This window comes from Psychrobacter sp. P11G3, assembly GCF_001435845.1.
Taxonomy (GTDB): Bacteria; Pseudomonadota; Gammaproteobacteria; order Pseudomonadales; family Moraxellaceae; genus Psychrobacter.
In genome coordinates this window covers 1960833-2018503 of the sequence record NZ_CM003596.1, presented here as the reverse complement: position 1 = coordinate 2018503, position 57671 = coordinate 1960833, and the positions used below count along the sequence as shown (strand labels likewise).

The 57671-nt window shown below is 42.9% G+C and carries 45 protein-coding genes (2 of these 45 cut by a window edge); 24 read left to right on the top strand and 21 right to left on the bottom strand.

Annotated features, from left to right (window positions below; all coding sequences use genetic code 11):
* From AK824_RS08075 to AK824_RS08065, 3 genes are all read right to left on the bottom strand, one after another.
* Window positions 1-789: the 5' portion of a protein adenylyltransferase SelO gene (locus AK824_RS08075; RefSeq protein WP_057760548.1), read on the bottom strand. Its footprint begins 678 nt before the window's first position; the window shows 789 of its 1467 coding nt (coding positions 1-789); it begins with the start codon at window positions 787-789; the stop codon falls past the left edge of the window.
* A gap of 330 nt (window positions 790-1119) precedes the next feature.
* The gene (locus AK824_RS08070; protein WP_191115423.1) at window positions 1120-2298 is read right to left on the bottom strand and encodes an acyl-CoA desaturase; all 1179 of its coding nucleotides are present in this window, start codon (window positions 2296-2298) and stop codon (window positions 1120-1122) included.
* A 471-nt stretch (window positions 2299-2769) separates the two neighbouring features.
* A complete protein-coding gene (locus AK824_RS08065; RefSeq protein WP_057760544.1) occupies window positions 2770-3498 on the bottom strand; it encodes a glycerophosphodiester phosphodiesterase in 729 nt (242 codons plus the stop codon).
* Between the two features lie 331 nt (window positions 3499-3829).
* Between AK824_RS08065 and AK824_RS08060 the strand changes: the two genes are divergently transcribed.
* Window positions 3830-4768, top strand: a complete 939-nt coding sequence (locus tag AK824_RS08060; RefSeq protein ID WP_057760542.1) for a hypothetical protein — start codon at window positions 3830-3832, stop codon at window positions 4766-4768.
* A 132-nt stretch (window positions 4769-4900) separates the two neighbouring features.
* Here the strand turns inward: AK824_RS08060 and AK824_RS08055 are convergent, their stop codons facing one another.
* Entirely contained in the window at window positions 4901-5497 is a 597-nt protein-coding gene (locus AK824_RS08055) for a cob(I)yrinic acid a,c-diamide adenosyltransferase (RefSeq protein ID WP_057760540.1), read from the bottom strand.
* 232 nt (window positions 5498-5729) lie between these two features.
* On the opposite strand from AK824_RS08055, the gene cysS reads away from it, so the two are divergent.
* The 5 genes from cysS (at window position 5730) to pdxH (ending at window position 13427) form a co-directional block, all read left to right on the top strand.
* Window positions 5730-7190 carry a cysteine--tRNA ligase gene (cysS, locus tag AK824_RS08050; RefSeq protein WP_057760538.1) on the top strand — a complete coding sequence of 487 codons (1461 nt, stop codon included), beginning with the start codon at window positions 5730-5732 and terminating at the stop codon, window positions 7188-7190.
* A 153-nt stretch (window positions 7191-7343) separates the two neighbouring features.
* The gene (locus AK824_RS08045) at window positions 7344-9329 is read left to right on the top strand and encodes a mechanosensitive ion channel family protein (protein WP_227511135.1); all 1986 of its coding nucleotides are present in this window, start codon (window positions 7344-7346) and stop codon (window positions 9327-9329) included.
* Between the two features lie 277 nt (window positions 9330-9606).
* Window positions 9607-11079 carry an IMP dehydrogenase gene (gene guaB / locus AK824_RS08040; RefSeq protein WP_057760534.1) on the top strand — a complete coding sequence of 491 codons (1473 nt, stop codon included), beginning with the start codon at window positions 9607-9609 and terminating at the stop codon, window positions 11077-11079.
* Between the two features lie 212 nt (window positions 11080-11291).
* A complete protein-coding gene (gene glmM, locus AK824_RS08035; protein ID WP_057760532.1) occupies window positions 11292-12659 on the top strand; it encodes a phosphoglucosamine mutase in 1368 nt (455 codons plus the stop codon).
* 105 nt (window positions 12660-12764) lie between these two features.
* On the top strand, window positions 12765-13427 hold the full coding sequence (gene pdxH, locus AK824_RS08030) for a pyridoxamine 5'-phosphate oxidase (RefSeq protein ID WP_057762513.1): 663 nt from the start codon (window positions 12765-12767) through the stop codon (window positions 13425-13427).
* Window positions 13428-13569: 142 nt separating this feature from the next.
* Here pdxH and AK824_RS08025 read toward each other — a convergent pair whose 3' ends face one another.
* The 7 genes from AK824_RS08025 to AK824_RS07995 form a co-directional block, all read right to left on the bottom strand.
* Window positions 13570-14832: an HlyD family secretion protein gene (locus tag AK824_RS08025; RefSeq protein WP_057760530.1), complete on the bottom strand. Its 1263-nt coding sequence runs from the start codon at window positions 14830-14832 to the stop codon at window positions 13570-13572.
* An 85-nt stretch (window positions 14833-14917) separates the two neighbouring features.
* Window positions 14918-16606 carry an MFS transporter gene (locus AK824_RS08020; RefSeq protein ID WP_057760527.1) on the bottom strand — a complete coding sequence of 563 codons (1689 nt, stop codon included), beginning with the start codon at window positions 16604-16606 and terminating at the stop codon, window positions 14918-14920.
* Between the two features lie 401 nt (window positions 16607-17007).
* Window positions 17008-17637, bottom strand: a complete 630-nt coding sequence (locus AK824_RS08015) for a glutathione S-transferase family protein (RefSeq protein WP_057760525.1) — start codon at window positions 17635-17637, stop codon at window positions 17008-17010.
* Between the two features lie 30 nt (window positions 17638-17667).
* Window positions 17668-18345: a type 1 glutamine amidotransferase domain-containing protein gene (locus AK824_RS08010; protein WP_057760524.1), complete on the bottom strand. Its 678-nt coding sequence runs from the start codon at window positions 18343-18345 to the stop codon at window positions 17668-17670.
* A 239-nt stretch (window positions 18346-18584) separates the two neighbouring features.
* A complete protein-coding gene (locus AK824_RS08005; RefSeq protein ID WP_057760521.1) occupies window positions 18585-19634 on the bottom strand; it encodes an NADP-dependent oxidoreductase in 1050 nt (349 codons plus the stop codon).
* 167 nt (window positions 19635-19801) lie between these two features.
* Window positions 19802-21013 (bottom strand): iron-containing alcohol dehydrogenase, encoded by a 1212-nt coding sequence (locus tag AK824_RS08000; protein WP_057760520.1) that lies wholly within the window; start codon window positions 21011-21013, stop codon window positions 19802-19804.
* Window positions 21014-21382: 369 nt separating this feature from the next.
* Complete coding sequence (locus tag AK824_RS07995) at window positions 21383-21982, bottom strand: TetR/AcrR family transcriptional regulator (protein ID WP_057760518.1); 600 nt, start codon at window positions 21980-21982, stop codon at window positions 21383-21385.
* 428 nt (window positions 21983-22410) lie between these two features.
* Here AK824_RS07995 and AK824_RS07990 point away from each other — a divergent pair, with 428 nt between their 5' ends.
* Window positions 22411-23889 carry an aldehyde dehydrogenase family protein gene (locus tag AK824_RS07990; protein WP_057760516.1) on the top strand — a complete coding sequence of 493 codons (1479 nt, stop codon included), beginning with the start codon at window positions 22411-22413 and terminating at the stop codon, window positions 23887-23889.
* Window positions 23890-24005: 116 nt separating this feature from the next.
* Here AK824_RS07990 and AK824_RS07985 read toward each other — a convergent pair whose 3' ends face one another.
* Window positions 24006-24254, bottom strand: a complete 249-nt coding sequence (locus AK824_RS07985; protein ID WP_057760515.1) for a hypothetical protein — start codon at window positions 24252-24254, stop codon at window positions 24006-24008.
* A gap of 224 nt (window positions 24255-24478) precedes the next feature.
* Here AK824_RS07985 and AK824_RS07980 point away from each other — a divergent pair, with 224 nt between their 5' ends.
* The 4 genes from AK824_RS07980 to AK824_RS07965 all read left to right on the top strand — a co-directional run bounded on the left by AK824_RS07980 (window position 24479) and on the right by AK824_RS07965 (window position 28731).
* Window positions 24479-25861, top strand: a complete 1383-nt coding sequence (locus tag AK824_RS07980; protein ID WP_057760513.1) for a DASH family cryptochrome — start codon at window positions 24479-24481, stop codon at window positions 25859-25861.
* A gap of 69 nt (window positions 25862-25930) precedes the next feature.
* On the top strand, window positions 25931-26368 hold the full coding sequence (locus tag AK824_RS07975) for a DUF3429 domain-containing protein (protein ID WP_057760511.1): 438 nt from the start codon (window positions 25931-25933) through the stop codon (window positions 26366-26368).
* Window positions 26369-26683: 315 nt separating this feature from the next.
* Window positions 26684-27931 (top strand): NnrS family protein, encoded by a 1248-nt coding sequence (locus AK824_RS07970; protein WP_057760509.1) that lies wholly within the window; start codon window positions 26684-26686, stop codon window positions 27929-27931.
* Between the two features lie 284 nt (window positions 27932-28215).
* On the top strand, window positions 28216-28731 hold the full coding sequence (locus tag AK824_RS07965) for an Rrf2 family transcriptional regulator (protein ID WP_057760508.1): 516 nt from the start codon (window positions 28216-28218) through the stop codon (window positions 28729-28731).
* Window positions 28732-28856: 125 nt separating this feature from the next.
* Here AK824_RS07965 and AK824_RS07960 read toward each other — a convergent pair whose 3' ends face one another.
* The 3 genes from AK824_RS07960 to AK824_RS07950 form a co-directional block, all read right to left on the bottom strand.
* Window positions 28857-29603 carry a hypothetical protein gene (locus tag AK824_RS07960; RefSeq protein WP_057760506.1) on the bottom strand — a complete coding sequence of 249 codons (747 nt, stop codon included), beginning with the start codon at window positions 29601-29603 and terminating at the stop codon, window positions 28857-28859.
* A gap of 132 nt (window positions 29604-29735) precedes the next feature.
* Window positions 29736-30482 carry a hypothetical protein gene (locus AK824_RS07955; protein WP_057760504.1) on the bottom strand — a complete coding sequence of 249 codons (747 nt, stop codon included), beginning with the start codon at window positions 30480-30482 and terminating at the stop codon, window positions 29736-29738.
* 310 nt (window positions 30483-30792) lie between these two features.
* A complete protein-coding gene (locus AK824_RS07950) occupies window positions 30793-31725 on the bottom strand; it encodes a dienelactone hydrolase family protein (RefSeq protein ID WP_057760502.1) in 933 nt (310 codons plus the stop codon).
* Between the two features lie 602 nt (window positions 31726-32327).
* On the opposite strand from AK824_RS07950, the gene AK824_RS07945 reads away from it, so the two are divergent.
* The 8 genes from AK824_RS07945 (at window position 32328) to mmsB (ending at window position 44065) form a co-directional block, all read left to right on the top strand.
* A complete protein-coding gene (locus AK824_RS07945) occupies window positions 32328-33452 on the top strand; it encodes an MFS transporter (RefSeq protein WP_082624608.1) in 1125 nt (374 codons plus the stop codon).
* A 215-nt stretch (window positions 33453-33667) separates the two neighbouring features.
* Complete coding sequence (locus tag AK824_RS07940) at window positions 33668-35338, top strand: fatty acid--CoA ligase (protein WP_057760500.1); 1671 nt, start codon at window positions 33668-33670, stop codon at window positions 35336-35338.
* A 308-nt stretch (window positions 35339-35646) separates the two neighbouring features.
* The gene (locus AK824_RS07935; RefSeq protein ID WP_057760498.1) at window positions 35647-37668 is read left to right on the top strand and encodes a propionate--CoA ligase; all 2022 of its coding nucleotides are present in this window, start codon (window positions 35647-35649) and stop codon (window positions 37666-37668) included.
* Between the two features lie 343 nt (window positions 37669-38011).
* A complete protein-coding gene (locus AK824_RS07930; protein ID WP_057760496.1) occupies window positions 38012-39496 on the top strand; it encodes a CoA-acylating methylmalonate-semialdehyde dehydrogenase in 1485 nt (494 codons plus the stop codon).
* Window positions 39497-39715: 219 nt separating this feature from the next.
* The gene (locus tag AK824_RS07925) at window positions 39716-40876 is read left to right on the top strand and encodes an acyl-CoA dehydrogenase family protein (RefSeq protein ID WP_057760493.1); all 1161 of its coding nucleotides are present in this window, start codon (window positions 39716-39718) and stop codon (window positions 40874-40876) included.
* Between the two features lie 32 nt (window positions 40877-40908).
* Window positions 40909-41691, top strand: coding sequence for an enoyl-CoA hydratase (locus AK824_RS07920; protein WP_057760491.1), 783 nt, complete (start codon window positions 40909-40911; stop codon window positions 41689-41691).
* A gap of 56 nt (window positions 41692-41747) precedes the next feature.
* On the top strand, window positions 41748-43013 hold the full coding sequence (locus AK824_RS07915; protein ID WP_057760490.1) for an enoyl-CoA hydratase/isomerase family protein: 1266 nt from the start codon (window positions 41748-41750) through the stop codon (window positions 43011-43013).
* Between the two features lie 107 nt (window positions 43014-43120).
* Window positions 43121-44065, top strand: coding sequence for a 3-hydroxyisobutyrate dehydrogenase (gene mmsB / locus AK824_RS07910; RefSeq protein ID WP_057760488.1), 945 nt, complete (start codon window positions 43121-43123; stop codon window positions 44063-44065).
* A gap of 129 nt (window positions 44066-44194) precedes the next feature.
* On the opposite strand, the gene AK824_RS07905 is transcribed toward mmsB, so the two are convergent.
* Window positions 44195-44953: an IclR family transcriptional regulator gene (locus AK824_RS07905; RefSeq protein ID WP_057760486.1), complete on the bottom strand. Its 759-nt coding sequence runs from the start codon at window positions 44951-44953 to the stop codon at window positions 44195-44197.
* Window positions 44954-45546: 593 nt separating this feature from the next.
* On the opposite strand from AK824_RS07905, the gene AK824_RS07900 reads away from it, so the two are divergent.
* Window positions 45547-46437: a hypothetical protein gene (locus AK824_RS07900; protein WP_057760484.1), complete on the top strand. Its 891-nt coding sequence runs from the start codon at window positions 45547-45549 to the stop codon at window positions 46435-46437.
* 137 nt (window positions 46438-46574) lie between these two features.
* On the opposite strand, the gene AK824_RS07895 is transcribed toward AK824_RS07900, so the two are convergent.
* From AK824_RS07895 to AK824_RS07885, 3 genes are all read right to left on the bottom strand, one after another.
* Complete coding sequence (locus AK824_RS07895; RefSeq protein WP_082624606.1) at window positions 46575-47390, bottom strand: 4'-phosphopantetheinyl transferase family protein; 816 nt, start codon at window positions 47388-47390, stop codon at window positions 46575-46577.
* Between the two features lie 219 nt (window positions 47391-47609).
* Complete coding sequence (pal, locus tag AK824_RS07890; RefSeq protein WP_057760480.1) at window positions 47610-48128, bottom strand: peptidoglycan-associated lipoprotein Pal; 519 nt, start codon at window positions 48126-48128, stop codon at window positions 47610-47612.
* Window positions 48129-48269: 141 nt separating this feature from the next.
* Window positions 48270-48878: a DUF6231 family protein gene (locus AK824_RS07885; RefSeq protein WP_057760478.1), complete on the bottom strand. Its 609-nt coding sequence runs from the start codon at window positions 48876-48878 to the stop codon at window positions 48270-48272.
* A 433-nt stretch (window positions 48879-49311) separates the two neighbouring features.
* Between AK824_RS07885 and pepN the strand changes: the two genes are divergently transcribed.
* Entirely contained in the window at window positions 49312-51912 is a 2601-nt protein-coding gene (pepN, locus tag AK824_RS07880; protein WP_057762511.1) for an aminopeptidase N, read from the top strand.
* A 178-nt stretch (window positions 51913-52090) separates the two neighbouring features.
* Here the strand turns inward: pepN and AK824_RS07875 are convergent, their stop codons facing one another.
* Complete coding sequence (locus tag AK824_RS07875; protein ID WP_057760477.1) at window positions 52091-53173, bottom strand: 3-deoxy-7-phosphoheptulonate synthase; 1083 nt, start codon at window positions 53171-53173, stop codon at window positions 52091-52093.
* A 428-nt stretch (window positions 53174-53601) separates the two neighbouring features.
* On the opposite strand from AK824_RS07875, the gene lpxB reads away from it, so the two are divergent.
* From lpxB to AK824_RS07860, 3 genes are all read left to right on the top strand, one after another.
* Window positions 53602-54918, top strand: a complete 1317-nt coding sequence (lpxB, locus tag AK824_RS07870; RefSeq protein WP_057760475.1) for a lipid-A-disaccharide synthase — start codon at window positions 53602-53604, stop codon at window positions 54916-54918.
* A 22-nt stretch (window positions 54919-54940) separates the two neighbouring features.
* Entirely contained in the window at window positions 54941-55819 is an 879-nt protein-coding gene (locus tag AK824_RS07865; RefSeq protein ID WP_057760473.1) for a ribonuclease HII, read from the top strand.
* A gap of 335 nt (window positions 55820-56154) precedes the next feature.
* Window positions 56155-57396, top strand: coding sequence for a CAP domain-containing protein (locus tag AK824_RS07860; RefSeq protein WP_057760471.1), 1242 nt, complete (start codon window positions 56155-56157; stop codon window positions 57394-57396).
* A gap of 121 nt (window positions 57397-57517) precedes the next feature.
* Here AK824_RS07860 and AK824_RS07855 read toward each other — a convergent pair whose 3' ends face one another.
* Window positions 57518-57671, bottom strand: partial view of a DUF924 family protein gene (locus AK824_RS07855; protein WP_082624604.1) — the end only. 512 nt of this gene lie beyond the right edge of the window; 154 of the gene's 666 nt are visible here — the last part of the coding sequence; its start codon lies off the right edge, out of view; the stop codon is at window positions 57518-57520.

The window sequence follows — 57671 nt, the reverse complement described above, 5'->3', positions numbered from 1 at the left end:
CTCCATAAAGCCAAACGGCCCGAAGTCCAAAGTACTGCCTGTGATAGATAAGTTATCTGTGTTCATGACACCGTGAGCAAAGCCAATCAATTGCCAATCAGCAATCATACGAGCCGTACGTTCAACCACTGCGGTCAAGAAAGCTAAGACAGGCGTTTCGCTATTGCGGCACTCTGGATAATAAGTGTCAATCATATAATCAGTGAACTCACCCAGTACATCAGGGGCAAAGCTGGCAATCCATTCGACATGACCTAAACGTATATGACTGTCTGCCACACGCATCAACGCTGCACCTACTTCGATACGCTCACGGCGCACTCTCGTATCAGATACCACAAACCCCAAAGCGTTAGATGAGGGAATGCCAAGCTGGGTCAATGCATGACCGCACAGGTATTCGCGAATAGTACTACGTAAGACTGCTCGTCCATCACCCATGCGTGAATAGGGCGTCAAGCCAGCACCTTTAAGATGCAAGTCTTGTGGCTGCCCATCATTATCGAGTACCTGCGCCATGAGTAAACCGCGTCCGTCGCCCAATTGCCCAGCCCACTGTCCAAACTGGTGACCAGCATAGGCCATCGATAGTGGTTTGAAATCAGCTGGCACGTATTGACCGCCCAATATCTCAACCCAGTTAGTCATCAAGTCCTCGTCGTTTGTCCAGCCTAACTGCTTAGCAACTTGAGTGTTGAAGTGACCGACACGAGGATTGTCTAGTGGCGTCGGTGGCTGCTCATGATAAAGGCGCGTGTCTAGGTTGACGTAAGTGTTTTGATAACGCATACAGGCCGTTTCCATTAAAATATAAAAGTGAGAATGTCACTATAGCATAGCTCTCATATGGCATCGTTGCACTCTGTCCGTCTCTTGTAATATCTAACCAAAAAATAAAGTTTCGTTCTTTAATTAACTGAATATGATGGATGGTTATTGTTTTTGGATTAGAGAAAGCAATGGTTCAGCCAAGGTATTTGACCATTTGTTATGATAATAAGGTCATTAGAAGTAGCTAAAATGACATAAGCGATAAATTATAAGCAAAAAAAATCCCCCTATCTAGGACGGATAGGGGGATGGAGAAGCTTCAAAATTATAAAACTAATCAGAGATTAATTAAGCAGCTTTTTCGTTCGCGCCGATAGAGCGGAAAGCGGTTTTTAGATTGCTGTTATGCTCAAGGATTTTCTGTTCGATTTTGGCATAATCATGCTTTAACTTATCATCAACTTCATGCAAACGATCGGCAAACTCTGTTTTCTTAAGCTCGATAGTTTTTGCTTTTAGCGCTTGCCATTCTTCAACAGTCTGCGTAAAGGCATCATATTCAAACTTAATACGGTCTTGGAAGCTCTTCATCGCATGAGGAAGGTCAATACCGCTTACTGCTGCTGTATCGATTTGCTGCTGAGCTTTCTTAAACTGCATTTGTACTTCTGCATGTTTGATAGTCGTATCATCAACAGTACGCAGCTCAGAAGTCAAACCAAGTTTTGATAAACCAGCGATTAACCATTTGGTTGGGTCATATTGCCACCATTTCACGCCATTACGATAGTCGTATTGGAAGAAGTGATGGTAGTTATGATAACCCTCACCCCACGTAAAGATAGCCAAGAAGAAGTTATCACGAGCACTGTTGGTATCCGTATAAGGACGTGTACCAAACATATGACAGAACGAGTTGATGAAGAACGTAAAGTGATGCGTCAATACCAAACGTAGTAGGCCTGCGATAACCAACGTACCCCAAACATCACCAAGCAACCAACCGATAGCGGCAACCATACCAACGTTCATGGCAACTACCCATAGACCGTAGTATTTATGCTGAATCTGTAAAACTCTATCTTTAGTCAAATCAGGAATGTTTTTGTAGTCGAACTTGCCGCTAGGGTAGTTACGTAGCATCCAGCCAATATGACTGAACCAGAATCCACGCTGTGCTGAATACGGATCATCCAAACGATCATCTACATGACGATGGTGAGTACGGTGACCAGAAACCCAATCAAACGCAGAACCCTGTACCGCTAGGGTAGAACCAAGCAATAAAAAGTTTCTAACAATTGGATGCGCTTTATAAGCACGATGCGCCATTAGACGATGGTAACCCGCCGTGATACTGATACCAGTCCATACCATAAAGGCACCAAATACACCCCAAACAGGTGCGCTCACTTGATGAGTGAACAAGTACCACGGCGTAATGATAGCAGCAGCAATCGGCGTCGCCACCAAAATAGTCGCCGGAATCCAGTTAATCGGTGCTTTGGTAAATTCAAACTCGCGCATATCAATGCTTTGCTCTTGCGCAGAAAGATCCGCTTGCTCAGAAGCTTTAGCATAATTGCGTTTTGCAACAGGCTGCTCATCAAGCGCCATTTGCGCTTTTTTCTCATCAAAACGAGTCTTAAAACGCGTTACTTGAGTGCTGGCGGTCTTTACAAGCGTGTCACCAGATTTGATAGCGAAACGTAAGCCTTTAAGCGGTAAGCCAAGTGCTTTTTTTGCAATCATATAATATCCCTAACGGTATTAATTTAAGCCACCATAGTACCTTAAAAAGCGTGTAAAGTGAACACTTATACACTATAAAAATATTGCTAAATAACAATAACTTGTATGGATTATAGAATGTATTGGTCAAAAATACGAGTGACTTATCAGACATGAAGGAGAAGTGTAACAAGGAGGGTAGATATGTAGGAAAGAATGCGTTTATCGAAAAAATGATTAAATATCAAAAAAGTACAGTTAAATCGGTTAAGGTAACAGCAAATGACTTGGAAAATCCGTAATGATGACATCAGTCTGCCATTTGACGAGCTGCTCAATGGTGGGAATATCATTAACCGTCCAAGCACTTACGGGCAATCCATAACGGTGGCTATGCTTGATGATAGCTTGGGTCAAAAGCGGATAATGAATGCCCAGTTGAATACAGCCGAGTTGCAATGCGGTATTGGTCGCGCTTGCCAACGCTTCTGGCGTACGAATGAGCAAGCCGCGAGGCATATGAGATAATAGTTTGTGACGTTGCAAACGGTTGTGTAACTCTACATCGAAGCTCGTCAATACAACTGGTAAGCTGGCAAGAGGTGTATTAATAAATGCCTGCCGAAGCGCTGCAATCAATACTGCATAGTTGGTACGGCTATGCGTCTTAATTTCCAGCTCAATAACGTTAAATCCACTAAGTGCAGGCGCTATGCTTGCCAATGTCATAATGGGTTGGCCAAACTGCAATTGGCATTGAATCTCAGTCAGTTTTAACTGGTCAATACGTGATTGTCGACCGCACATACGCTCTAGATCGTCATCGTGGAATACGATTAAGTGACCGTCAGCGTTTAGTTGTATATCAAACTCTACGCCTGCTAAGCCTCTTGACTTAAGATTTTGAGAGTATTGAAAGCCTGAAAAGGTATTTTCTAACGCTTCACCGCGTGCGCCTCGATGACCTAGTAATAACGTATCTCTAAAATTTATCATATGCACCAATTATCGATGATTTTTATGCCCAATCATATAGCGTCATATCAACGACGTCTAACAAAAACTGCGATGCAATCCGTACTTTTTTGAATATGACTTTTTAAAGTCCAAATCTGCGAATGTTTGTTATGTTTTTGCAACCAAACGCAGGTTTTTTCCACAATGAGGGGCACTATTTGTATATCCATGGGCTACACTAATGACCATTTGATTTAAACACCGTATAATGATGTGGTTTTCATATCTGTAGCAGCTAGCGTTGCGATTTGAATGTTGAACACTGTCAGTCAGTGGCGGTACGAACCTGTAAATTGGGAGTAGAGTTAGTATGAGCGTAGCAAATATAAGTTTGAGCAAGTGGCATAAAGTTGCTGGGATTGGATTGGTATGTGGTTTGGCGCTTGCAGGCTGTGATCGCTCAGATAAAGAAGACACTACTGAGCAGGCAGAGCTAACAGAACAAGAGACGGTCGATGCTGAAAATAGTGTTGCGCCTGCGATCAGTTGTGATGATCCTATGGTGCAAGATCGCCTTAAGTCAGCTCTAAAGAATACGCTCAATCAACAAGCACAGTCATTGGCTGCCAATTATGCAAATGATGCTGAAATCAGTTTAGCAAATGGTGTGGTTAGCGAAAAAACCAATGGTGTTGTCATTGACGTTCAAAACGCTGCGATCTTGCAACAAGCCAATGAGAACGGCATGACCACCTGCCAAGCAAGTGTCGGCATGACGCTACCAAGTGAAGACTTGTATCAAGCCAGTCAGGTACAAGCGGCCAATAATCAGCCAAGTCTACAATCGCGTTTAGCGCAAGACAATATCCGTATCAATAACAATATGCTCGTTGATGACGCGTTCACTTACATCGTCGGTACTCAAGGCGGTCAAGTGCGTACGCGTATTGCAGGTCAGCCTGCTTTGATTACTGTCGTTGCAGATGTGATGGCAGGTTCTGTATTTAAAACTGCAATGGATGAGCAACGCGCCCAACGTGCTGCTGAGCGCCGTGCAACACAGAACAACGATACGACTCAAACAGCGCCAATCCGTCAGCCAAGAACCGTAACGCCAGTTGAGCCAATTCGTCCAACTGAACCTACGCCGCCGCCAACCATCAATAAGCCTGCTGAAAGTCAGAGCAGTTCAACTGCAAACACCCAAGCAGCAGCTGCCGAGCCTAGCAAGCCAGCCACGCCAAAAGCCGTACCTAAAGATGAAACCATTGATATGGTCATCATTGAAGACAACAGCGCGACTTATTAATTTATCATTGTAGTAAGAGATAGCGATATCCAGTAAACCGAATTACTGTCGCTGAATAATAAAAACCCCGCAACAATCATGTCGCGGGGTTTTTTGTGTTTAAGCTATTTATTGTTAAATACTTAGTTTGTATTATTGACTGTCAGTGAACGTTTTCAATGCTTGACTGTCCCACAATACCTCAGAGACTTTTTCTGGGTCTGTACAGAAGCGTGCAGCAACAAATAACCAATCAGATAAGCGATTGATAAAGCTGACAGCAGTACTTCGAATCGCTTGTGGACGCTGCTGCTGCAATATCACAGCTTGACGTTCAGCGCGGCGACATACGCTACGCGCCACGTGTAATTGACTCACCAATATAGAACCTGTCGGCAAAATAAAGTCTTTTAGCGGTGGCAATGTGGCATTCATCATATCTATTTGCTGCTCTAACCATTCAATATGAGTGGCATTAACCCCTTCATACTCTGGCATGGCAAGCTCGCCGCCTATATTGAATAACAAGTGCTGAATGATGACCAAGGCTTCAGAGAACTCTTTCTCTATAGATTGCCCTTTATTGTGCTTTAATTGCGCACGTACCAAGCCAATATGCGAGTTGAGCTCGTCGATGTCACCCATGACGCTAAATAGATCGTCCGCTTTACTAAGGCGGCTGCCATCAGCCATACCAGTGCTGCCATCATCTCCAGTACGTGTGTATATTTTGCTTAAGCGATTGCCCATCTTTACATCCTTAACGGTTTTTATGATTGAATAGCGTTAGTTGCACGCTCATTGTAGTATTTTACGCCTGTTTTCGCTAAGATAATGGGTTACGTTTTATATCACGACGTTTTTTGGTCTGAATTTTTTATTTTCTTGATTTATAGTTACAGTCGTTGGTATGGCTTATTCATACACGGCGGCTGAGATTTCCCATTTCTCTATTTTATTTACGTTACAAGGCTTTTTTACTATGACCACACCACTTGCAGATGCGATGTCCCAACTTGCCATTTACGATTCATTGACTGGCAGCAAGCGTCAGTTTGTACCACTCAAAGCAGGGCAGGTTGGTATGTATGTATGCGGCATGACCGTTTATGACTATTGTCATATTGGTCATGCGCGAGTGATGGTCGGTTTTGATATGGCTGTTCGTTGGTTGGCACGTTTGGGTTACGACGTGAATTACGTACGTAATATCACTGATATCGATGATAAAATCATTGCCCGTGCTGCTGAAAACGGTGAAGAGATTGGTACATTGACGCAGCGTTTTATTGAAGCGATGCATGAAGACGCGACAGCCCTTGGTTGTGAGATGCCAAATGCTGAGCCACGTGCGACCGATCATATCGATGATATGCAGAATATGATTGAGACGTTGGTCACTGGTAACTATGCGTATGCAGGCGACAACGGTGATGTCTATTATGCCGTCGATAGCTTTGACGGTTATGGCAAATTATCTAAGCGCAATCTGGACGATATGCAGGCAGGTTCGCGAGTCGAAGTTGAAAATGATAAACGCAATCCATTTGACTTTGTACTATGGAAAGCGGCAAAACCTGACGAGCCGCAGTGGGCATCACCATGGGGTCAAGGGCGTCCAGGCTGGCATATTGAATGTTCAGCGATGTCGACTAAGTGCTTAGGTAGCACCTTTGATATTCACGGCGGTGGTCATGACTTACAGTTCCCGCATCATGAAAACGAAATCGCCCAATCTGAGGCAGCAACTGGTTGTGAGTATGCACGCAACTGGATGCATGTTGGTTTTATCAATGTCGATGGCGAAAAAATGTCTAAATCATTGGGCAACTTTTTTACCATTCGTGATGTAATGGCAAAGTACTTACCTGAGACGGTGCGTTTTTTCTTATTATCGAGCCATTATCGCAGCCAAGTTAACTTCTCTGATAGCGCCTTAGATGAAGCGCATAATAGCCTAAGCAGATTATACAATGCACTAAAATTGGCTGAGCAGCAAAAAGGACAGTCAATCGCAATAAATGAAGATTTAGTGGCCGAAGCTTACAATAGCGCGGTTGGACAAGACTTCATAAAGGCGATGAATGACGACTTCAATAGCTCGACGGCCATTAGCGTCTTATTTGGATTGGCTCGCGATATCAATAAAGCCATTAAAGCGGAAGACGTCGATACCGCATGGCAATTAGCCCAGCAACTAAAAGCATTGGCTCAGGTATTAAATATTTTACAGCAGCCAGTGCAGCAGTTTTTGCAAGCAATGACTGGTGATCAGGCAGAAGATGGTTTAACGGATGCGGTTATTGATAATTTAATTATCGAACGTGCAGAGTCTAAAGCCAACAAAAACTTTGCTCGTGCTGATGAGATACGTGAGCAACTAAAAGAGGCGGGTATTGAGCTCGAAGACAGCCGTGCTGGCACGACATGGCGCCGCGCTTAAAATAATTTTTGCCGTTTATAGGGTAAGTAGCTACAAATCTCGTAATAAATTAAGTCAGCTTTAGGCTGGCTTTTTTTTGCTTACTGAATTAGGTTAAAGCAGCAGCGATATATTTTTTATACTTTCCTTTTGTAGACTGATGGCTTTGAAAACATGAATACTCTTAAAGACAATCCTATGAACAATCATTGTGCTGTTTTGCGCTCAGATGATAATCATCAATTAGATGTAGAGAAAAGTCGTTTTAAAAGCCATGTGCTGCAAGTATTGTTGGGCTTTTTCATTGTCGCTATAAGTGTGATCTATTCACCTGTTTATGCCGCAAATAGTGAAAATGGACAGAGTACGAGCGAGTCAGAAAAACAAACGCCTAGTAAGCCTGATAGTTTTGCTGAATATGCCACTCAGCAAGTCAATGCGCTTAAAGATGAGAGTGTCAGTATTTCTGGTATTACTGAAGAGATCTTTGATCCTACTGAGCGTAACGCAGTAGAGCAGGCAGGCAGGCTACAAGGTGATACGGCACTGACTGGAGAATACAGTGAGAGCTACTATATACTCGATAAACTAAATGCAGGGTTGCCGCCGTTATCTGAGCCACCTAATTTAGAAACACCGCTTGCAGCCTTAGAGTTTTTTCAATCAGCGTTAATGAAGCAGCAGTATGATTTGGCCGCTTACGCACTAAACATGAATTTGATTGATGAGAAAAGTCAACGTAGCCGTGCACTTGATCTCACAAAGCGACTGGATTTCTTATTGTCCGAAAAAGAACTCTATGTATTCGACGATATGCCAGATCGTCCCGATGGCTTAATTGAACCACCGCTTGGTAATAATAGCAGTGTCATGGGTATTGCTAGACGCTCTATTCAGCTTGGCTATGTTGACTATCGCGAGCGCCGTGTTCCTATTTATTTGCAGCGAGTGCGAGTGGGAGATGAAGCCCCTGTTTGGGTGTTTTCGGCGCAGACAGTAGGCAATATTGATAATCTCTATGAGCAGTATCATCCAGCTGAGTTCGAGCGTTATTTGCCCACTTGGTTAAAGTTAAAGTTTTTTGGAATTGCGTTATGGGAATTCTCAGCGCTCATATTGTTCTTTTTATTAACCATGGGTATGGGTTGGCTACTGAGTAAAGGTACTGCAAAGATCATCAATCATTATATCGATGAAGAAAAATACAGCATGTATGTTGGCAGTACCAACGGTGTCGCAGATTTGGTTAGTAAACTAACAGTACCATTAACTTTTACCATCAGTTTTTCACTGGTTTTTACCTTGGTTTCTGGTGGTTTCCCCTATTTAGATGCAGTCGCCTCATCTACTCGTCCACTTATTTGGATTGGTCTGGTATTTAGTACCATGTGGTTGGGTATTCGTATCATTAACTTTTTTGCCAATCGCTATCAAGACATGCAGATTGAAAATTTGGCTGCAGAGCATTTTGATAAAGAACGTCGCCGCCGTACCTATGTATCGATATTCCGTCGTGTGTTTATTTTCGCGATGATTTTGGGAAGTTTCTGGATAGGTCTTAGTGAATTTGCCAATATGGAAGGCCTTGGCAAGACGTTACTGACTTCAGCGGGTATTGCAGGTGTGGTTATCGGTATTGCAGCACAGCCAATATTAGGGAATATCATCGCTGGTGTGCAGGTAGCAGTGACGCAGCCAGTACGGATTGGCGATAGTGTGATAATGGATGGTAATTTTAGTACGGTTGAAGACCTGCGTTACACGTATGCCGTGCTAAAAACATGGGATGAGCGACGATTGATCGTGCCGATGCGTGAGCTAATCACTGAACGGGTAGAAAACTGGTCGCATACAGAAGTTCATCAGACCTGTCCTGTGTTTTTGTATATCGATTATGGCGCAGATATCGACGCTATCCGAGAGGCATTTATATCGATGGTCAAAGACAATAAGCTTTGGGATAATAAAACGGAACCCGAAATGTATGTGGTTGATGTGACCGAAAATACCATTCAACTGCGCGGCGCTGTTTCATCAGTAGGGCCTATAGAAGCATGGACGCTGGCCTGTGAGATACGGGAGCACATGCTTGGTTATTTGCATGCGCAGCAAAACAAATATCTACCTACAGAGCGCTTTACGTTAACAAAAGGCGACTAGAGATTGGGAATAGCGATGAGCTCTGCGAGCCTGATTAGCTTTAAAAGCGAGCTATGAATGGTTTGAGACATGACTGACATCGATGAAGACGCACTTGTGTAAAATAATCTGACAAATATAGTGTGTCAGTGAGGTGCTTATTTGTTATAATGTGGCGTTATTTTTATAGGATAACTGAGTGGTTGGCGATGAGTCAGCACTGTGTATGCAGCTGCAATGATTGATACGCTTGACCCTGAGCTCCTACCCATCAAAATAACCACCACTAGGGGTCTGTATGTTGCGAATTGTCGATGAAGCCTTAACCTTTGATGACGTTTTATTATTACCAGCCTATTCTGAAGTTCTGCCAAAAACTGCTGATCTGTCTACTCGTTTGACCAAAAACATCACACTTAATCTTCCGTTAATCTCTGCGGCGATGGATACGGTGACTGAGTCTGAAATGGCTATCACTATGGCACAGCTTGGTGGCATGGGTATTTTGCATAAGAGCATGGATATCGAAAAGCAAGCCACCCAAGTACGCCGTGTCAAAAAATTTGAAGCGGGTACCGTCGTTGATCCTATCACCGTACATCCAGAGATGACGATCGGTGAATTGCTGCGTTTGACTCAAGATAACAATATCTCAGGCGTACCTGTAGTCGAAAAAGGCACAGATAACGTTGTGGGTATTGTTACCCATAGAGATTGGCGTTTTGAGACCAATTTGTCATTGCCAGTTAGCCAGATCATGACGCCTAAAGAGCAGCTAGTAACTGTGCATGAAGGTGAAAGCAACGAGAATATCAAAAGACTGTTGCATGAGCACCGCATCGAAAAAGTCATCGTCATTGACGATAATTTCCGCCTGCGTGGTTTGATTACTGTTAATGATTTTGCCAAAGCTGAAAACAATCCAAATGCGTGTAAAGACGAACAAGGTCGCCTACGTGTTGGCGCGGCTGTTGGTACTGGTGCAGACACGCAGGCACGCGTTGAAGCATTAATCGCTGCTGATGTTGACGTTATCGTCGTTGATACTGCGCACGGTCACTCAAAAGGCGTGATCGATAAAGTCTCTTGGATCAAGAAAAACTACCCGCATGTACAAGTAATCGGTGGCAACATCGCAACAGGTGAAGCTGCAATCGCTTTACGTGACGCAGGTGCTGATGCAGTAAAAGTAGGTATCGGCCCTGGTTCTATCTGTACCACGCGTATTATCGCAGGTATCGGTGTACCGCAAATTTCAGCCATTGATAATGTTGCTAGTGCCCTAAAAGACAGCATTCCATTGATTGCTGACGGTGGTATCCGTTACTCAGGTGACATGGCAAAAGCAATCGCTGCTGGTGCATCATGCATCATGGTTGGTTCACTCATGGCTGGTACTGAAGAAGCGCCAGGTGAAGTTGAGCTGTTCCAAGGTCGCTACTATAAAGCCTATCGCGGTATGGGTAGTTTGGGTGCAATGTCAGGATCAAACGGTTCTTCAGACCGCTACTTCCAAGATGCAAAAGACGGCGTAGAGAAGCTAGTACCAGAAGGTATCGAAGGCCGTGTTCCTTATAAAGGACCAGTTGCGGGCATCGTTAATCAGTTGGTTGGTGGCTTACGTTCATCAATGGGTTATACGGGTTCTGCCACGATTGAAGATATGCGTACCAATCCGCAGTTTATCAAAGTAACCTCAGCGGGTATGAAAGAGTCGCATGTGCATGATGTGCAAATCACTAAAGAAGCACCGAACTATCGAGTAAACTAGATCGTTTCGTGAAATACTTCTCTTTTGTAGATTTAAAATGTATTGATGTTAGCTGAGACGTAAGGCTGCAGCGAGCTTAAGATACAAACAGCCAACAATGCTCTGTTATTGTTGGCTGTTTTTTTTGTAAAATACAGAAACAGATTATTACAACAATAGTATTGCCTGCGTATACGTTTGGCCTTTTATTTTTCTGACTTGAGGAACACATAATGAGCTATTTTGGCACTGATGGAATTCGCGGAAAATTTGGTGAATTACCAATTACACCGGATTTTATTTTAAAACTAGGCTACGTCACTGGGCTTGTTCTCATAGAAAAAAATGAAAATCCTACGCGTAAGCCAAGTGTGGTGATTGGTAAAGATACGCGTCTATCAGGCTATGTGATAGAGGGAGCATTACAAGCAGGTTTTAATGCGGCTGGTGTTGATGTTTATATGCTTGGACCACTGCCAACTCCAGCGATTGCGCATCTGACCCGTAGCTTTAATGCAGATGCTGGCGTGGTTATCTCAGCCTCGCACAATCCTTATTATGATAATGGTATCAAGTTTTTCTCAGGTGACGGCAAAAAACTTACTGATGAGATGCAAACTGCAATCAATGATAAATTGACGGCAATTATGAACGACGTTAGTAGTGACGTTGCTATGATGCCTATTCTTGATCCTGCAAATTTAGGTAAGAACAATCGTATTGATGATGCTAAAGGTCGCTATATTGAGTTTTGCAAAGGCAGTTTTCCTTATCAATATGACCTCAGTCATCTGACGGTAGTAGTGGATTGTGCCAATGGTGCAGGCTATAGCGTAGCACCTAGAGTGATGCGCGAGTTGGGTGCCAACGTGATTGCCATCAATAATACGCCAGACGGCATTAATATCAATGCTGAATGTGGTTCTACTCATCCTGAAAGCTTACAAAAGGCTGTGCTTGAGCATGACGCAGATGTCGGTATTGCACTAGATGGTGATGGCGATCGTATTATAATGGTTGATGAGACGGGTAAGCTAGTCGACGGCGATGGTATCTTATATGTACTTGCTACCCAAGGTAAAACTAAAGCTGAAGGTGTTGTCGGCACGCTCATGAGCAATATGGGATTAGAGCTGGCGCTAAAAGATGCAGACATTCAATTTACCCGTGCAAAGGTGGGTGATCGCTATGTGATGCAGGACTTAGAAACTAATGGCTGGATATTGGGCGGTGAGCCATCTGGTCATATTCTCTGTTTAGACAAAAGTCGCACAGGGGACGCTATCATTGCTGGTTTGCAAGTACTGGCAGTCATGCAAGCCAGAGAGCGTGCGCTAAGTGAACTTGTTGAAGGTTTTGAGGTGTTACCGCAAAAACTAGTCAATGTACGTTTGTCTCAAATGCAAGATCCATTTAAACATGAGGAGTTGGTTGCTGCTTTTGATAAAGCACAGGCAACGCTAGAGGGTCGTGGTCGTCTGTTGATACGTCAGTCAGGTACAGAGCCTATGATTCGCGTGATGGTAGAATCAGATGATGAAATAGAATGTGATGTAATGGCTAATGACTTAGCTGATCTTATACAATCGGTACTAGGCTAATAGTATTTGAGGCAATAAGTGGTATTCAAGATAATGACTGATATCTAAATGACTGATATTCAAGACAACAATATTATAGTTTTCAAATAAGGAACTGCCATGAGCATGGACTTTACCGACCAACGCCTCTCATACGAGAAAGGTGAGCTTGACCAACAGTCAGTACCAACGTCACCATTCGAGCTTTTTAAAGCTTGGATGAATGAAGCGCTAGCGCAAAAGGTGCAAGAGCCTTATGCAATGAGTTTGGCGACATGTGGCGCAGACAATAAGCCTAGTGTCCGTATTGTGTTACTACGCGAGATTACTGAGACAGGTATTGTTTTCTATACCAATTACGAAAGCGCGAAGGGGCAGGATATCGCAGAAAACCCTAATGCCGAAGCATTATTCTTCTGGCATGAGCTGGAGCGTCAAGTCCGTATCAGTGGTAGTATCGCTAAAATTGATGCTGATAAATCGGCTGCTTACTTCCAAAAGCGTCCTCATGATAGTCAAGTAGGCGCTTGGGTTAGTCAACCGCAAAGTGGTGAGGTAGCTAATCGTGAAGTCATGGAGCAAACGTTTGAACAGCTTCAAGCAGAGCACCCTGATAACACTAACGTGCCAACGCCAGAGTTTTGGGGTGGGTATGAAATTACGGTTGAAAGTATTGAATTTTGGCAAGGTCGCGCCAATCGGATGCATGACCGAATTGTGTATACGCAGAGTAGCGGCGACGACAATGAAGGTAATACAGGCTGGACAACCAAACGTTTATTACCATAGTTGCTGTAGTTTGAAGCTATAGATTATACAAAACTAAAAAAGCCACTCTAAATCCAAGTTCTTTGGTGTCTAGAGTGGCTTTTTTACGTTAGCTATTTATCTTATCTGACATTATTTTTTATTTAGCTTTTTATTCAACCTTTCATTTAATATTGGTATCGACATCCACTGAGACTGACATGCCAGGGCGTAAGCGTGCCAGCTCAGGCTGGTTTCGTTCTAGGTCGATGCGTACAGGAATACGTTGAGCAATTTTTATGTAGTTACCTGTCGCAGGGTTGGCAGCAGCAGCACTGAACTCGCTACCAGTCGCTGGCGAGATATTACTCACGTGCCCCGTAAATTTGGCACCGCCAAGCGCATCGACATGAATGGTCGCAGGCTCGCCGATTGCCATATTGGCTATTTGAGTTTCCTTAAAGTTTGCAATAATCCAAATGCCTTTTGGCACGATATACATAAGCTGCGTACCAGCGCTGACGTATTGGCCTTCTTTGACACTAACTTGGCTTAGCTGGCCAGATTCAGGTGCAGTGATGATAGTATTGTCTAGATTGATTTGCGCTTGCTTGACGCCTGCTTCAGCATTTTTGATATTTGCGTCCAGCGATGAGCGACTGCCACTGGTCTTTTCACGGTTTTCTTGAGCCGCCTGTAAATTAGCTTCTGCTTGCTGTACCCCTGCTTGTGCTTGAGCCAATTGTGCCTTGATATGAGCAACTTCTGCCTTTGATACCGCACCAATAGCATCTAAACCTTGATAACGGTTGACATCTTCACGCGCGCTTTCTACATTGATTTTGGCACTATACAAATCAGCTCTACGTGCTTCGATTTGTGCTTGGCTGGTTTGCGTATCCTGGTCATTGGTAGAGCGGTTAGTAAGAGCTACCTCAGTATTTGCTTGTGCCTGATCGAGCTGCTGCTGAAAGGTTCGATCGTCAATCTTTATGAGTAAGTCGCCAGCTTTTACGTTGGCGAAGTCTTGCACTGCTACCTTGGTCACATAGCCAGAAACTTGCGGGCTAATAATAGTCGTCTGACCTTTGACAAAAGCATTATTGGTTTGCTGTACCGTTGGGGTGAACGGTGGGAGCTTCCATGCATACAAAATCAATGCCACACCAATGACAATCAATAGAATTAATAAACCTAAGTTTAGATAGGATTTTTTCTTGGGCGACCAACCTGTAGTATCGGGTATTGGCTCTTTTGGTGGCATCGGTGGTTCATTGCTGTCTGTACTGTTTTCTACAACACCTTCTGCTGTCTTAGTTACTGATGGCGAAGAATTTGTAGCAGACTCTTCTTTGCTTATATCGGACGTTATAGGTGTGTCTGTTGCTGGAGCGCCAGTGGACGTCTGAGGTGTTTGATTAAGCTCATTTGGTTTTTCTTGGCTCATGACGTGCTCCTAAATTTTCAATAAATATTAAAATAGACTGGCTATAAATGAATGGGGTGAGACATGATTAATATAATAAGATGAGCTATTTTGACTCACGCATTTTTGCAATAACGGCAAGCTCTTTAGCAAGGGGATTGCGTTTGTGGTAACGGTTATAAAAATAATTGATCAATAAAATAGCTGTAACGAAAGTAGCAAAACTGGCCATCAAAAAGAACAGATCGCTATAAGCGGAGACAGTTGCTTGGCGCTGAATCCCTTGCAACACTTGACTCATTGCAGCCACATTCGCTTGCGCTGCGTCCGTCGTTTGGTTTGACAATACACTACGAGTACCGGCAATTTGAGCGCTGAACGTAGGATCACCCAAGTTCAGTGAGCTGACCATATCTGCATAATGGGCCTGTGTACGAATGGTCGTAAATGCCTGAATAGCCGCTGCACCTGCCAATCCACCAACCGTTTGGGAAATACCAAAGATAACCGAAAAACTAATGATATAAGCAGGCCCACTGGCAATAGCACGCAGAAATCCTTCGAAAACCAAAGGTCCCATAAAATATACCGCGGCAAATGCAATCAAAAACTGACTAATATAAAACATATAAGGAGCGGAGTTGATAGACACCCCAACGTCCATCCAAGAACCCAAAGCAATCAATGCCACTGCAAAAATAACAGGACGGCGCAAGTCCATTGGATTGGTACTAAAAATACTAATCACCAAAGCCAACACACTGGCAGCCATTATGACAGCATAAAAAGTAACTAACTGATCGTTACCATAACCCAAATTAGCAAGTAGGCCTGCAGCACCGACATTTTGCTCAGACAGCAAAATTCGCATGACCGCGCCGGTAATCATAAAAGCAATAATATTGCGGCTACGCATCCAGCGCACTTGTAGCATCGGGTTTTTGCGATGTGTCTCAATCCATAGAGCGACGCCAATTCCAACAATGGCAATCATCAGTGGATAGACGAGCCAAGGTGTCGTCCACCATAAAATCCTACCTTGCACCAAAATTACAGCCAGTGCAGCTAGACCGCTCGCAAAAAAAGCAAAGCTGAGAAAATCGAGTTTCTCAAACACTTTTTCTGTATTGCCTGGTGGTAGCTCCAATATATTAATCAGTCCAAAACAAATCAGTGCCAAACCAAATTGAAATAAAAATAAATTCTCAAGCTGACCGTCGATGGCGAGATAGGGCGAGATGATTCGTGATAATGGAATACCAAACTGCACCAAGCCAAAACCCAATATCAAGCCACTGGTACGCTTGACGGTTGGCATACCTTGCAAACAGTAGAATAAACCTAAAATGGTCATGCCACTTGCGACCATACCACTAAGTCCTCTGGCGACAATTTCTAGATAATAAGGCTCAATTCTTATATTAGGCGTATCTAATAAGTGACTACTGATTAGCCACTGTAGACTCGTGGCGGCTAATAAAAAGAACAGAGTGATTTTACTAAACAGTGACATGCCAAACTGCTGGCGAATTTTGTACAGCAGAACGGTGATACAGGCATTGGTCATATTATAGCTAACAGATATCCAACCACCTTCGGCTGGTGTTAAGCCCAGTTGACCTTGAATTTGAGTAAGATTTGCGACGAGTAGACCGTTTTGGAAGCTAGCAGTGAGACCAACGAAAATTCCAATCAGTAAGTAAAATAATTTACGGCGTGCAGGATGATCAGGGTTGGCAGGAGAGCCCACCATTATCGGTTGTTCGTGGGGCTTAAACTGATATTCGTTACTCATGGACGTACCATAATCTGTATAAGGAAATAGAATGACATAGAACAGATTCCAGACGCAAAATCAGGTCAGTACGATGAATGTTCATAGCTTAAAACGCAGTGAGGCTACTGATATAAATGCTGGTTAAACTTGGAAGATAACCTAAGAAATGCAGGGCATATTTTATCATAACTTTTACAACGCTTTTGTCATCACCGCGTAACTCATCGGCGCTGCTGAATAAAGAGATAGCAGTATTTTATGCAATTCAACGAACATTAAAAAAGCAAAAAATGTGATACGCATAAAAAACAGCTCTATATAGAGCTGTTTTTGTGTATCAAAAAATTGGTCAGTCAATACATAGTATTTTGGTTAATACCGAGGTATCAATTAACACTAAGTACTAATAATACCAAATACTAAATTGATTCATCATATTTTGCTTCTAGCTGCATTGCACGCTGATAGCTATCAAGACTGGCCAGCTTTTCAGCATACTGTTTGATATGCGGATAAGCATCAAGTTTCTGACGCTTAGCAAGAATAATCAAATCGAATGACAGCATAAAGTCGGCACCGCTTAGCTTATCACCTACAATAAACGACTTACCTTCAACGGAGGTATCCAGATACTTAAACAGTCTGGTTTTTTCTGTCTCGATGTAGCCGTTTAAAAACTCATTGTCATTGATGCCTGCTTTGTTAGTAAATAACTCAAGCATTAATGGCAACATGAGCGAGCTTTCTGCAAAATCAATCCACTGTAAATAGTAGCCATAGTCTGAGCTTCCTGTAGCAGGGCGCAGACGCTCTGGCGCAAACCGCTCAATCAATAACTCAGTGATAGCACCTGACTCAGCATAAATCTGTCCATCCATTTCGATAACCGGAGACTTACCGAGTGGATGTACAGCCTTTAGAGAGTCTGGTGCTAAATGAGTCTTGGCATCGCGCTGATGACTAACGACTTCATAAGGAACGCCTAGCTCTTCTAAGAGCCATAGCGTACGTAATGAACGTGATTGATTGAGATGATGTAAGCGAATCATGGTATCGACCTTATTGCGTAGTGGATTTGACTAACCTTTCAGCTTTGCCATTAGGCGCTTAGCAGCTTCTTCTGATGATGCAGGATTTTGACCTGTGATTAGCAGACCATCTTCAACGACAAATGATTCCCAATCAGCTGCTTTTTCGTAGTTACCGCCATTGGCTTTCAATGCGTCTTCTACTAGGAAGGGTACTACGTCTGTTAGGCCAACTGCGTCTTCTTCTGAGTTGGTAAAACCAGTCACTGTTTTGCCTTTTACCAAATACTCGCCATCGACTTTAACGTTTTTAAGTGCTGCAGGAGAATGACAAACAAAAGCAACAGGCTTGTCTTGCTTAACAAAAGTCTCGATCAGATTGATAGAGTTTTTATCTACTGCCAAATCCCACAACGGGCCATGACCACCAGGGTAGAATACTGAATCAAAATCTTCAGCGTTCATGTCAGCAAGCTTTTTGGTGTTAGCCAAATGCTCTTGTGCGTCTTTATCGTCTTTAAAACGAGTGGTATCTTTGGTTTGCGTGTCTTCTGTGTCACTACTAGGATCTAGTGGTGGCTGACCGCCTGCTGGAGAGGCTAGGGTTACATTTACACCGGCGTCAAGAAATGCGTAGTAAGGCGCAGCGAATTCTTCTAGCCAAAAGCCAGTTTTCTTACCAGTATCGCCTAAACGGTCATGAGAAGTTAGTACCATTAAAATGTTCATAATTATCCTTGTTTATTATTTATGTGTTAGTAACTATATAGCCAACAGTCATAAGTTTTCCGTTGCATCATTAGCTGTTTTTACTTAATTAGCCTAAATGCAAATAATGACTGTTAGCATTATTCCTGCTTTGTAAGCAGCTGTCAGTAGTGATATTAGCAATTTATGTTGTTAAGTAGTTATTCACAACGATTGTTAACTGTCAGTAGCTGCTTAACTACTCAATGTTTAACCAGTAACTATTTGACGTCAGACACTTTGATTACAGTCTTACCAAAGTTATCACCGTTTAACATACTGACAAATGCATCTGGGGCATTATCTAGACCGTCAGTAATGTGCTCTTTGGTTTTTACTTCGCCTGACTCTACCCATTTGCTCATGGTTTCTAAGAACTCTGGGAAGTGGTCGCCGTACTCTTCAAAGATAATGAAACCTCTGACAGTTAGGCGTTGGCTTAAGATAAGACCCATCAGCATACCTAGGCGATCTTTGCCATCAGGTAAATCAGTTGCGTTGTACTGCGATACCAGACCACATACTGGAATACGAGCGTGGTCGTTAAGTAATGGCATTACTGCATCAAATACTTTACCGCCAACGTTTTCATAGTAAATGTCGATACCATCTGGACATGCTGCTTTTAATTGCTCAGCGAAGTCGTCAGCTTTGTGATCGATACAGATATCAAAACCAAGCTCATTGACCGCAAAGTCGCATTTCTCTTTACCGCCTGCCACACCGACAGTGCGCAGACCATATTGATTGCCCACTTGACCGACAGTGGCACCGACCGGTCCAGTTGCTGCTGCCACGACTAAAGTCTCGCCTTTTTGTGGTTTACCGATATCAGTCAGACCCATGTAACCGGTGAACCCTGGCATACCTAACACACCTAAACCATAAGAAGGGTTTGCCATGTTTTTATCCAGTTTCAGGACACCTTCGCCATCACTGACGCTGTAGTCCTGCCAGCCGGAATTTGATACGACCAAATCACCGACAGCAAATTTATCGATATTCGACTCGACCACTTGCGCTACGGTACCACCCATGATGACGTCACCGACTTCTAATGGATCTGCATAGCTTTTTGCATCACTCATACGTCCACGCATATATGGATCTAGTGATAGATATACGGTGCGTAGTAGCATCTCGTTATCTTTTGGCGTAGGAACGTCACTAGTCGCCATATCAAAATTGTCAGCAGTAGGTACGCCATTAGGACGGCTAGCCAATTTGATTTGACGGTTTGTTTGTTGGTTCTGTTGTTTGTCGAAGCTCATTGTAGGACTCCTTTATATTTGTTAATTGTCATTATTATAGTAGTGGTAAATGTAGTAGCTACTCAGCATGGAATAGCTACTATTATAAATAGCATAACGATATGTATTTATTGTTACTGTCGCGATTTTTCTTATAATTCTTTTGACAGTTCTTGCTAAAGCGCTTATTAAGACGCTTTGCTAGTTACAGCACGCTGCAGGATACGACGTGATACTTCTAGGTCGTTGGTACCATGTTCACCAAGCTTAACCATGTTATGTACTTCAAGCTGCTTGATGATTGGATCAATCGCTGATTCCGTCAAGTCAACATCTTCTAGGCTAACTGGCAAGCCAAGCTCGCGGAAGAAGTTTTCAGTGTAAACAATAGCAGTTTCGATGATGGCGTCGTCATCTAGGTCAGTATCAGTAATGTTCCATACGTTACGTGCATACTGAAGTAGTTTTTCTTTTTTGCCTTCTTTTAGCTCACGCATGACTGATGGCAATACGATGGTTAGCGTACGTGCATGATCGATAGCGTGTAGTGACGTCAGCTCATGACCAACCATGTGAGTTGTCCAATCTTGTGGTACACCAGTACCGATCAGACCGTTCAATGCCATGGTTGCTGTCCACATAATGTTTTTACGTGTTTCTAGGTTTTCTGGATCTTGCTTAACAACTAGACCTTCATCGATAAGGATTTTAAGCAAGCTTTCAGCAAAGGCATCTTGTACTTTAGCGTTTACTGGGTAAGTCAGATATTGTTCCATTACATGAACAAATGCATCAGCCACACCATTCATCACCTGACGCTCAGGCAAGGTAAGTGTTTTGATTGGATCTAGAATCGAGAATTTAGGGAAGGCAAGTGGGTTACCAAATGGTAGTTTTGCTTGACGCTCACTATAGTTAATCACGCCGCCTGAGTTCATCTCAGAACCTGTGGCTGGGATAGTCAATACAGCACCCAAGTCGACAGCAGAGTCGATGTTTTTGCAATAACCCGTTAAGGCATCCCAAGCTTGGTCACGTGAGACAGTGCCGTCTTCTTCAGTTAACGAAGAAACGAGTGCGACAAATTTACTGCCGTCAATCACAGAACCACCGCCAACTGCTAATAAGAAGTCGATGTTGTGCTCATTAACCATATCAGCGGCTTTTAATAACGTAGTGAATTCTGGGTTGGCTTCGATGCCACCAAATTCAAATACAGTACGGTTACCGCTTGCCGCTAATGCAGTTTTTACTTCGTCTAAAGTACCAGTACGCTGTGCTGAACCACCACCATAAGTAATGAGTACACGCGCATCAGTAGGGACTAGATCTGATAATTGCTCGATTTGACCTTCACCAAAAACGATACGGACTGGGTTGTAGTATTGGAAGTTATTCATAAGATTCCTAATTAGTAATAAAAAGTTTTTAATAAAAACGGTTCAATTAAATGGTTTTGACATGGGATATTGTCTGATATCAATCAATGAATGATAAGCAATGCTCGTATAGACATTCATTCTTAATATTTATGCGCATTGTACACCAATTAGACCAGTCGTCTAGTTATATTTACAAAACTCTCGTATAACTGTCTAAGCCGTATTCAAATGTCTTTAAGAAATTCGTTTAAAAAAGAGAAGGCAATGAAGCACACTGAATAATCAAGCATAGTACTGACAGCTACTATCTATGAGCGTTATGAATATTCAATGTGCCTTAATGGTTACGTTAGAAGTGCAGTCGCTAGAAATCCGAACAGTTGACGATTAGCGTCCCATTTGGGTCGTGGTCATCTGCCAAATTTCTGCTAAAGGGGTATTAGTTTGGCTAATCTTTGCAATCAAGCTTGCGCCAAGCCATGCAAAATACCAACGCTTGGCCATACTCTCAGCCGAGATGTTATCGTGACGAGGGACGGACTCATCGAGCCAGCCAGCTTTGATCTGCTTAGCGAGCCACATGGTCGTCTGCTGATAGCCAGTATCGAGTGCCTTACGCATGGTTTCTGACATATCGGCTACCTCTGCGCTGAGCTTCACTACCAAGCATTTCTCATGGTCACAGCCATTCTGCTGGGTGTCATACCAGTTTTGAAAATAATCATATAGCTTTTGCTGTGCACTGACATCTTGTGCATCGATGACATCCAACCGAGTCTTATATAAGCTAAAGTAATGATTAATAATGGCTTCACCAAAGGCTTCTTTAGAAGCGAAATAATGGTAAAAAGAACCCTTTGGCACACCTGCTGTATCTAAAATTTGCTTTAGACCAACAGCGGTAAAACCTTTTTTGGCGATTAATTGGTAGCCAGTGGCAAGTAAATGAGCTTTAGTATCTGGTGTCGTTGCGTCTGTATTAGACATAAACAGGATTATCTCCCTTAGTAGTTGCTTGTATTAGCGTATGCATTAGATAGTCAGTTAAAACCGTTAGCGTTCATTTGAACGTCACGTTGATGGCGTATTGTAATAGGATATAGTTATATGTGTTACGTTTTATCAACAATATTCACTGACAAAATAGTCTTGTTTTATTAGTAGCTATGGTAGCATTAGACCAGTCGTCTAGCAAGGTAGGTTTTGTTGTTATCCGTTACCGTTAGTATTTACTGCTAAAGATCATTTTTCATTAGAGCTTTTTTTAATTGATGACTATTGATTGATAGCTTGGTAACGATTTCAGACTTACTACCTGCCAGATATTTTCTCATTAAGATATCGCCGACTTAACAATTTTATTTTAATAATCGAAAACCAATACTTAACATAACAAACTAAAAATAAGGATGATTATGTCAACCAATACTACGAGTGCATATAGTGACTTTCATTTACAGTTCATCGCTGGTGAATGGCAAACCGGTAAAGACGATAGCACCAACACCAATACCAATCCATATAACGGTGATACGCTTGTAGAGATCCAGCAAGCGACCAAAGATCAGTTGAACGAAGCCTATGATGCGGCGACCCAAGCTCAAGAAGCATGGGCCAAGCAGACACCAGCAGAGCGCGCCGCAGTGTTGTATAAAGTGGTCAACATACTCGATCAGCGCCAAGAGGAAATCGTTGATTGGCTAATCAAAGAGTCGGGCAGTACTCGTATCAAAGCCATGGTCGAGTTCGGTGCGACGCGCGCGATTACCCTTGAAGCAGCGACATTCCCTAATCGTGTTCATGGTGAGATTCGTCCATCAAATACCCCTGGTAAAGAAAACTTCATTTATCGTGAGCCAATCGGCGTTGTCGCTGTCATTAGCCCATGGAACTTCCCATTACATTTAACGCAGCGCTCAATCGCGCCAGCCTTAGCGCTTGGTAATGCCGTGGTACTCAAGCCTGCTAGCGATACGCCAGTGACAGGTGGTTTGCTATTGGCCAAAGTATTTGAAGAAGCGGGTCTACCAAAAGGCCTGTTAAACGTGGTTGTGGGTTCAGGCAGCGAGATAGGCGATGCAATCGTTGAACACAAAGCGTCAAGTTTTGTGTCATTCACAGGATCAACTTCAGTGGGTAAACACATCGGTGAGCTAGCTAATGGTGGTGAGCATATCAAACAAGTGGCACTTGAGTTAGGTGGAAACAGTCCATTTGTTGTACTCAAGGATGCAGATATTGATCAGGCAGTAAAAGCAGCCGTGTTCGGTAAGTTCTTGCATCAAGGCCAGATTTGTATGGCTATTAACCGAATTATTGTTGAAAATGAAGTGTACGATGAGTTTGTAGAGCGTTTCTTGTCTCATGTTAAAACGTTACAGGTAGGTGATCCTAACGATCAAGGTACTGCTATTGGCCCAATCATCAATGAGAAACAAGTTCAGTCACTTAGAGATAAGATTGATGAGGCACAGAAAGAGGGCGCAAAAATGCTCTTGAGCGGTGAAATCAATGGTCAATTAGTCCCGCCCCATGTCTTTACCGAAGTTACTAGAGAGATGGATATTGCCTATAATGAAATATTTGGACCATTGATAGGCATTATTCGAGCCAAAAATGAAGAGGATGCTTTGTCGATAGCTAATGACTCTATGTATGGTTTATCTAGTGCGGTGTTTACCGCAGACATGCAAAAAGGTTTACGTTTCGCTCGTGGTATCCGAGCAGGTATGACCCATATAAATGATATTCCAGTAAACGATGAAAGTAACGTGGCTTTTGGTGGTGAGAAAAATTCAGGTATCGGCCGTTTCAACGGTGAGTGGGTACTAGAAGAATTCACCAGAACACATTGGATCTCAATGCAAAATGAGCCACGTGAATATCCGTTCTAATTGTCCTAAAATAGAATGCTAATAGCTAGTAAAAAAGACCGCTTTGATAGCGGTCTTTTTTTGTGAGACATTCAGTGTTTTACTGAGAGCGATATATTTGAAAGCTAGTCAATAAGTTATCTGGCATGAAAGCCAAGTAATCCTTCAATTTCTTCCATCGTCATCCGTCTTACCAGTGCTTGCTCTTCTACTGACAAGCGGTTGGTATGTTCTTTTATCATCGTATGAATACTTCGTGATATCTCAGAGGTGGTCGCGTAATACATTTGAGGCTGCTCTTTTGTCAACCTCATCAAAAATCGATTGATAAGTTTACGTTTTTCATCTGATTTATTTTCTTCAGTCGTAGTATTATTTTGAGTCATGGTGTTCTCCTAGAGGTAAGCCATTTAAGCAGTCAGACATATGAGAGTCAATGCTTATAATTGGTTTCTGGGGCTGAGCGCATTGCCTTACAAGTGTTAGGCTCGCATCATAGTTGAATGTTCAATACGCCCTAACTATGTTTTACATCGTATATGATATTTCAAGATTAAAGACTAAATATTAAAAATAATAGATAAGCGCTAAACAGCCAGAAGGATAGGGTATGTCAAATCAAGCAACGAACAACTCAGAGCACAACAATGTCACATTGGTACTGTTTAATAATGACTTGCGGGTAGCGGACAATGCCACTCTATTAAAAGCATCTGAAATCTCCACTGATGGAAAGCTGCTATTGGTTTATGCGTCATCGTTGACAGATATATTAGACGATAAAGACCATTACGACGCCTATCGTTATGAGGCTATGGGTCAAGCCCGCCAGCAGTTTTTGCATGAGAGCCTAGCTGATTTAAATGCGTCACTGATACAGCGTGGTAATAGGTTGCTGTATTTACAGAAAGGCGATGAAGCATTGGACGTCTTTACTCAGTTGAGTGATCTAATAGCGCAGCAACGAGTGACAGATATCTGCATCAGCCAGACGGCAGATTATAATCAAAACAAAGTATATGACTTTCTACAGGCGAAACATCCGCAGATACGTTGGCATATTGAGACAGCGGCTACTTTGTTTGATGAATTACCGCTAAATGATTTGCCCAAAAGCTTTACGCAGTTCCGCAAAAAAATTGAAGCAGATTATGATTTATTGCATGCAGCACAAGACATCGCTATTTGCGCGACGCCAGAGCGATTGGCCCTAATACCTGAGAGTCTGGTGGATAGGTGCGAGTACTTCTTTAAAGCAGGCGAAGATAATGCGCAGGCAATCTCCCAACAAAAACAGCAAGCGCCTAATTTCAAAGGTGGTGAGTCGAACGGGCTAAATCACTTAAATAGTTATTTTAATTCCGACGCGCCAAGTACTTATAAAATCACACGAAACGCGCTTGATGAATGGACGCATTCCACAAAATTTTCTGCTTGGCTGGCTAACGGCTCGTTGTCTGTCAACACCGTATTGAATCGACTGCGCCGTTATGAGCGTGATGTCATCGCAAATGAATCCACTTATTGGATATGGTTTGAGCTGCTTTGGCGTGAATATTTTTATTGGTACGCTGTCACCCATCAGCAAAAATTATTCTGGTTTAAAGGTATTGGTCAGCACACGCCATCAACCCAACTGGATCAGAAAAAATTAGAACAATGGAGAAATGGTGATACAGCATATCCTATTGTCAACGCCTGTATGAACCAATTGCGCACGACAGGTTATATGTCGAATCGGGGGCGACAACTAGTCGCAAGTTGCTTTATTCACGAGCTAGGGCTTGATTGGCGTTACGGTGCAGCTTACTTTGAGCAACAACTTATCGACTACGATGTCGCTAGTAATTGGGGCAATTGGCAGTATCTGGCAGGCGTCGGCGCTGACCCAAGAGGATGCAGACAGTTTAATCTCGACAAGCAAACTCAGCAATACGATCCAAACGGTGAGTTTATCCGTGAGTGGCAAGGAAACACTCAAAAGAGCGATTAATGTATGTTGAAAACTCCCACTCAACAGATGATAGCCATTATTAGACTAATTATAAGATAGGTTTAAACAATGAAAAAGCCCAGTCCTTATCTCACTTTTGCAGGTGCTATTCCGTTTGTCGCCTGTGCATTTTTATTGATAGTAGACGTTGTTACCGTGCCTATGCTTGGTTCAGTAATCGATGTATTAAGTGCTTATGGGCTAGTGATTGCATCATTTATGGCAGGCGCACATTGGGGCAATCATTTAGATTTAGCTGATGACAATAAGTGGGCAGTTAGGCTTCCACTGTATAGCAATGTCATTGCGCTTGGCCTTTGGCTTGGGTTTTTAATCTTATCAGCCAGTAGCTTTATTTGGCTACTGGTTGTCGGTTTTATAAGTCTATTGGTTATTGATTATAGTCTGCATCGCGCGCAGATTATTAGCGATGTATATTTTAAAATTAGACAATATGTAACGGCGATAGTCGTCGTATCGTTAGTCGTTACGGCATTACAGTTGTAAGTGGTATTGACTAAGTCATGGCTAAATAATAGCTAAAGAACAGCCAGATTGCTTTCTCTATTTTTATATAGTCAAATCCATATAAATCCGCTACATCGTCATCCTCGCTAAGCATACTAATGTATAACTTGCGCTCGGTTTCCTTGTATCGAAATTATTTGAATTTAACTATACTTGAGATTTTGCTTCTAGAGATTTCCGTAGGCGCTGCACTTTAATGGATAGAATATTTCAATAATCAGACTAAAGATTTATAAAGTTCATTTAAAATGAATGTTATAATTAAAGCCATCTATATTCTTTAAGAAGATGGCTATGCACTCTATCAAGTTACCTAGCAAACCACCAAGATCTCCGCATCCTATCCTTAATTTGAGCTTTCGCATATTTTTTAGTGCTGCTGCGCTATTTTCCGTAGTAACGATGTTGCTATGGGCGTTTGTGTTTACTGGTCACACGGATATCGATGCACAGGTTTTGAACCCGTTATACTGGCATAGCCATGAAATGGTGTATGGTTATGCCTTGGCAGTGGTAGCCGGGTTTTTGCTAACCGCGGTCAAAACATGGACAGGGGTTATGATGCCGCATGGCTATAAGTTGCTAGGTATCTTTGTCTGTTGGTTGCTGGCACGTCTGAGCTGGTTAGGTTTTGGGCTTGGCATAACGCTCATAGATCATAGTATATCTTGGCTATATATAGCAGCCCTTTTTGATGTAGTATTTGTCGCCTCGATGGCATATGTAATATGTCGAGCGGTATGGCAAGTTAAACAATATAAGCAAATGGGTATCTTGGCAAAACTGGCCCTGCTGACATTTGGCAACGGACTTTGCTATTGGGGAATTATCAATGCTGATATGAACACAACCAAGATAGGCATTTATAGTGGGTTCTATTTGATTATCGGGCTGGTTCTGACAATTGGCCGACGTGTGGTGCCATTTTTTATTGAACGTGGTCTTAGTATAGATATGGAAACGTCAGAACCCATTAAACTACGTAATAGTAAGACACAAGATATCGCAAGCTTAGGATTTTTCTTCGCCTTTTTTATTAGTGATGTATTTTATCCAAACCAGTATCCCTTGACGGTTACCGCGCTCGGTGTAGCAGTGATTAATATTGTACGTCTGATAGGGTGGTATCATCACGGTATTTGGCAGAAACCATTACTTTGGTCGTTGTATATTGCGTTTTTAGGCATGTGTTTGAGTTTTTTACTATACGCATTACAACCTTGGCTCGGTTATCCGCACAGCATCGCTATGCATGGACTAGCGATTTCTGGTGTTGGTATGATGACGTTAGCCATGATGACTAGAGTATCTTTGGGACATACGGGTCGCAGCATTCATCAACCGTCAAAAACGGTAAACGTTATGTATGGCTTGATGGTATTGGTATTTATCAGTCGTGTACTACTACCGCTAGTAGATATGAGTCATTACCTAATATGGATTATGGTGGCGCAAAGTGCTTGGATAGCGTGTTTTGTGCTATTTTGCATCAGTTATCTGCCAATGCTGGCACGTCCTCGGCCTGATGGTTTATTTGGTTAAAGCAGGCTAACGATCCTGTTTACAAATGCTATGTCCAAATGTTATTACCAAAAATGCGACTTACTTTGTCTAGGGCGTGTCCTCAATTCGAACGAGTGTCCTTTAAATGGGCTAAAAATAGCTAAATTTTGCCAAACATCGTCAAATAGTTGGTCAATATCTCGATATTATCTGCACTATTTTTCTCGTTTGACGGCAATTTATCTCATTTTTATCACCATTTTTAAAATGAGGACACGCCCTAGCTTAATATATAAAATTTATAAAAATAGGAGCGCAAATGAATGCGACTGACCAATTATAGTGACTACGCGCTACGCTCATTGATTTATTTGGCTGTGAGACCAGATCCATCACTATTGGCTAATATTAGCGATATTGCTGACAGCTATGGCATTTCTAAAAGTCATTTGACCAAGATTATTCATCAGCTGGGTCAGCTGGGTTATATAGAAAGTGTGCGCGGCAAAAACGGTGGCATACGATTGGCACGTGCACCTAAAGATATAAATTTGGGCGTATTGATCAAACAGATAGAGCCTGATTTTAATTTGGTTGAGTGCTTTGCCGTACCAGTGTCTCATAATGATAGTGAGCAGGGCGATCATCAGACGGATTTACCAGTGACATTCATTGAGGAAGAAAAGAATAAATCACTAGGCTGTGTGATTAGTCCAGCCTGCCAGCTAAAAAGCGTGTTTTTTGAAGCACTCACCGCATTTATCAATGTGCTTGAGCGTTATACATTAGCAGATATTCTGAACAACGAAGATGAGCTTGCGACATTGCTGTTTCGGTAACAGCTTCGATAATAGTGTTGATATGATTATGATCAGCTCACAAAAATGGGTCGCTACACTAGTAAATACAGTAATAGCGACCCATTTTTATATCTATAAAAAATATATGTCTAAGGTGTGAGAAATTAGGCGTTTTCTAGTTTTGGACGTGCTTTCTCAACGGCTTTCACCAGAGCTTTCTCAAACCCACCTTTTTTGAACTGAACAAGATAAGAATGCGCAGCGCAGAAATTGCGTACGTCACGCCATTCATGAGCCAAATTGGTCGCCCAGTCGCAGTATTGCGCGCCAGCGTTTGGTTCGTTTTTCAGTGCTTTTTTGGTCGTGGGGTGCAATATCAGCTCAGGCAATACAGCTTCTAATAACTTAATTGGTGGACTCATAAAAGTATCATCTACATGCAAGCTTTGACTAGCAGGATGATAAGCCAATAAAGAACCTGCATGGATCATCTCATTGGGCGAGATATAATAAATGCCCTCTGACATTGAAAACTTAAGCTCAGGATAGCGTGCAGCGACTGCGTCACTTTCTACCAAGTCATCTGCCCAATCGATTTCTGGTACTTTTTTATGGTGACGACTACTGCCATAAAATGTCGCTTGCGGGAAGTCTTTGGCCATTTGAGCACAGCTGACTGTATGAAACGGATGTACGTTCAGCACCGCTTCGACATCTTGACCATTGTTAGTGAGTGCCATAACCTCATCTCGAACATCACCCGTTAGGGCGTAACTGTCCAAAAAGATAAATTTCCCTGATGGTAGCTTGACCAACGAGCATTGAGTGCCGATATTTAGCACGCCACCGAGACGGAATGTTCCGCGTATGTTCCAAAATCCTGCGCCTAAATCATGAATGTGATCAGTCATTTATAAATTTCCTCGTCTAGTAAATGAAATAAAATATGTAAACAAAACCAAGCTACTTTTTCACTGTAAACTTCATCTTTCGAGCTGTTTTAATGGTATGTGTTCTAACTCTTTACGCCTTTATGTTTGTTTTTAAGCTTTCCCAAGCTCAGGGCGAGCCAGATCAATCGCTGAGATAAGTGCTGTCTCAAATTGACCTTTATCAAATATAACCAATCCCGAATGCGCACCGCAAAAATTTCGACCATCACGCCACTCGCTTGCCAGCTCTACTGCCCAATCACAATAATGCTTAGCTGCATTTGGCTCATCTTTGAGCGCTTTTTTGGTAGTAGGGTGTAAGCCTAGGTTAGGCTGCACGGCATTTATTAACTTGGAAGGGGGTATCTCAAAGGTATCATCGACATAAATGCTTTGGCTGGCAGGATGATAGACCAATAATGAGCTGGCATGAACTGTCTCGTCAGGTGAGATGTAATGAATGCCTTGAGGTATAGAGAATTTGAGTTCAGGGTAGCGCACAGCAACGGCATCGCTTTCTACCAAATCATTTGCCCAATTGACTTCAGGTACCTGCTCTGGATGTCGGCTACTCCCATAGAATATTGCTTGCGGAAAATCTTCTGCCATTTGAGCACAGTGTACTGTATGAAACGGATGAACATTGAGGACGGCTTCGACATTTTGACCATCATTGGTCAATGCCATGACTTGCTGACGCACATCACCAGTTAATGTATAGCTATCTAAAAAGATAAATCGCTCTGATGATAGTCTTATGAGCGCACATTGGACACCGATATCAAGGATACCGTTTTTGATAAATGATCCTCGAATACTCCAAAATCCTGCACCTAAATCATACATTTCATCAGTCATCAACATTGCTCCTTAATCGTTCATTTATTCAATCGTTTTACTTGTTTGTAGCACCCTATAGTCGGTTCAATATAATTTGGATACAAGGAAGGCGAGTGAAAGTACTACAAGTTGTAGACTAAGCGAGCCTGACACCGTATCCAATCTATAAAGGATTGACTATATGATTATTAATTTTTATGGCAGTAAAGTCTGTAAGAAAAAAGATAGAAGCAATGTAAATGTGTAAAAATAAAAAAGAGTTGTTATTCAAATGTCATCATTAACAGTGAAAGCTGTTCTTCCTTTCGTAAGTAGATTAAAAAATAGCTTATAAACAGTCTTTGTAATCATAGGCTGAGATACGAGTATCGTCTTTGTAGCTGTCATTGCCACATAAGAATTTATCGAAACGGGTATCACCATTAATATAACGCTGCATCCATGCGATAGCAGGCTTGCTCAATAGCTTTTCGTTAAAACGATGACTGGCACAGAAATGACTGCCGTTGTTAATCTCGACCTTCATTTTTGGACCGTCAGCTTTTTGATAAAAAGTATTGGTATATTTTTTATTCGGGGCGATACGGTCATTTTCACAAGCGATGAATAGAGTAGGCGTATCCATCGTACCATAGCTCGTATCGTGATAGGGCGTTTGTGCAATGATGGCTTGCACCGTACTGCGCTCAGTTGCCAATCGTAGCGCACCGCCGCCGCCCATTGACCAGCCAATCGCGCCCAAACGATTTGGATCGATCATATGACCCACTGTTTTATCAGCGAGGAGATGATCGAGAGCCGCGCTCAATTGTTCAGCACGGCTATCTGGATTATCGTAAATAGAGCTAGTATTGATAGTAATAACGACAAATCCCCAAGAGGCCAAACGCGGTCCCCACCATTTGATAGAAGACTCATAAGACACGTAACCTGGCACCACCGCGATACCACCTAGCAGACCACAGTTAGCAGCATCCGTTGGATAATGTATGGTACCGCCACCAAAGCCATTGGCTGATTGGCGACTCACGTGCTTGGTACTGACAGAAAACGGACCGTTATCGCGTGTTTTAGTGAGCTCAGTAGCAGTGATAGCATCATCCTTTATACAGTCTACTGCCGCTAGTGAGTTTGTAGCGTCGAGTGTTGATCCAACTGGACTGAGATCTTTAACGCTAGTCTCGGACACAGTTATTTCTGCTACAGCCATCGTAGAGAAAACCAATGTACTCATCACAATAATAAGTTTTGAAAGCACCATATTTTTCATCATAGTAAATTGTATTTTAAAAGGTTGTGTGGTCTTGCACGTCTCTAGGCTAAAAAAGATAGACGTAGGTAGTGATTGTTAACTGTCAATGCTATCAATCGTTAAAGCAGTTAAATGATTAACAAGTGTGTCAATAGTATCTAACCATACTATCCTGTATATGCGCTAAACGTAACGTTGATCATGACCTCGTGAGTCGAAAACTGTCTTCACCGTCTCAAGTCGAAATGTGATTCCTAGCCAAGTTTTCCTACATTAATCTCTAGCTCAAATAAAGAATCTATCAAGCGTTAATAACACTTTTAAACCTGAGTATATTAGTGAATGTGCTACCATAATTTACTTGTCATTATGATGAGCATTTATCGTTTAATAACGGTACTTTTGCTTATACATTTAGCATAAATCACCGTTATTCCTCTCTACCATCCACGCCAGTGACGGTTATCATTTACAGTCATGGTATAACCAATATAGTCAGATCCCCTGTGAATAATTCTAAAGATCAGATCCAAGATATAACAGCTGTGCCACCAGTCACCTCCAATCATTCAACGTCGTGGATATTGAAGCTCACAATTGGCCTGATAGGTATGTTTGCTTTTTTGCAAGTGTACTCTATTCAGGCGGTGCTACCAGTCATGATGGTGGACTTTGCTGCGACCGAAGTACAGGCTGGTATGATCGTTGGTGCTACTGTGTTGGCCATTGCGATTATGTCACCATTTCTGGGTATGCTCTCAGATGCAGTCGGGCGCAAGTCGTTTATCGTTGGCGCTTTATTGTTTTTAGCGATACCAACAGCGCTCATTGCCCAGAGCTCGAGCATTGAATGGGTCGGCATTTGGCGTTTTATGCAAGGACTGTCGGTGCCGGGTATTACGGTGGTGACAATTGCCTATATCGGTGAGGAGTTTGAGGGCCGGGCGATGACTGAGCTGATGTCCTTTTATGTGTCAGGATGCGTGCTTGGCGGCTTTATGGGTCGGTTCTTGTTGGGTCATTTACATGAGCTGATTGGCTGGCGTCATGGCTACTATGTGATGACGGCGATGACGCTACTGGGGGCAATATGGGTTGGCAAGATGCTACCATCGTCTCGTCACTTTGTGGCTAATCCTAATTTTCGCTCAGCGATACAGACGCTAGGTGAGCATGTCACCAACCGCTATGTGGTGACAGCTTGTCTGCTTGGCGCTTGCGTGCTGTTCTCCCTTGTAGGCTGCTTCACTTTTATCAATTTACATTTGGCAGATAAGCCTTATGAGCTTGGTACTGGTGCGCTCGCCAATATTTTTGCAGTATATTTGCTTGGTGTTATTATCACGCCATTATCTACGACATTGCTACGCCGATTTGGATCGGCGCGTACCGTACGGGTGGCTATCGTCGTATCTATGGCCGGAGTATTATTGACTTTGGTCACGCCATTATGGGGGGTGATTATAGGACTGGCCATTATGTCGTCTGGTGTATTTATCACGCAGTCGGCGACCATCAGCTACATAGCTGTCAATGTCAAAAAAGGCCGCTCATTAGCATCGGGTCTATATTATATGGGCTACTATACAGGCGGTACGCTAGGGGCCTGGCTGGGTGGCATAGCTTATGCGCGAGGGCAGTGGTCTCTTACCGTATGGTTGTTATTGTTTGTGCAGGTACTGGCGTTATTAATAGCCAGCTTTGGGATGATTAAAACCACAGTACGTACAAAGTGATTGGCTGTCTTATGTAGCATAGGTCTGGTCGGCCATCTTGTGATACTTAATGTAAGACCGCTTTACACAGCGTCGCTTTTTTCTTACTATCAATAACGATGTTATTATAAAAATTAAAATGGTTAGCGCAGTAGGTTTTATGCTGCTATTAACTTGATTGTTATTATTATTGTTATTTACCCCTTATAAGTACGACAAACAAGGAAGTCAAATCTATGTCAAACATTTACCACAGTGCACCATCTGCCTACGATTATCCATTACTGGTCAAGCAGCTATTAAGCCGTGCAAAAACGGTATCGCAAGATCAAGAGATTGTGTATGCGGACAAAAAGCGCCTGACTTATAAAGAGTTGTTTGAGCGGATCAATCGCCTGGCCAATGTATTGGCAGACTTAAAGCTTGATGCAGGTGATGTGGTTGCCGTGATGGATTGGGACAGTCATCGCTATCTTGAGTCTTATTTTGCCGTGCCAATGTCAGAGTATGTTTTACAGACCGTCAATATCCGTCTATCGCCTGAGAAAATTCTTTATACCATCAACCATGCCAAGCCCAAAGTACTCATGCTCAATTCTGAGTTTGCGCCATTGGTTAAAGACTATCAGTTTGAAAATTCAAGTATTGAGCATATTATCTGGCTTGATGATAACGGTGTCACTGCTGAAGGTATCTTTGGTAGCAATCAAAGCCGTGTCACAGGCGAGTATGAAGCGCTATTAGAAGCTGCCAATAGCGAATTTGATTTCCCAGATTTTGATGAAAATACCATTGCGACGACCTTTTATACGTCAGGCACGACAGGTGATCCAAAAGGGGTTTTCTTTAGCCATCGTCAGCTAGTGCTACATACCCTAGCAGAAGCGGCAACTTTGGGTATGTTGCCTGATAAGCAAGGCGTAAGCTATGGTGATGTCTATATGCCGATGACGCCAATGTTCCATGTACATGCGTGGGGTTTTCCATTTACAGCAACGATGGTAGGTCTAAAGCAAGTCTATCCAGGTCGCTATGCGCCTGATACGTTGATGGATTTGATCGTCAATGAAAAGGTCAGTATCACACATTGTGTACCAACAATTTTGCAAATGGTACTCAAAGAAGCGCAAGATCGCGACGCCAGCTTTAATGGTCTAAAGATGATTATTGGTGGCTCACGATTGACAGAAGGTCTAGCCAAGACGGCCATGGCACAAGGTATCGAAGTCTATACAGGCTATGGTATGTCAGAGACTGCACCGCTCATCAGTTTGACCCACTTTAGCTTAGATGAGTCAGCAATGACGGAAGAAGAGGATATTGAACGTCGCTGCATGACAGGTCAACCAGTGCTTATGGTCGATGCCCAAATATGGGGTGAAGGCAATAAGTCAGTGGGAACTGGGCCAGAAAATACAGGCGAGCTGGTATTGCGTGCGCCTTGGTTGACCCAAAGCTATCTTAAAAATGACGATGCTGGCAAAGAGCTATGGGAAAATGGTTACATGCATACTCAAGATATCGCCTACATACGTCCTGATGGCTATATCAAAATCACCGATCGCTTAAAGGATGTGATCAAATCAGGTGGTGAGTGGATTTCATCACTAGAGATTGAGACCATTTTATCACTACATCCGTCAGTGGCTGATGTGTCAGTGATTGGGGTGCGTGATAAGCAATGGGGTGAGCGTCCGTTGGCTTTGGTGGTGCTAAAGCCCGATGCTAAGGAGACCAGTGCTGATGATATCAAAGCGATTGCAGAAAAAGCGGTAGAGCGCGGTATCATTCCTAAATATGGCGTACCAAGCCAGTTTAAATTCGTTGATGAGTTACCGAAAACTTCCGTTGGCAAACATGACAAAAAAGTCATGCGTGAGATGTATGCCAATCAAACTGAGATTTAGTATTAGTTAAATGTTCAAATATTTGTATTCGTCAAAATGTAGTGCGTATTACACGCTTAATAGTTGACCTTTCCGATAGGCTCTGCTACATTTTAAACCGATACGATATGTATCGGTTTTTAATTCTGGCAAGGATGACCAGTATCTACTAAGACATGGTTTTTTATAGTTGAAGCATTTTAGAGTTGGTATTAGCCAGTTGCACGCAGACAGAGCGTCGCGCGAGGTGAATACCGTTACAACTTATTGAGTGCCTTGACTATAAAATACTATTGCCTCATTTCTCGTTTATGCTAAGGACAGCTACTATGAGCGACCATTTCCAATCCCCAGTTTCTACCCAAACGACAGACACGCCAAACTTCGCTGATATTTATCATGAGTCTATTACGGATCGAGAGCAGTTTTGGGCTGAGCAGGCGAAGCGTATCTATTGGCATAAAGAGCCTGAGCAAATTATAGATGACAGTAATCTGCCTTTTGCCAAATGGTTTGTCGGTGGTGAGACCAACCTTTGTTACAACTGTGTCGATCGTCATCTGGCAGACCGTGCAGAGCAAGATGCTTTTGTGTGGGTGTCATCAGAGATTAATCAAGAATTGATAGAAACCTTTCCAGCGGTCGTTGATTCGTTTAAAGATTTGGGTAACAACGTTGAGTTTTATACAGACTATACCAAGCGCCGCCTGACTTATAATGACTTGTATAAAGAAGTTAATTATTTTGCCGATGTGCTACAGCGTCACGGTATTGGCGAGGGTGACCGTGTCATTATCTATATGCCGATGATATTAGAAGCGGCTTACGCTATGCTGGCTTGTGCTCGTATTGGTGCCGTCCATTCAGTCGTATTTGGCGGATTTGCCGCCCATAACTTGGCTATCCGTATGGACGATGCCGAGGCCAAAATGGTCATTACGGTAGATGCAGGGCTACGCGGTGGTAAGGTCGTCAATTATAAAAACCTAGTCAATCAAGGCGTCGAGCAAGCGACTGTCAAGCCAGAGCATGTGCTGGTAGTCAATCGCGGTATATTGCCATTTGAAACAAAAGACATCGATGTTGATTATGCGACCGAGCGTCGTCATAGCTGTGAGGCCAATGCAGTCGTAGAGCCAGTTTGGCTTGAGTCCAATACCCCGTCCTATCTGCTTTATACTTCTGGTACGACCGGCACACCAAAAGGGGTGCAACGCGATACGGGTGGTCATGCCGTCGCGCTGACGACGTCGATAGATTATGTCTATGACGGCAAGGCTGGCGAGACGTTTTGGGCGATATCTGATATTGGTTGGGCCGTCGGGCATTCTTATACGATCTATGCGCCGTTATTGGCGGGTATGACCAGTATTATGTATGAGGGCTTGCCGCATATGCCAAACCCTGGTATTTGGTGGCGTATTGTTGAAGCTAACAAAGTTAATATTTTATTCACCGCACCCACAGGCGTGCGCATGCTCAAAAAACAAGACGAAAGCTGGATGACGCGTTACGATGTCTCCAGTGTGAAGTCATTCTTTTTGGCAGGTGAACCGCTTGATGAATCGACGGCTAGTTGGTTGACTCAGCACTTAGGCGTGCCAATTTTAGATCACTATTGGCAAACAGAGTCTGGTTGGCCAATTCTCAGCCATACGCCAAAGTTCAATCATAAGCCGCACAAGCAAGGGTCACCTGGTTACCCGATGTATGGTTATGAGGCGCATGTTATCAATGAGGAAACGGGCGATCCTTGTCAAGCTGGCGAAAAAGGATTGCTTGCAATTAAAGCACCATTACCGCCTGGCTGTCTTACCACGGTATGGCGTAACGACGAGCGCTTTATCAGCAGCTACTTTGGTCTGTTTGATGGTCAGCAGTACTCAACCTCGGACTATGCAGTGACAGATGAAGAGGGTTATTTCTACATCTTAGGGCGTACCGATGATGTGATTAACGTCGCAGGACATCGTATAGGCACACAAGAGATTGAAGAGGCAATCAGTACACATCCAGAGATGGCAGAGTGTGCCGTAGTGGGTATTCAAGACGAGCTAAAAGGTGAGCTACCTATTGCGTTCTGCGTCCTAAAAGATCAGACGCAAATTGAAACCACCGAAAACCGTTTCCGTATCGAGCAGCAAGTGATAGGCGCTGTCGTCAAATCTTTGGGCGGTATTGCGCGACCAGCCGCTATCTACTTTCCGCAGGCACTGCCAAAAACCCGCTCTGGAAAAATCTTACGTCGCTCAATTCGTGCTCTGGCAGAAAACCAACCGACAGGAGATATGTCAACGCTTGATAACCCAACTGCTATCGATGCGATCAAGCAGGCGATGAAAGATTATTGATTGGTATAAATTAGCTTCATACAAAAATAGTGATGTTGTTCATCGCGTATCAAATTCAGGTTAACTTCGCAAAGCTCATGAGTCATCATGGGCTTTTTCGTTTTTTTTATTTAAGCAATTTTTATAGGAACACGTGCTATTAAAATAAACTTAGATATAATTTCGATAAAGCGCTTGACCGTAAAAATGGTTTATTGTTATAGTCAATAACGATACAAAATAAATCATTTTAAAATTCAGTTTTTAATAATGTTTTATAGATAAATACCCATCGCTTTTATTTTTCTAATAAATATCTAGGTGCCGTCACACGGTAGTCTCGCAAAAAAGATAAGGATATCTTATGCACCACGTTCAACAGCTCATCAATGGTCAGTTCGTACAATCTAACACCGACGAATGGATTGATATCACTGATCCAGCGACGCAAGAAGTCATCGCAAAAGTTCCGCAAACCACCAATGATGAGATTAACCAAGCTGTCGCCGCTGCACAGACTGCGTTTGAGACATGGCGCAAAACGCCAATTACCATGCGTGCGCGTATCTTTTTAAAGTATCAATCTCTTATTCGCGATCACATGGATGAGTTGGCAGAAATCTTGACCGCAGAGCAAGGCAAGACGATTGCTGATGCACGCGGTGATGTGTTCCGCGGTTTAGAAGTAGTAGAGCATGCCGCTGGTATTGCCAATCTGCAAATCGGCGACTTTGTAGAAAACGTAGCGTCAGGTGTCGATACTTATAGTATTTGGCAGCCACTCGGTGTTTGCGCTGGTATCACACCATTTAACTTTCCAGCGATGATTCCGCTATGGATGTTCCCAATGGCGATTGCTACAGGCAACACATTCATCCTAAAACCTTCTGAACAAGATCCAATGGTGACTATGCGTTTGGTAGAGCTAGCGATTGAAGCTGGCGTACCAGAAGGCGTTCTTAACGTCGTACATGGTGGCAAAGCAACCGTCGATGCTATCTGCGACCATCCAGATATCAAAGCCGTCTCTTTCGTCGGTTCTACTCATGTAGGCAAACATGTCTATGAGCGTGCCAGCCAATCAGGTAAACGTGCACAGTGCATGATGGGCGCAAAAAACCATGGCGTTATCCTGCCTGATGCTAACAAAGAACAAACGCTCAATCAGTTAGCAGGCGCAGCATTTGGTGCAGCGGGTCAACGCTGTATGGCGCTATCGGTCGTCGTACTAGTAGGCGCAGCTGGTGAGTGGATTGATGAGATTAAAGCAAAAGCAGAAAGCTTAGTCGTCTCAGCTGGCAAAAATGATAAGGATTTGGGACCACTGATTTCGCCTGCTGCAAAGGCCCGTGTCGAGCATTTGATTGGAACTGGGGTGGAAGAAGGCGCGAGCTTGATTTTAGATGGTCGTGGCATTACCGTTGAAGGGTTCGAGAAAGGTAACTTTGTAGGCCCGACGATCTTTGATAATGTCACAAGCGATATGCAAATTTATCAACAAGAAATCTTTGGCCCAGTACTATGTATCATGCGTGCTAATAGCTTAGATGAAGCGATTGAACTACTGAATGCCAACCCACATGGCAATGGCACAGCGATATTTACTCAGTCAGGGGCGGCTGCACATAAATTCCAGCAAGACATTCAAGTAGGTCAAATCGGTATTAACTTGCCAATACCTGTGCCCCTACCAATGTTCTCATTCTCAGGCTCACGTGGTAGTAAGCTTGGTGACCTAGGGCCTTATGGCAAGCAAGCCGTCCAGTTTTATACTCAGACAAAGACAGTGACTGCGCGTTGGTTTGATGATGAAGCGAGCCGCGGTGTTAATACAACGATTTCAATTTAGTCGTCAGCCCACTGTATTTTCAGTATGACATTTTGTATTTACGGTATGACGATAATGCGACTTGCGGTACTATTAAACGCAATTTTATTATCGTTATGCCGCTATCATGTCGCGCTAATGTCTTATAAAATCTCTGACCAACATTTTCATTAGCGCTTTTATTAACGTTTATCTGAGATTCAAGCCCTATATTTGATCTATAAGAACAAGGATGACCCTATGGATTTTTCATTGACCGATGACCAAGTCGCCTTTCGCCAAACGGCTCGTCAGTTTGCGCAAAAAGAGCTAAAGCCAAATGCTGCTGAATGGGATCGCAACTCGCATTTCCCAATAGATGTTATTAAAAAATCTGGTGAGCTTGGCTTTTTAGGGCTATACACCAATCCAGAATATGACGGCTTGGGCCTACCAAGACTAGACTCAGCGATGGTATTCGAAGAGCTTGCATGGGGCGATACGGCTGTAGCAGCGTATATGAGTATTCATAACATGGCCGCATGGATGATTGGTGAATATGGCAGCGATACGCTATGCAAAAAATATCTACCTAACATGGTCAGCGGTGAGTGGCTTGGCAGCTATTGTCTAACAGAACCCAATGCAGGGTCTGATGCAGCCTCCTTACGTACCAAAGCGGAGAAGCAAGGCGAGCATTATGTACTGAATGGTGAAAAAACCTTTATTTCTGGCGCAGGCTCAACCGATGTATTGGTAGTGATGGCGCGTACTGGTGGTGCTGGGCCAAAAGGCGTGTCAGCGTTCGTCGTAGACGCCAATAGTGCTGGTATCGAATATGGCAAAAACGAGCACAAAATGGGCTGGAAAGCACAGCCGACACGGACAATCAGTTTTAAAGACGTAAAAGTACCAGTAGAAAACCTGATAGGTGAGGAAGGCCAAGGCTTTCGTATCGCGATGAAAGGACTGGATGGTGGTCGTATTAATATCGGTATTTGTGCGGTAGGTACGGCACAAGCGGCGTTAGAGACCGCAACCAGTTACGTGCAAGAGCGCAGTCAATTTGGCAGCCCGATTGCTAGCTTACAATCGGTACAGTTTAAACTTGCTGATATGTTGACTCAGACCATCGCCGCGCGGCAAATGCTGTATCTAGCAGCTGATAAAGTCGACAACAATGATGGGCAAGCGTCTACCTACTGCGCGATGGCAAAACGTCTATCTACAGATCTTTGTTTCGATGTTGCCAATGAAGCCCTGCAATTACACGGCGGCTATGGTTATCTAAATGAATATCCACTTGAGCGCCATGTACGAGACTTACGTGTGCATCAGATATTGGAAGGCACCAATGAGATTATGCGAGTGATTATTTCACGTCAGGTCTTGCAAGATGAAGGGTTAAGTCAACTGCGTTAATTTATCTCGCTTTACTGAAACAAGGATGTTTTATGACAGAGTATACAAATCTACAGCTATCAATTGAGGGTCATACCGCCATATTGACGTTGAACAATCCACCTGCACATACGTGGACGATGGACAGTTTGCATGCGCTTAAGCAGCTCATCACCGACCTCAATGCCAACGATGATGTTTACGCATTAATCGTGCATGGTGATGGCGAAAAGTTCTTCTCAGCAGGTGCGGATTTAAACAACTTTTCAGATGGTGATAAAGGCCGCGCCATAAGCATGGCAATTGCATTTGGTGAGGCATTCGAAGCGCTATCTGCCTACCGCGGTGTCAGTATTGCAGTTATCAATGGTTATGCGATGGGCGGCGGACTAGAGTGTGCGCTCGCATGTGATATTCGGATTGCAGAAGCGCATGCGCAGATGGCACTGCCAGAGACAGGCGTAGGATTATTGCCATGTGCTGGTGGCACGCAAAATCTACCTATGTTAGTAGGGGAAGGTTGGGCTAAGCGCATGATACTGTGCGGTGAGCGTGTTGATGCGGATACGGCATTGCGTATCGGTCTAGTTGAAGAGGTCGCGGCAAAAGGTGAAGGTCTGCAAATCGCTCAGGACTTAGCAAAAAAAGTCGCTAAGCAATCACCCGTTGCTGTCAGTTATTCCAAGCAACTTATTCAAGCGGCTAGAGACACCCCACCTGCGCAAAACCTCATCCATGAGCGTGAAGCTTTCGTGAAATTGTTTGACACGATGGATCAGCGCGAAGGGGTACAAGCCTTTTTAGATAAGCGTAAACCCAATTGGCAAAACAAATAAGCAGCGTTCAAAACGCTTTAGTCATCTTTATTATTTAATTTTTGTAGGTCACTTTTATGACAGCAGCGACGAATGATACTAACTCCCAAACGTCAGTTAATAATGCAGCACAAGAAGCGTCTGTATTGTTCAATACTGAGCCGACAGATTGTGGACGCTTGATTGGAGTCATGACACTTAACACCCCAAAATCACTTAATGCACTCAGCGTTGATATGTGTCAATTGCTCTCAGCGCAGTTAGAGCAGTGGCAAGCCGATGATCAAGTGGTTGCAATGGTATTAAAAGGTGCAGGCGACAAAGCGTTCTGTGCGGGCGGTGATATCCGTAAGCTCTATGACAGCATGTCTACCAGTGCACCAATGCCAAACCCGTATGCTACTGAGTTTTTTAGTCACGAGTACCGCCTCTATCGTCAAATGCACTTTTATTCGAAACCATTAATACTTTGGGGCGATGGCATCATCATGGGCGGCGGTATGGGACTGATGGCAGGGTGTAGTCATCGTCTGGTCACTGAGCGCACGCGTTTTGCCATGCCTGAAGTCACAATTGGACTGTTCCCCGATGCTTCTGGCAGTTGGTTTTTGCAGCGCATGCCTGCTAAGACGGGTTTGTTTTTAGGTCTAACCGGTGCGATGTGTAATGGTAGCGATGCACTATTAGCTAATCTGGCAGAGTATGCTATTGCCAGCCATGATTATGATGCCGTTATCCAATGTCTCAAACGGAGCGGTTGGCAAACAGTAGATAACACGAGCGGTGCAGATAAACGCCATGAAAATAGCGCACATAGTATTGTCAGTCGTGCGCTTGCAGAGCTGCCAGTAGCCGAACTGTCAGATAGTAAGCTTGCAACATATTGGCAACCTATTCAGCAACTAATGAATAGTGGTGGTCTGGCTGATATTGATGCGTTGCTACAAAGCGATGAAGCACTCATGCAGCTAAACCAAGACTTTGCAGCAGACAGCTGGACGCAGCGCGCAGTCGCCACTTATCGCCATGGCTGCCCAGTGACGGCAGCATTGACCTACGCGCTGTATCACAAAGTCGCTGACCTATCGATCGAACAAGTACTGTATTTAGAAACCAACGTCGCAGTACATTGCGCGGCCAATCCTGACTTCAAAGAAGGCGTGCGAGCACTATTAATTGATAAAGATAGAAGTCCTAAATGGTCACGCTCATTAGTAGACTGTCTCAGTATAGAAGGGCAGGCGTATATCGATAAACACTTTGTCAATCCTTATCCAAAAGGTGAGCATCCTTTGGGCGATTGGCTGGGTAAAGATGCCTTGGGTAGTCAGTATGTCCGCTAGCTGTTTAAAAGCAATTTATAAAGTAGGACGCAAGCAAGATTCACTAATAAATACTGTTAAATAGTATGTAGCAATAGCTACATCATAAATCATCAAGGAGTGATGAGATGGGTACAAAGGATATAAGTACGATGGATAATAATAGCTCTAAACCAAATATCGCCTTTATTGGGCTTGGTAATATGGGTGCGCCAATGGCAGAGAACTTATTAAAGGCAGGTTATGCGCTTTCTGTTTTTGATTTGTCTGAGGCTGCTACTAAGCGCTTGAAGCAAGCAGGGGCTAGTGTCGCAAAAAGTCCTAAAGACGCTGCAAGTAATGCTCAAGTTGTGATTAGTATGTTGCCTGCCGGTGAGCATGTACACTCTGTATATTTAGGTGATAGTAGTTCTGATAGTCTGCTAGCAGAGTTGCCAAAAGGCACACTTGTGATTGACAGTAGTACGATTGCGGCGGCTGATGCAAGGACAGTAGCAGAGGCGGCAAGTAAGCTTGGCATCGACTTTTTGGATGCGCCAGTCTCTGGTGGCACAGGTGGGGCGGTTGCTGGTAGTTTGACCTTTATCGTTGGCGGCGATGCTGCCGCTTTTGCTAAGGCTGAGCCAATACTTGCCGTGATGGGGAAAAATATCTTTCATGCAGGCGAGCATGGCGCAGGTCAAGTGGCGAAAATCTGCAATAACATGCTGCTAGGTATTCTGATGGCAGGCACGGCAGAGGCGATTAATCTAGGCGTCAAGAACGGCTTAGACCCCAAAGTGCTATCAGACATCATGCTACAAAGCTCAGGGCGTAACTGGACACTAGAAGTTTATAACCCTTATCCAAAAGTCATGGAAAATGTGCCCTCTAGCAATGGCTATCAAGGCGGATTTATGAGCAAGTTGATGCAAAAAGATCTAAACCTTGCGATGCAGACAGCTCAAGACACTGAAGTAGAAACGCCAATGGGTGCCAAAGCGACAGAGTTATACGCCTCACATACTGTAGAGAATGGTGATAAAGATTTTTCTAGTATTATCGGACGTTATGATGTCTCATTATTGTCTTAAACATACTAATATTAAGAATTTTTCGTATCACTAGTAGGTAGCATTAATTAAGAGAATGAATTTGCTAAAAAGAAAAAGGTCTACGCTAAAATCATAGCGTAGACCTTTTTTTATGGCTAACAGATAGTATTAGCTTTGTAGATCATAGACGAGCGTCTGAACGTCTTGCGCGGCTTTTTGTAGACGTGGTACATGAGTCAGCAAATCATCTAATGAGACGCGTATGGTGGGTGCATGCAGATAGAGAGAAGCCAGATAGCGTTGCTTTTTATCCAAGATAGGTACAGCCACTGCGACCATCTCAGAGATAAACTCCTCATTATCGATGCCGATACCAGTATCAGCAATGCGATCAAGCTCGGCATTTAATGCATCGATATCGGTAATCGTATTCTTAGTGAACTTATCTAATGGTAACCCTTGTAGTATTTTCATACGGCTAGTTGTAGATAGTTGGCTTAGATAGAGCTTGCCAGTCGCTGTACACCACATAGGTGACTTTGCCCCGACAGGAAGATAAATCTGTAGTGGTAAGGTCGTCTGAGCGCGGTTGGTATAGATCATATCCATATGATAGGGGATGCCAATACCGCACGTTTCCTTTAGCTCATCAACCAGTTTTTGCAAAATCATCTGTCGCTCGTTGAAGAACAGTCGTTGTTGCCATAGCTCAACGCTCAAGTTGCGTACGCGCTTACCAGGAATAATACCGCCACCAATATCAACAGTCAAAAAACCATCATCAACCAAATTTTGAATCAATCTATGAATGGTCGGTTTAGGGATATCTAGCTCTTGTGAAAGCTCGAGTGGAGAAAGCGGTTTTGAAGCATAGGACACTGCTTCGATGATTTCTAGGACACGGGTAATCGACGATACTTTAGGCATATATATGACTCAGTAGGAGTAAAGAAATAGAGCAGACAGCATCACAAAATTTTCATAAATAAGACAAATGGTGACATTGATGACGTTCTATAACAAATCTATTATAACAACTAATTTAGCATAATATTCGCTTGAGGCAAGCGTTAGTCGCGTTATATGAGATCATTTATATCGTTTTATTTGTTGTCGTAAATTCTCTTATACAAGTAACAATAGATACGTCAACTAACAAAGCACACTATTCTGTAAGGTTAAGCCATATAACTGTCATTGAGTCAAAAGGCGTTCTAGATAATTATGTGGACATATTTTGCAATACCCTTACATAAACATTAAGCAATCGAATTCTCATGTTTACGCTGTTTGGTTACTTTAAGGACGTTATGTAACATAAAGGCGAATTTTTGCAGATTGGTGTAGCAATTATTACAGTACCTATGCAATCTTTACATAATAGCAAATAAAAACAGCATCAGTAGGGGTGACTTTTCAAGTCAGAATTGTTTTAATCACCTCAACAAAATGATGGTTTAAAAAAAGCACAATCATCGTTTTTTATGGGCGGGTTTATTTCACACTTTAGGAGAATAATTATGAAATTGATTAAATTGACGGCAATCTCTGCTGCTGTTCTAGCATCAACTGCTGCATTAGCTGCTGAGCCAGTTATCGTTGTTGATAACAATGCTGCAGTTGCATATGAAGCTGAGCCAGTTGCTGTAGCCTATGAAGCAGAACCTGCTGCTTATGCATACAATGCTGACGCTGGTGTAGTACGCAACACTACTGGTGCGGTACTTGGTAGCACTAAAACTTTGTTCCAAACAGCTATCAACCCAGCGTCAGTTAGTGCTGAAGTTGGTTCTTTGGGATATGGTGCTAACATTGGTTGGTCACTAAACGAAAAAGTTGAACTGCAAGCTGGTTGGGCAGGTGGCGATGTAGCTGACCTTTTCGGCGGTGATTTTGACGCAAATGACATCAATTATGATGTTGATAGTGATTTTAGCAATCCTTACTTAGGTGTACAATTACGTCCTACTGGTAACTGGTTTACAATGGGTGCTGGTATCATTGTTCCTGATAACGATATTGATGTGCGTGCAAATGCTGAAGGTGAAGGCTACTATAGTATTGATGGCCAAAAATATTATGCTGGCACAGCAGAAGTTGAACAAGCACTTGCTGATGATTTTGGTGGCCAAAATGTTGGCAATTTAGAAGGTTCTCTAGAACATCGTAATAAACTTGCTCCTTATCTAACGGTAGGTTTCCGTCCTAACATTACCAATAACTTTGGTGTATTTGGTGAAGTTGGTGCAGCTTATTTGGGTAAAGTAGATGCAACAGTACGTTACACTGGTGAGGAAGGTAACACTGTCGCGGCACAGGACGCAGCTCGTAAGGCAGAAGCAGACTTAGAAGATAAAGACTGGTTAGAGTGGTTCCCAATTGTTAAAGTTGGTGCAACTTACCGTTTCTAATCTAATCACAGTTTAAAGACTGTCGTTAGTAGAAAGTAAAAAAACGATCCTTTTTAGGGTCGTTTTTTTTATGCTTAAAATAAAGTATTAAAAGATATGCTAAAAATCAGGTTTGAACTTTACTCAAAAGACTTTGCTCAAAAAACGATGACAGTTTGCTGAGATTGTAACGCGGCAATGCGGTAAACAGATTGGCAGTTAGCATCCTCACTATCATTGGGTACAGAGGTAGAGTTAATCTCTTTATCATTCTCGATTAAGCTAGGAATAAGGTGAGAGTAATCCATACCCAGACCTTGAGCTAATGTATATTGGTTGACTTTGATAAAGCTTTCTTTTATTTGCCATAACAGTTTAGCAGTGCGTTCTCGCTGATCTGTAGATAGCTCCTGTAAAATAGCCAACTCACTCTCTGAGTAGAAACGCTTGACTACATGCCACGCAATGTTATTGATTTCTATATCGATACCAGCAGGACGCTGACGACTGATAACAACCGCTATTTTACTGTGTAAACGCGTCAAATTTGCCTGATTCGATTCTGTAGTTTGCTTTGAACTATTAGCGTCTGTATGGCTAAAGCATACATAATGCTGACTATTAACGAGCCGATAGGGAAAGCTTGATTCATCCAAGGTGTCATCTATTTCTAATTTTTTGAGCAGCTCTTGCAATAGTTGCCTGACGCCTTGCCGCTGCTGCTGACGCTGTTTACGTGCTAGAGCAGGTACTGAGTGTCTAGGTGCTGCTGTCGCCACCTGATAGTGCCAGTTTAGGCTGTTAAGCTTGATGATGTCTTTACACGACGTATTATAGGATGATAACCATAATGACTTTTTCCACAAGCTTTCAGTGACTAAATGACTAATTGACTCGCTCACTTGAGCCGTCACACACCATGTCGCGGTGTCGAGTTGAGTGTACTGTATCCGGGTGAGGTTAGAAGTCGGCATATATTACTAGTCATCAAAAACGATTATTATAGAATTGAATATATAAGAATGTGCAAGTTTGAACCTTATTTATTTGATACGTAGATAGTCATATCTCAATAGCTATGTCTAAATAATCTATATTTAATTATTTGGTCAAAAATATCAAAAGCCCAGCAATATACTTTTGCTGGGCTTTTATTTAATCATCGAACGCTATAAATAACGCTAAATCACAATTTAGTAAGACAGCTCAGCACGACGGTTTTGTGCATACGCGTCTTCAGTGTTGCCAGCTGCTGCAGGGCGCTCTTCGCCATAGCTAATGACACGGATGTTGTTTGCAGTGACACCTTGAGCAGCAAGGTAGTTACGTGCAGCTTGTGCGCGTCGCTCACCTAGTGCCATGTTATATTCACGGCTACCGCGCTCATCAGTGTGACCTGCGATAACGACAGTCGCTGCTGGGTTTGAATTTAGCAGGCTTACGTGTTGGTTAAGGACGCTCGCTGATTGAGCAGTAATTTCGCTGCTATCAAAGGCAAAGTAGACCACTGCTTGGATATTCTCAGCGCCAGTGATGACAGCGTTTGAATTATCAACGATAACCGCACCATTGTAGCCAACTTGTCCACCTGGAATACCTAGCGGGGCAACGACAACTTCTGAGGTAGAACGCTTGGTAGCACAACCAGTGGTCAGTGCAACAGCGCTTGATAGTACAGCAAGAACAGCGATCTTAGAAAAACTGATTGACATGACGAGCTCCTAAAATTTTAATTAAATTTGTTTTTTTAAACTGCTTCCGATAAAACTTAGGCAATCTTTATCTATCATATACTAACTGTTAATTTATGTAAGTATTTTTACTGTAAATGACGATAGATAACATTGAGTGTATTACCAGCGGTGCTTGCCCCAGTTTTCAGGGTTGGCCCAGTAATCTGCATTGAGCCAATTTGGTAGTTGTTTGTAGTCATATAGATTAAATTGCCAAAGTGTCGCAGTAACGGTTGACGAGGTAATAGATTGAATGTCATCAATATTTAGAGATGGCTCGCTTAATATGTCAAATGGCGTAAAGCCATAAGGTTTTAGGTCTATCGAGCTGTCCAATGCAATAAGCAAGTGCGCGGCATACAGGTCACGGTAGCGCATCAGTAGCGGTACATAGTGTTGAGTCAGCTCTTCTGACAAGGTAGGTAGCCAAAAGCAAGCAAGCTCATAACGATCAGGTACATGCTGTTTAGCAAGATCTGATAACGTTGATAATTTTTGTGCGTTCAGACTTGATTCAGTGTTCTTATTAGTAGATGTAGTATCGTCAAGTTGTGCTTGTAGTGCTAATAAATCCGCATGGTTATGTGTTACCCATAATGCTTCACTATTATCTTTTTTATGCTTAGGTGACTGTTCTGTCTGAGTCGTCAATGAGGGTAGTAGTGCCTCAACATACTCCATAAGCAAAGGTAGGGTAATGTCTGCGCGTTTCACCGTATTTTTTGTCATATAATAGGCCGTTAGTTAAATGATTGGTCATCAGTACGACTATTAAATCATTTTCAACAACATTATCCAATTGATAACGTATGTTTCATATTTAAATCATCTTGAACCGACGATATCTTATTCTACATACTTGAAATTTGGCGATTTAGGTCAATCTAGCTATAAGCTTAACAAGAAAACCAATTTAGTATAAAAATTAGCTTAGTCACTGCGAATTTTTGTGTATGTGCTTAGTTTATTAAGCGCTTAGCTGATTAGTTAGCCTAAAGACTAAGTCTTTATTTGCACTAGAGCCTTCTGCAAATAGCGAAATGATATTACTCATTACTATCTTACTCATTCCCAGTAAAAATAACTTATAACCAAACCACCGATAATAATAGGACACCATATGTCTACTGCTGAAACTGATGCACAAATCATCAATCCTGAAATGCCAGATGTGCCGCCTCATGCACCAAGTAAGATTAATCTAAAAGACTATACCAAACCAAGTTTTGATGTCGAGACAGTGCATTTAGACATTAAGCTGTTTGAAGACCATGCGCAGGTAGACAGTACGCTTGAGATGGTACGTCAAACGGCAGGTGATATTGTCTTATTTGGTGAGTCGTTAGAGTTGCTAACGATTACGATGAACGGTAAGGCGCTGAGTACTGAGGATTATCAGCAGGAAGCGGGTAAGTTGACGATTTATAATGCCCCTGAGCGAGCTACTTTAGATATTCAAGTGCGTATCTGCCCACAGACCAACACGGCGCTTGAAGGCTTATATATGGCTGGTAGCGGTGACGATACGATGTTTGTGACTCAGTGCGAGCCAGAAGGTTTCCGTAAGATTACTTTTTATCCCGACCGCCCTGATGTGCTAGCGATATTTACCACGCGACTCGAAGCAGATAAGCGCTATCCGACGTTATTGGCCAATGGTAACTTAGTCGAAGCAGGCGAAGTGGCCGATGCGCCAGACCGTCATTATGCTATTTGGCACGATCCAACCAATAAGCCAAGCTATCTATTTGCCTGTGTGGTTGCTGATTTAGATGTATTGACAGATTCTTATACGACCAGCGAAGGTCGAGAAGTATTGCTTGAGTTGTATGCCAAGTCTGCTGATATCGATAAATGCGATGTCGGTATGCAAGCCTTAAAGGATGCCATGAACTGGGATGAGGTCAATTACGGGCGAGCCTACGATCTAGATCGCTACATGATTGTGGCGGTCAGCCAGTTTAATATGGGGGCGATGGAAAATAAGGGTTTGAATATTTTTAACACCGCTTGCGTGTTATCTAGCCCTGAAACAACCACTGATGCGCGTAGTTTTAGCGTAAAAGCCATTATTGCTCATGAGTATTTTCATAACTGGACAGGTAACCGTATTACTTGCCGTGATTGGTTTCAGCTGTGCTTGAAAGAAGGCTTTACCGTTTACCGTGATCAGTCATTCTCAGCAGATCAGCAGTCAAGTGCGGTGCAGCGTATTGATGACGTGGCGACCCTGCGTGCCCATCAATTCAGCGAAGATGCAGGCCCATTAGCACACCCAGTACGTCCAGAGAGTTTTGTTGAGATTAATAATTTTTATACGACGACTGTCTATGAGAAAGGCGCTGAAATTGTGCGTATGATTGCCAATACATTAGGGCCAGATGATTTCCGAAAAGGAACAGATGAGTACTTCCGTCGTTATGATGGACAAGCAGTAACGGTTGAGGACTTCTTGTCAGCGCTGAGTATCACTGATGACAAAATCGAGAATTTTATTGATTGGTATCGTCAGCCTGGTACACCAGTAGTATCTGGCTCTCAAACTTACGATAGCGCAGCACAGACGCTGACCATTACTTTGAATCAGCAAACACGCCATGTCAAAGGTTTCGATGCACCAAAACCATTGCCGATACCTGTAGCAACGGCATTGTTTGACAAAGACTCAGGCGCTATTGTTGCTGAGCGTATGTTATTGCTTGACGAGGCGACGCAAACGTTTGTATTTGAGAATGTCGCAAGTGAGCCTGTCGTATCACTACTACGTGACTTTAGCGCGCCAGTACAGCTTAATTATGACTATCAAGATGCAGACTTAGCATTTTTGCTTAAGCATGAAACCAATGGGTTTAACCGCTGGCAGGTCACTCAAATGCTGGTAAATCGTATTTTACTACAAGGACAAGGTGCAAAGAGCAGCCCTGATGTATACCTAGAAGCATTGGCGCAGACGCTGCCTGTCTTAGCGACTGACGATGCGATGTTAGCGGCACGGTTACTTGATATTCCATCAGCGCAAGAGTTGGCTTCTGCTATTTCTAAAGACTACGATCCAGTGTTGGTTAAAGAGCAGCGCGATGGGCTGTACAAGCAAGTAGCTGATAAGTTAAAAGGCCAATGGGCTGAGCTGTACAACAACCTGCCAATGCAGTCTTATGAAGACAGTGCTGAAGCACGAGGCATTCGTGCGTTGCGTAATGTCGTGCTTGATATGGCGTTGACTGCTAATGTAGACGATGCAGCAGACTGGGCACAGCAGCAGTATGACAATGCAAGCTGTATGACTGAGCGCTTTGGTGCATTGAAGGCCATGGTCAATCACCAATTGGTAGATGCAGATAAGTACTTAGCGGACTTCTATGAGCGTTTCCAATCAAACGATCTGGTTATCGATTTGTGGTTCAGTGTACAAGCTGCGGCTGATGATGTGACGCCTGATATGGTTAAGTCGCTACTGACGCATACGGACTTTGATTGGAATACCCCTAACCGTGTCCGTTCAGTCATCAGCGCTTTTAGCTCACAACCGACGGTACTCTGGACGGCAGAAGGTCTAGAGATGTATACAGGCGTGATTCAAAAATTAGATGATGCCAATCCTGTATTAGCCTCACGCTTACTGCAAGTACTAGCCCGCTGGAATACGTTGGCTGAGCCGCGCCGTCAAATGGCGCACGAGCAGCTGGTAGATTTACAAAAGAATGTCTCATCTAAGCATGTGCTCGAAAGCTTAGAGAGCGTGCTAGATGCTGCAAATAGTTAATTGAGAGCAGGGTTAGCTCTGACCAATTAATGAAACACGTATCGTTGATGGTCATTGCTAATCAAGTTTTAGAATACAGTATTTCTTATAAAACGTTCAGAAATAAAAAGCCCCTTTCACATCAGTGCGAAAGGGGCTTTTTATTGTTTGCTCGACGATAATTTATCGCGGATAGCTATTAGCGATTTGGAAGCACATCTTTTACCATATCACGTAATTCGCGTAATGCTGTGACGGTGCTATCCCAATCTAGGCAACCATCGGTGATTGATTTGCCGTACTCAAGCTGGCTCAAATCAGCAGTCAGTTTTTGATTGCCGCCTTTTAAGTGACTCTCAATCATCATACCGATAATTGATTTATTGCCATTTTGAATTTGTTCAGCAACGTTTTTGATAACCATCGGTTGTAGGTAAGGGTCTTTACCTGAGTTGGCGTGGCTAGAGTCAATCATAATCTTGCTATTGGTCTTGCCTTTTGCTAGCTCGTTTTCAACTTGGGCTACCGCAGTTTCATCATAGTTAGGTTTACCGTTACCACCGCGAAGTACTACATGCGCGTAAGGATTACCCTTAGATTTGATGATAGAGACTTTACCGTCTGACGACAGACCTAAGAAGCTATGACCTTCTTTAACCGCTTGCATGGCATTTACAGCAACTGTCATGCCGCCATCAGTACCGTTCTTAAAGCCAACTGGGCATGATAAGCCAGAGCTCATTTCGCGATGCGTTTGGCTCTCAGTGGTACGTGCACCAATGGCTGACCAGCTGATTAGATCCTGAATGTACTGCGGTGTATTTGGATCAAGTGCTTCGGTCGCGCAAGGTAAACCCTTTTCATTCAAATCAAGTAGCAGTTTACGAGCCGTGCGCAAGCCTTTTTCTATATCAAAGCTGTCATTCATGTCAGGGTCGTTGATCATGCCTTTCCAACCAACCGTCGTACGAGGTTTTTCAAAATAAACACGCATGACCACAAATACACTGTCTTCGATTTCTTTTGCCAATACGGCTAAACGATCGGCATATTCGTGAGCGGCTTTGATATCGTGAATAGAGCAAGGGCCAATGACCACAAACAAACGCTTGTCTTTACCATCCAAGATATCTTGAATAGTATTACGACCTTTTAGTACGGTGTTATACGCGTCGTCTGACAGAGGCAGCTCGGCTTTTAGCTCGGCGGGAGTAATCAAAGGAATAAATTTTTCAATATTCACGTCGTCAATATCTGCATTATGGGTAACTGATGTTGTCATGGTTATATATCGTCTAGCTGATTTATAGGAACATTCATTATGCGGACAAAAGTGTTGGTTGACAAGGGTAGTCGAGCAGTTAATTGACTGATAACTGGAATGAGAAAACTAAAACTTAGTTATACTTATAGAGACTTAGCATGATATTTGACATTCTAAATGCACGTTTAGCATTTGGTTTTTCTATCTATTAATAAGAGTTGGATGAGTTTTTGGTGCATAACGCTCAGATTTTATGCGTGAATTTCGCTATTTGTATCATCGTCAAGTATGATAGCAACATTAGCGATGGGTGGCCCAAACTGTAGCATTAGAACAGTGCGGATGAGTGCGAATATTATTCATAAGGGCATATCGCTGATTTATTACGTTATATTTTATAATAACGGTTATTCTATTTTGTGTATTTCTAATATCGAGAGCTTGTCATGACAGATTCTGCTACGTCTCATCACCATACTGACCTCATTCATCAAGCCGAGACGGATTCTCAAGTACCAAATATAAATGCTACGCCGCTAGTGATAGGCATCGTCGCAGGTGAGATATCTGGTGACAGCTTAGGCGCAGATTTTATGCGGCAAATGAATAATCTACGTGATGATATTGTCTGGGTAGGCGTAGGCGGTACAAAAATGCAAGCGCAAGGGCTACAGAGTATTTTTCCGTTAGAGCGCTTGGCAGTGATGGGTCTGGTCGAAGTCATGTCGCAGCTACCCGATTTGCTCAAAGCGCGCCGCGAGCTACTGAGCGCATTTAAGGCTGCTAATATTGATTGGTTCGTCGGTATTGATGCGCCTGACTTTAATTTACGAGTATCCAAAAAACTAAAGCCCCAAGGCGTGTTCTGTGTGCAGTACGTCAGTCCTTCTATCTGGGCGTGGCGCGAGTCGCGTATCCATAATATTAAAGCGGCGACCAATTTGGTGCTATGCCTATTCCCATTTGAGTTGCCAGTTTATGAGCGACATAACCATCCAGCGATCTGTGTGGGTCATCCCTTACTACGAACCATTGATCAGAACCTAATCGATATACCAATCAATCAACGTCGCAGTGAGCTCGTTTGGGACAACGATGGGTTGCAGCAGTTCTTCATCGAACGCTTCGATGATGTGAGTCAGCTTATTTGTGTGATGCCAGGATCTAGACGCGGTGAAATTACAGCTATTTTGCCATTGATGCTTGATGGTATCCAAAAGTTAATCCTGTTAGATCCTAAGCTATGCTTCATCATTCCAACAGTCGATCAAAACCATCAATATATCGTGCAAGAAGTGATCGACCAACGCTCAGAACAGCTACGTGCGGCAATCGTTGTGGTTTACGATGATACCCAGCCAGAATTTAGCCAACATGCTATGGCAGCATCAGATATCGTGATGCTAGCATCTGGGACAGCAACGCTGGAGGCAATGCTGCTTGAACGTCCGATGGTAGTGGTATACCAATTAAATCAGCTAACTTACCAAATAGCCAAGCGTCTGGTAAAAGTACCATATGTGGCATTGCCTAATATATTGGCTAATGCGCCAATCGTACCTGAGCTGATTCAAGAGCAGGCGAGCGGTGACAATATTTGCCGCACCGTAATGCGATTGCTGCAACCACGCGCTTATGCCGAGCAATTACACGACTTACTAGTGACAAAGCAGTCATTACAACAGCAAAGCAACCATGAGCCTGCAAACAGCGTGATTGAACAGTGGTTTATCCAAAATACCGATACTATTAATCCTAATTAAATGAGAAAGACCTGTTAATATTATGCATATTCAACACAGTACAGAAAGCCCAGTTCAAATAATTGACATCAATATTGAGCAAATTGATGTCAAAGGACAATATATTCAGTTAGCAGCGCCCATACGTTTATATGGGCAAATGAATACCGCTGAGTTGATTACTCAATATCTGACTAATGGTAACCAAGGGACAGAGCAATCAATACTACAAATCGGCGTTGATGAAGCAGGACGTGGGCCATTACTAGGCAGCGTCAATGTGGCGGCGGCAATATTACCTGCGACTTGGTCAGGATTGATTGAGGAACAACCGCTTAAAGACACGCCGTTGTCGATACTGACAGACTCCAAACAACTGAGTGAAAAAAAGCGCGATATCCTTTATCCATTGGTTCAGCAGCATGCTATCGGCTATATCGTCGCTGATATACCGGCAGCAGTGATCGACCAAGTGAACATCTTGCAGGCAACGATGCTTGGTATGCGCTTATGTACTGAATCATTGCTAGAAGTAATTTTTGAAAAATTCTCGACTACTGGAAATGATAACAGCACGTCGCTCAATCAATTAAAAATCGAAGTACTGTTTGATGGAAATCGTTGCCCTGATTTGAACTATGATAGTTTTAAAAATTTAGAGATAGCGCCATCTGCGATTGATTGCCAAGCGTGGGTAAAAGGCGATGCACGCCATACTAGTATTGCAGCGGCCAGTATATTGGCAAAAGTAAGTCGTGATGAGTCAATGTATACACTGGATGCTCAATATCCGGAATACGGTATTGCCAAACACAAAGGATATCCGACGCGCGCGCATATGGAAGCGATCGAAAAACATGGTGTCTTATCAACGCATAGACGTAGTTTTGCACCAGTAAGAAAAGCGCTAGAAATACAGTAGCTATAAACAAGTGGCTATAGAAAAGTGACTATAGAAACGTGTTCATGAAAAAGTGACTGTATAGCGGAGACAAAATAATCGTACTTTATACATGATATCTTTGCCTTAAAAACAGCCTAAGCTTAGTGTTGATTTATAGTTCTAAAAAGAAACCTGTTACTTGCAATCGCGAGTAGCAGGTTTTTTTACAAAATAATGAGCAAAAGTTCATAATTTGTAATACAATAGATATTATATTGAAATAAAACACTGTTAAATCAATCACTAACAACCCTGTAGCTGATTTTTATTCTCATTGCTTTTCACAAACAGGTTATTATTTTATAGGATGAGCGATGACTTCTTATACTTCTCAGAAAAATCTTGCGGCAGTGCTATTTTTAACAATATTTCTCAGCGCGTGCGGTGGAGGTGGTGATTCTGATAGCAGTTCTACATCTGCTAATACACCAGACAGTTCACAAAGTGATGAAACAGCCCAGCCAACAACGTCGGAACCAATTATTTCTGCTCCGATTATAGCGACACCAACTGAACAAAATGGTGGTATTCCTAACGTTGATGGTAATGGGTCAGCTGACAATAATGTACAAGCAGCACTGAGTGCAAATAATCAGTTCAGTCTAGCAAGAACCAGCTGTGGTCTAAATGGTTTATCCGTTGATACAGAACTAGATGATATTGCTATTCAGCATGCAAATTATATTAAACATGTATTTGCTAATAGCTCGCCAACCAGCTTTAACGCGCATTTTGAAAATGAGATCAGCGATATTGCTAGTGTGACAGGTTCTAACAATCCTTTTTTCAGTGGATTAGATCTGGCAGATCGATTGATCAATGCAGACTATGGCAATTCTCAATATGGTGTCACTGAAAACATTGCCCAGTCTGTCTATTACAGTTCGGCAGGCAATTTTTTAAGTACAGAAGCCGTGGCAAGCTCTATGGCAAAGTCGTTGTTGTCAGCGCCTTATCATCTACGCTCTTTAATGTTGCCAACCTCAGGTGTAGTAGGAACAGGAGTGGTTACCTATACGCCTAGTGGTAAAAATGCTGCTAACAACAAAGGCTATGTTTTGGTAAGCAATGCTGCAGGGACAAAAACCACGGCAAATAAAACGCTTGAAGGTGTTTTTACGTACCCATGTCAAGATGTGATGGGGACAGTCACTGCACTTTATAACGAAACCCCAAATCCAGTCAGAGGCTCTGGGCGCAATTTGCGTACTGATCCTATCGGACAGCCGGTTTATATCAACATGCCATCCGCTGATAAAGTTAAAGTGAGTAACGTTAAATTCCGAGATGTGCAGCGCAATATAGATGTGCCGATTCAATTGCTTGATTCTGACAATGATCCGTACAAAGGTACGAATTATGCGCTACCAACGAATGAAGCATTTATTTTGCCATTAACGGATGCGCTCAAAAGCTGTGAATCAGGTAGTAATAAAGGTGGTAATTGTGGACTTTATGGTAATAGCGAATATAAGGTCAGCTTCGATATTTTGGTTGACGATAAAACATTAGAGCAGCAGTCATTTACGTTTACTACTGGTAAGGTAAATTACTGATAAGTATCTAATACTCTCTAAATATTTGTCGTAAAAAAGAAGGTCTGAACCAGTGATATGGCTCAGACCTTCTTTTTGTGTAATAACTTTGATTATCTTCATACAATACTAGGAATGTGGCCTAAAATGATGAATTAGGCTGTTTTAAAAAGTTCTTTTCATCTTCGGTTGAGTCGCGATTTAGTACCTCGTTGCGATGTGGATATCGCCCGAATTGATCAATGATTTGTTTGTGACGATGTTCAAAAGCTAATGTGTTTGCATCATCTAATTGT

Bases quoted from the DNA above. Each gene is read 5' to 3' on its own strand.
- AK824_RS07905 (WP_057760486.1), bottom strand. From the start codon at position 44,953: ATGCCTAAAGTATCGTCGATTACCCGTGTCCTAGAAATCATCGAAGCA.
- AK824_RS07875 (WP_057760477.1), bottom strand. From the start codon at position 53,173: ATGACAACATCAGTTACCCATAATGCAGATATTGACGACGTGAATATT.
- AK824_RS07980 (WP_057760513.1), top strand. From the start codon at position 24,479: ATGTCAAATCAAGCAACGAACAACTCAGAGCACAACAATGTCACATTG.
- AK824_RS07975 (WP_057760511.1), top strand. From the start codon at position 25,931: ATGAAAAAGCCCAGTCCTTATCTCACTTTTGCAGGTGCTATTCCGTTT.
- pepN (WP_057762511.1), top strand. From the start codon at position 49,312: ATGCCAGATGTGCCGCCTCATGCACCAAGTAAGATTAATCTAAAAGAC.
- AK824_RS07940 (WP_057760500.1), top strand. From the start codon at position 33,668: ATGTCAAACATTTACCACAGTGCACCATCTGCCTACGATTATCCATTA.
- AK824_RS08045 (WP_227511135.1), top strand. From the start codon at position 7,344: ATGAATACTCTTAAAGACAATCCTATGAACAATCATTGTGCTGTTTTG.
- AK824_RS07895 (WP_082624606.1), bottom strand. From the start codon at position 47,390: ATGCCGACTTCTAACCTCACCCGGATACAGTACACTCAACTCGACACC.
- lpxB (WP_057760475.1), top strand. From the start codon at position 53,602: ATGACAGATTCTGCTACGTCTCATCACCATACTGACCTCATTCATCAA.
- AK824_RS07950 (WP_057760502.1), bottom strand. From the start codon at position 31,725: ATGGTGCTTTCAAAACTTATTATTGTGATGAGTACATTGGTTTTCTCT.
- AK824_RS07920 (WP_057760491.1), top strand. From the start codon at position 40,909: ATGACAGAGTATACAAATCTACAGCTATCAATTGAGGGTCATACCGCC.
- AK824_RS08005 (WP_057760521.1), bottom strand. From the start codon at position 19,634: ATGAGCTTCGACAAACAACAGAACCAACAAACAAACCGTCAAATCAAA.
- mmsB (WP_057760488.1), top strand. From the start codon at position 43,121: ATGGGTACAAAGGATATAAGTACGATGGATAATAATAGCTCTAAACCA.
- AK824_RS08055 (WP_057760540.1), bottom strand. From the start codon at position 5,497: ATGGGCAATCGCTTAAGCAAAATATACACACGTACTGGAGATGATGGC.
- guaB (WP_057760534.1), top strand. From the start codon at position 9,607: ATGTTGCGAATTGTCGATGAAGCCTTAACCTTTGATGACGTTTTATTA.
- AK824_RS07970 (WP_057760509.1), top strand. From the start codon at position 26,684: ATGCACTCTATCAAGTTACCTAGCAAACCACCAAGATCTCCGCATCCT.
- AK824_RS08065 (WP_057760544.1), bottom strand. From the start codon at position 3,498: ATGATAAATTTTAGAGATACGTTATTACTAGGTCATCGAGGCGCACGC.
- AK824_RS07925 (WP_057760493.1), top strand. From the start codon at position 39,716: ATGGATTTTTCATTGACCGATGACCAAGTCGCCTTTCGCCAAACGGCT.
- AK824_RS07945 (WP_082624608.1), top strand. From the start codon at position 32,328: ATGTTTGCTTTTTTGCAAGTGTACTCTATTCAGGCGGTGCTACCAGTC.
- AK824_RS08010 (WP_057760524.1), bottom strand. From the start codon at position 18,345: ATGAACATTTTAATGGTACTAACTTCTCATGACCGTTTAGGCGATACT.
- AK824_RS07930 (WP_057760496.1), top strand. From the start codon at position 38,012: ATGCACCACGTTCAACAGCTCATCAATGGTCAGTTCGTACAATCTAAC.
- pdxH (WP_057762513.1), top strand. From the start codon at position 12,765: ATGGACTTTACCGACCAACGCCTCTCATACGAGAAAGGTGAGCTTGAC.
- AK824_RS07885 (WP_057760478.1), bottom strand. From the start codon at position 48,878: ATGACAAAAAATACGGTGAAACGCGCAGACATTACCCTACCTTTGCTT.
- cysS (WP_057760538.1), top strand. From the start codon at position 5,730: ATGACCACACCACTTGCAGATGCGATGTCCCAACTTGCCATTTACGAT.
- AK824_RS07865 (WP_057760473.1), top strand. From the start codon at position 54,941: ATGCATATTCAACACAGTACAGAAAGCCCAGTTCAAATAATTGACATC.
- AK824_RS08025 (WP_057760530.1), bottom strand. From the start codon at position 14,832: ATGAGCCAAGAAAAACCAAATGAGCTTAATCAAACACCTCAGACGTCC.
- AK824_RS07985 (WP_057760515.1), bottom strand. From the start codon at position 24,254: ATGACTCAAAATAATACTACGACTGAAGAAAATAAATCAGATGAAAAA.
- AK824_RS07965 (WP_057760508.1), top strand. From the start codon at position 28,216: ATGCGACTGACCAATTATAGTGACTACGCGCTACGCTCATTGATTTAT.
- AK824_RS07960 (WP_057760506.1), bottom strand. From the start codon at position 29,603: ATGACTGATCACATTCATGATTTAGGCGCAGGATTTTGGAACATACGC.
- AK824_RS07915 (WP_057760490.1), top strand. From the start codon at position 41,748: ATGACAGCAGCGACGAATGATACTAACTCCCAAACGTCAGTTAATAAT.
- AK824_RS08000 (WP_057760520.1), bottom strand. From the start codon at position 21,013: ATGAATAACTTCCAATACTACAACCCAGTCCGTATCGTTTTTGGTGAA.
- AK824_RS08020 (WP_057760527.1), bottom strand. From the start codon at position 16,606: ATGAGTAACGAATATCAGTTTAAGCCCCACGAACAACCGATAATGGTG.
- pal (WP_057760480.1), bottom strand. From the start codon at position 48,128: ATGTCAATCAGTTTTTCTAAGATCGCTGTTCTTGCTGTACTATCAAGC.
- AK824_RS08015 (WP_057760525.1), bottom strand. From the start codon at position 17,637: ATGATTCGCTTACATCATCTCAATCAATCACGTTCATTACGTACGCTA.
- AK824_RS08060 (WP_057760542.1), top strand. From the start codon at position 3,830: ATGAGCGTAGCAAATATAAGTTTGAGCAAGTGGCATAAAGTTGCTGGG.
- AK824_RS07935 (WP_057760498.1), top strand. From the start codon at position 35,647: ATGAGCGACCATTTCCAATCCCCAGTTTCTACCCAAACGACAGACACG.
- AK824_RS07955 (WP_057760504.1), bottom strand. From the start codon at position 30,482: ATGACTGATGAAATGTATGATTTAGGTGCAGGATTTTGGAGTATTCGA.
- AK824_RS07995 (WP_057760518.1), bottom strand. From the start codon at position 21,982: ATGTCTAATACAGACGCAACGACACCAGATACTAAAGCTCATTTACTT.
- glmM (WP_057760532.1), top strand. From the start codon at position 11,292: ATGAGCTATTTTGGCACTGATGGAATTCGCGGAAAATTTGGTGAATTA.
- AK824_RS07990 (WP_057760516.1), top strand. From the start codon at position 22,411: ATGTCAACCAATACTACGAGTGCATATAGTGACTTTCATTTACAGTTC.
- AK824_RS07860 (WP_057760471.1), top strand. From the start codon at position 56,155: ATGACTTCTTATACTTCTCAGAAAAATCTTGCGGCAGTGCTATTTTTA.
- AK824_RS07900 (WP_057760484.1), top strand. From the start codon at position 45,547: ATGAAATTGATTAAATTGACGGCAATCTCTGCTGCTGTTCTAGCATCA.
- AK824_RS08070 (WP_191115423.1), bottom strand. From the start codon at position 2,298: ATGCGCGAGTTTGAATTTACCAAAGCACCGATTAACTGGATTCCGGCG.